The following is a 49,830-nucleotide window of genomic DNA, read 5'->3' as shown; positions in this document are numbered from 1 at the left end:
TGGGCCCACCCGAACCGGACACCTCTCCCAAAACCACGAAACCCGAGAGCGCCGATTTCGCTTCTGGTAGCAAGATCACGCCTGGGAGCCCTCAGAAAACAAGAACGGACCGCCGCACAGGGGACTTCGTCCCCCGCACAGCGGTCCGTTACTCGTGGAGGTGGCGGGAATCGAACCCGCGTCCTTCAGCACCGAGCCAGGGCTTCTCCGGGTGCAGTCTGTAGTGTCGTTCTACTCGGCCCCAGCGCTTGTACAGACACATCGCTGACGGGCCCAGCCACGAAAATTTCCCACTCAGGCCCCGTGGCCTGATCTGAGCGGTGAGTCATCTAAATGGTGCCGGGTCCCGAGCCGATGACGAGCCCGGACCGACAGAGTCACAATCGCTTAGGCAGCGAGAGCGAACTCAGTGCGCTTGGAATTGGCACTTGAATTTACGCGAATGCAGGATTAACGAGGTCACAAACGCAACCCTCGACCCGCTTCCCCTGGAACGACTACCGAAGTCGAAACCGATCACCCCCTGTGAAATTGTCAAGACCACCTGTCACCCGAGGGTGATCCAACAGCTCTTGGTGGCCGACATGCGAGTGAGCGAACACTCGCGTGTTTGTCACTCTACCTGTTGAACAGTGTGGGCACCAAGCTCATTCCCAGCGCAGGCAAAAAACCTGGCGGTCAGGCCCCGGACAGGGAGAAACCCCCGTGAGGCGGACGCAAGAGAGGTCTACGCAACTCACGGGGGCGGTCGGCCAGGGTCGGGGCCGACCTTGGGAACCGACAGGGCCTCCCCCGAGATGAGGTCCTGTCTCAGTACTGGTCCGCTACCCCCTGTGGCGGCCCCAGTTATTGAAGAAGACGCCGCCGGGGCACCCGTAGGTTGCTCCGGCGGCGTCTTTTTCAGCAGTGCCTTCTCGGCTGTTCGGGTCAGTTCCCCGTCAGGTCCGCTTCAGGGTTCATCTCACCCGCGGCACCCTCGACCGGAGCGTTCAGCTCACCCTCGACCGGAGCGTCCATCGGCAGCTCCGGGACCTCCTCACCCAGGAGGCCCTCGCCCTCAGCGCCCCCATGAGCCAGACCGTTGAGGAAACTGGTCGCCGCGGTGACGGCGTACTGATCCAACAGGGTCGTCGCGGGATCGACCTCGGCGAGCACCGCGAAGGCGACGTCGCCTCGGTAACCCACGAACCAGTGCAGGTCGGTGTCGCCCTGCTCGGCACGGGCGGCCTGGCCGAACACCTGCTCCTCACCGGTGTTCATCTGGGGGGTGCGGAGGTTGACCGCCTCCTGCAGGCCCTCGCGGACCACCTCCAGGTGGGCCTCGTCGAGCTCGGTGGCACTGGCTTGGGCGGGGCCCTCCTCACGGACGAGGGTGGGGCCGTACCAGGAACCGTCGGCAACGGCTCCGGCGGCCAGCGCCATGGCCAGCGGACTCGTCCGCACACCGTGCTCCCCGACCATGGCGGAGGCGAGTTCGACGTCACCGTCCTCGATGTCCACCGACCCCGCGGACACCGGAAGCGGGAGCTGCCAGTCCGAGCCCAGCCCCAGCTGGGTGGCGGCCCTGGTGATCGCTTCGGGACCGACCTCGGACGCGATGTCAACGAAAGCGACCGTGCACAGGGAGGCCAGGTTGCGGTCCAGCGTGGGGTTCAGCCCCACATCGTTCGCCCTGGGATTGGTGAAGACCTGGTCACCGACCTCGGACTGCCAGCCGCAGAGCATCTCGCTGTCCGCGGTGACCGCGCCGCTGTCCAGAGCCGCCAGGGCCGACACCATGGTGAACGTGCCGCCCGGGGCGTAGGAACCGGTGAAGGCCCCATCGTCGGTCACGCTGCCAGAAGCGTTGGCCGCGGCCAGGACCTCCCCGCTCGCGGTGTCCACCGCGACGATGTACCCATCACCGGGAACCGTCTCCAGGGCGTTCTCGGCCGCGCTCTGAACAGCCAGGTCCAGGGTGGTCTCGATGCCGCCGCTGCGCACACCCTCCCAGGACTCCAGGACGTCGGTCTGCTCGCCGTCCTCACCCAGGCTCACCACCTGTGTGGTGGCCGTACCGGCGAGCTCCTGCTGGAAGATGTTCTGCAGACCGCTCAGACCCACCGTGTCACCGGCCTGGTAGGGGCCGGCCACCCGCGACGAGACCCGGTGCTCCGCGGTGCCCGCGACCTCGCCGAGCAAGAAGGGGGCGACCCGCGGCGAGAGGTTGACCTCGATCTCCTGCGTGTCGACGCCGGCGATGTTCCCGGCCTCACGCAGGAGGGAGTTGTCGGCGTCGCGTATAAGCACGAGCGGCTGGAACTGCTCGGGCGGGGCGGAGCGCACCCGGTTGAGCAGCGGGTCGGGGTCCTCGTCGAGGAGCTCGGCGAGCTCGGTGACGCCCCCTTCCTTGTCCTCCATGTCGGCGGGCAGTACCCCGAAGGCGGTGACGCTGTCCGCGGCGACCAGGGGCTCACCCGACCGGTCGAGGATCTGGCCGCGTTCCTCGATCTCGTAGCTGACAGCGAGGCGCTCGCCCTCGCCCAGCTCAGGGTGGATGACGCTCGGCGACCAGTCGATCTGCCAGCCCGCGGCACCATTGGTCAGGGACATCTGGCCGGTGTAGTTCCACATCGGGTCGCCGATGCCCAGGTCCGCGTTGACGCCGAACTCGGCGTTTGCGGTACCGCTCTCCGTGGCGATCTGCCCGAGATCGAACCGGATGGAGGCGAGGTCGAGCTGATCGTGTACGTCGGCCAGCGCCTGCTCCACTTCCGCCGGGTCACCGGTGGTGTGGCGGGCGGCCTCGGCGTAGTTCCCGTCCTGCCAGGCGAGCAGGAAGGACCTGACAGCCACCTCCGGGCTGGGGTGGGTCGTACACGCCGCGAGACTCAGGGCGACGATCAGGCCACTGCTGACGGCCGCGATCCTGCGGCCGAGGGGACGGGGGGACACCTTATGTGTTCCTTTCAGGCGCCCCGGCCGTGTCACCCGGTGGGGACGACGACCGAGGAGTGCTCAACGACGGCGGCGAAGCGCGCGTTCCATGTCACGCTTGGCCTCACGTTCGGCGATGGCATGGCGCTTGTCGTACTCACGCTTACCGCGAGCCAGAGCGATCTCGACCTTGGCCCGGCCGTCACTGAAGTACAGGGACAGCGGAACCAGCGTGCGGCCGGGCTCTCGGGTCTTACCGATCAGCCGGGAGATCTGCTCGCGGTGCAGGAGTAGCTTACGTGATCTGCGGGCCGAGTGGTTGGTCCAGGTGCCCTGTGAGTACTCCGGGATGTGCACACCCTCGAGCCACACCTCACCGTCGTGGATGTGCGCGAAGCCGTCCACGAGCGAGGCGCGCCCCTCTCTGAGGGACTTCACCTCGGTACCGGTCAGGACCATCCCGGCCTCGTAGGTTTCGTCGATGTGGTATTCGTGCCGGGCCCGGCGGTTCTGGGCGATCAGCTTCCGCCCGGTTTCCTTGGCCACGGTTGTATCCCTTCATACGTCCGGGGGGCCACGCGTGTGGCCCCCCGGTACCCGGCGCCCGCCCATGTCCGGCGGTGACCCGTCAGACCTTCAGGTAGCGGCGCAGAGTGAGGAACGAGGTCACGGTGCACAGGAGCACACCGAGGATCATCGACACACCGATGACGTACAGCAGTGAGCCCGTGCCCAGTGCCACGTCGAACTGGAACCACTCCTCGATCTGGGTGAGCAGCGTGAACCTGGTAGCCACGATGAACCCGGACGCGATCACACCACCGATCAGACCGGCGATGGCACCCTCCAGGAGGAAGGGCAGCTGGATGTAGAAGTTCGACGCGCCGACCAGGCGCATAATGCCGGTCTCCCGGCGGCGGCTGTAGGCCGACAGCCGGATGGTGTTGCCGATCAGCAACGCCGCGGCGGCCAACTGAACACCGGCAACCACCAGGGCTGCCCACTTGAGTCCGTCGAGCAGCCCGAAGAACTGTTCGAGGACGCGCTGGTCGTTGGAGACCGAGTCGACACCGTCCGCACCGTCGACAGCGTCGCGCACGGTGTCGTAGTGGTCGGGGTTGGTGAGCTGCACCCGGTAGTTCTCCGGGATGTCACCTTCCTGGGCAGCCTCGGCGAGCGCCTCGTTCGAGGAGCCGATGCGCTCCTGGAAGTCGGCCCAGGCCTCGGCGGCGGTCAGGTAGCGGTACTCCTCGACCTCGGCCAGCGAGTCCAACTGCGCTTCGAGGGCTTCGCGGTCAGCGGCTTCCGCGGCGCCGTTCTCCTGGCAGGCCGCGGTCGGCGAGATCTCGTTGCACATGTAGATGGTCAGCGTGATCCGCTGGTCCCAGTAGTTGCGCATCTCGGAGACCTGCTGGTTGACCAGCAGACCGGCACCGAACAAGGCGAGGGAGATAGCCACCGTCGTGATGACGGCGATGGTCATCGTCAGGTTGCGACGTAGGCCGATCCACGTCTCGGAGAGAACGAATTGTGCTCGCATGATCTGTTAAAGGTCCATCCTTCGGGGCTTCGCCGTGCCGGTGGTCTCGCGATCGCCCGTTGTCTCGCGGCCGTCCGATTGTCTCGCGGTCGCCGACCGACCGCCCGGCGACGACGTGCCAGAGGTCAGTACGCCTGGCCGTAGACGCCGCGCGTCTGGTCGCGCACTACCAAGCCCTCTTCAAGCTCGATCACGCGCTTGCGCATGGAGTCGACGATGGCGGCGTCGTGGGTCGCCATGACGACGGTGGTGCCCGTGCGGTTGATTCGATCCAGCACCTTCATGATGCCGATGGAGGTAGCCGGGTCGATGTTTCCGGTGGGCTCGTCGGCCAGCAGGATCTGCGGGCGGTTGACGAAGGCGCGGGCGATGGCCACGCGCTGCTGCTCACCACCGGAGAGCTCTCCGGGCATACGACCGGCCTTGCCTTCGAGGCCGACGAGCTCGACGACCTCGGGCACGACCTTCCGGATGAACCGTCGGGGCTTGCCGATGACCTCCAGCGCGAAGGCGACGTTCTCGAAGACGTTCTTGTTCGGCAGCAGACGGAAGTCCTGGAAGACGCATCCGATGCGGCGGCGCAGGTGCGGAACCTTCCAGTTCGAGAGCTTGGCGAGGTCCTTGCCCGCGACGTGCACGTGCCCGGAGTTGGGCTTCTCCTCCTTCAGCACCAGCCGGAGGAAGGTCGACTTGCCCGAGCCGGACGGGCCGACCAGGAAGACGAACTCGCCCTTGTCCACGTCGATGGAAACACCGTCGAGCGCGGGGCGCTTCTGAGTCGGGTACAGCTTGGTGACGTTATCGAAGTGGATCACAGGCGCATCACAAGGCTCTCGAAGGTATGGGCACCCGGCGGATTGAGCTCCGCACGGGATCGTACCGGCCGCATGGCCACCGACAGTTTAGAGGGGACAGGAGCCCGGATTGTCCAGGTCCCGTCGCACCCGCGAGATCTGTGGAGATCAGAGCACTATCGGACAACAGCCACGAGCATATCGGAGGTGTCAACCGATGATAACGTTCACATATAGCAGTTTCGGTAAAACTGCGGAGACGTGGGCGTCACCATTGGGATACGAGGGCGCCTCAGCGCGAGTTCACTCACCCTGGGTCCCCCACCCGCGACCGGGCGTGTCCCCGCCCGCACGGGCGGGGACAGCACGCGACGGCGACGGGGACACAAGCGCAGGGAGAACTCCGCAGGTCAGCTCTGCTCGTTCTTCTCCCGGCTGCGCATCCATCGGATCTCGGCGTCGATGAAGGCGTCGATCTCGCCGTCCAGGACACCCGAGGTGTTGCCGGTCTCGGCGCCGGTCCGCACGTCCTTGACGCTCTGATACGGGTGCAGCACGTAGTTGCGCATCTGGGTGCCCCAGCTGCTCACCGCGTCGCCGCGGATCTCGTCCAGGGCGGCCTGCTCCTCCAGCCGTTTGCGGGCCAGGAGCTTGGCCTGGAGCATCGTCATCGCGGTCGCCTTGTTCTGCAGCTGCGAACGCTCGTTCTGGCAAGAGACCACGATGCCGGTGGGCAGGTGAGTGATGCGCACCGCGGAGTCCGTGGTGTTCACGCCCTGGCCGCCGGGGCCGCTGGAGCGGTACACGTCCACCCTCAGCTCGGTCTCGTCGATGTCGACGTGGTCGCTCTGCTCCACCATCGGGACGACGTCCACGCCCGCGAACGAGGTCTGGCGCCGGTTCTGGTTGTCGAAGGGCGAGATGCGCACCAGCCGGTGGGTGCCGTGCTCGCCCCTCAGGGTGCCGTAGGCGAAGGGTGACTTGACGGCGAACGAGGTGGACTTGATGCCCGCCTCCTCCGCGTAGGAGGTCTCGTAGACCTCCGTGGGATATCCATGCCGTTCCGCCCAGCGCAGGTACATGCGCTGGAGCATCTGCGCCCAGTCGGCGGCGTCGACGCCGCCCGCCTGGGAGTTGATGGTGACGATGGCTTCGCTCTCGTCGTGCGGCCCGTTGAGGAGCGTGCGCACCTCCAGCTCACCGATCTCCTTGCGGAGCTGCTCGAGCTCACGGTCGGCCTCGGTCTTGGTGTCGGCGTCGTCCTCGGCCTCGGCGAGCTCGAAGAGCACCCCGAGGTCGTCGAGGCGCTGCTCGATGCCGTTGACCTTGTTGACCATGGACTCCAGGCTGGAGAGCTTGCGTGTCACCTTCTGCGCGTTGCCCTGGTCGGCCCACAGCTCGGGGTCCGCGGACTGCTCACGCAGTTCGGCGATCTGGGTCTGCATCGCCTCCAGGTCCAACACGGCGGTCACACTCGCCAGGGTCGCCGCGAGTTCCTTGATCTTCTCTGCTGGGTCCAGTTCTGCCACGGAACCCAGTGTAGGACCCAGTGAAAGGGCAAACCCCACCCGCGGCCTTCCGCGGCGCCGCCGAACCGGCACCCGGCCACTCCCTGAACGCTCCCCGGCTGCCCCGAGCACGCCCGGAGGGGCGCACGGTCCCCCGTACGCCCCTCCGGCTCGTCCTGCGTGTCCCGGGCCCAGAGCCCGGCACCCCTAGTCGACCAGGGAGCGGATCGACCGCAGCGCCACCGACAGGGTGGCCAGGTCGAAGCGCTCGTTCTCCTGGATCTCCGAGAGCGTGATTCCGGCTCGCTGCACCGCGGCCTCGTTCTGCTCGGCCCACTCGGCGATCAGCTCGGTGTTGGACTCGGCCGAACCCGACTCCAGGACTCGGCTGGTCAGGTCCGCGTGCGCCGTGTACAGGTCGTCGCGCAGCGCCGAACGAGCCATCGTGCCCCAGCGGTCGTCCCGCGGCAGGTCGATGATCCGCTCACGCCACCAGCTGATGTTGAACCGGTCAGCCAGCTCGAAGTACAGGCTGGCGACCCGGCCCACCGGCTGGCCGGTGCGGTGCGCGATCTCCACCAGGTCCAGCGTGGAGTAGGCGGGCACCATGACCGCGATCCGCTCGGCCAGCCCGGCGGGCACGCCCAGTGAGGTGTAGCGGTCGCGGCGCTCCTCGAAGGCTTCCCGGTCCCGGCCGCGCAGCAGCTCGTGGAGCTGGGGCAGTACCTCGCCCACACCCTCGGCGAAGAAGCCGATCTCACTGCTGAGGTCGAACGGGAAGGTGCGGTTGCGCAGCAGCCACCGGGCGGAGCGCTCGGCGAGCTTGCGGATCTCCAGCAACAGCAGCAGCTGGCTGTCCACGGAGATCTCGTGGTCCAGCTCCTCGATCTCGCCCCAGAACTTGGGCAGGCCGAGGACCTCCTGGGTCACCAGGTAGGCGCGGGCGATGTCCGCGGCGCTGGAGCCCAGCTCCTCGTTGAGGCGGAACGCGTAGGTGATCCCGGACCGGTTGACCATCTGGTTGGTCACCTGGTTGACGATGATCTCCCGGCGCAGCGGGTGCGAGGCCACCTCGTCGGCGAAGCGGTCCGAGCGCAGCGGCGTCGGGAAGTAGTCCGTCAGGGTCGACGCCAGGTAGGGGTCGTCGGCCAGGTCGGACAGGCCGATCTGCTCCTTGAGGCTGATCTTGGTGTAGGAGAGCAGCGTCGCGAACTCGGGGCCGGTCAGCCCCTTGCCCTGGGAGCGCCGCTCGGCGATCGCCTTGTCGGAGGGTAGGTCCTCCTGCTTACGCTTGAGGACCTTGGTGCGCTCCAGGTGGCGCATGTAGCGGCCGTGGACGTGCAGCATCTCGTGGGTCTGCATGCGCGCGGCGGCCAGCACGGTGTTCTGGGCGTAATTGTTGTCCAGGACCAGCGAGGCGACCTCGTCGGTCATGTCGATGAACAGCTGGTCGCGGTCGGCCTGGGCCAGCTCGCCGGCCCGCACCTCGCGATCCAGCATGATCTTGATGTTGACCTCGTGGTCGGAGGTGTCCACACCGGCGGAGTTGTCGATGAAGTCACTGTTGACCCGGCCGCCCTCGCGGGCGAACTCGATCCGGGCGGGCTGGGTCAGGCCCAGGTTTCCGCCTTCGCCGACCACCTTCACCCGCAACTGGGTGGCGTCCACGCGGACCTGGTCGTTGGCCTTGTCGCCCACCTCGGCGTGGGTCTGGCCGCTGGCCTTGACGTAGGTGCCGATGCCGCCGTTCCAGAGCAGGTCCACCGGCGCGGTGAGCACGTGCTGGATGAGCTCGTTCGGGGTGAGCGCGGTAATGCCCTCCTCGATGCCCAGGGCCTCGCGGACCTGCGGGGTGATCGGGATGGACTTGGCCGTGCGCGGGTGCACGCCGCCGCCCTCGGAGATGAGGTCGGCGGAGTAGTCCTCCCAGGTGCTGCGCGGGAGGCGGAACACGCGCTCGCGCTCGGTCCAGGAGACGGCGGGGTCCGGGTTCGGGTCGAGGAAGACGTGCCGGTGGTCGAAGGCGGCGACCAGCTTGATCTGCTTGGACAGCAGCATGCCGTTGCCGAACACGTCACCGGACATGTCGCCGATGCCGACGACGGTGAAGGGCTCTTCCTGGACGTTGACGCCCATTTCGCGGAAGTTGTACTTGACCGACTCCCAGGCGCCGCGGGCGGTGATGCCCATCGCCTTGTGGTCGTAGCCGACCGAGCCGCCGCTGGCGAAGGCGTCGCCCAGCCAGAAGCCGCGCTCCTTGGAGATGCCGTTGGCGATGTCGGAGAAGGTCGCGGTGCCCTTGTCGGCGGCGACCACCAGGTAGGAGTCATCGCTGTCGTGCAGGACGGTGCGCTCGGGGTGCACGATCTGGCCGTCGACGAGGTTGTCGGTGACGTCCAGCAGGGCGCTGATGAACTGCTTGTAGCAGGAGACGACCTCGGCCATCACCTCCTCGCGGCCGCCGCCCGAGGGCAGGCGCTTGCAGACGAACCCGCCCTTGGCGCCGCTGGGCACGATCACGGAGTTCTTGACCATCTGCGCCTTGACCAGGCCGAGGATCTCGGTTCGGAAGTCCTCGAACCGGTCCGACCAGCGCAAGCCGCCGCGGGCCACGGAGCCGAAGCGCAGGTGGACGCCCTCCACGCGCGGCGAGTAGACGTACATCTCGAACCGGGGCCGCGGGTGAGGCAGGTCCGGGATCTCCTGCGGGTTGAGCTTGAACACCAGGCGGCTCTGGGAGCCGTGCTGGTAGTGGTTGGTGCGCAGGGTGGCCCGGATGACCGCCAGGAACGAACGCAGGATGCGGTCGTGGTCCAGGCTGGCCACGGCCTCCAGCTCGCTCTCGATCTTGGCCACGAGGGTGCCGGCGCGCTCGTCGCGGCCCTCGTCGGGCTGGTCCGGGTCGAAGCGGGCCTCGAAGAGCTCCACGAGCAGGTTGGCGATCCCGACGTTGGCGACCAGGACGTCGGCCAGGAAGTCGGGGGTGAAGGTGGAGCCGGTCTGCCGCAGGTACTTGGCGTAGGCGCGCAGGACGGTGAGCTGGCGCCAGTCCAGTCCGGCGCGCACCACCAGGGCGTTGAACCGGTCGGACTCGCCCAGGTCGCGCCAGGAGGCGTCGAAAGCGTCCTCGAAGAGCGACTTCATGCGGGCCGGGGACAGGTCGGAGGCTTCCAGCGGGCCGAGGCCGAAGTCGTAGATCCAGACGCGGCCGACGCCGTCGACGGTGATGTCGTAGGGCAGTTCGTCGATGACCTCGATGCCCAGGTGTTCCAGGACGGGCAGCACGCGGGACAGCGAGATGGGGTCGCCGATCCGGGCGAGGCGGAACCGCCAGGTCGTGGCGTCCGCGCCCTCGGGCTGGTAGAGGCTGGCCGAGAACTCGCCCTGGCGGGCGTCCGGCGCGGCGCGCTGGAGCAGCCCCTCGATCCGGGCGATGTCCTGGGCGGCCACCACGGGGCCGTTGTCGACCTTGTAGGCCTCGGTGAGCCCAGGGCCGTAGCGTTCCTTGAGCGTGGTGGCGCGAGTGGGGCCGAACGCGTCGACGAGGGCGTCGTCGAAGTCCGCGTCCCAGGAGCGGGCGGCCTGGCGGACCTTCTCCTCCAGGGCCACCTGGTCGATGTCGGCGAGGGTCCGGCCGGGCTGGGCGCGGGCCACCAGGTACAGCCGCGCGAGCGGGGCGGCGCCGATCATCACGTTGTGGTCCATGGTGGCGCCCTGGAAGGCCTCCGCCAGGACCTTCTGGATGTCGAGGCGCACCTGGGTGCTGTACTCGTCGCGCGGCATGTACACGAAGCAGGACATGTACCGGCCGCCGTAGGGGTCGCGGCGCATGAACAGCTTGGTGCCACGGCGGTCGCGCAGACGCATGACACCGCGCACGATGCTGTAGAGCTCGCCCACGGGGATCTGGAGGAGTTCCTCGCGCGGGAAGGTCTCCAGGAGCTCGATGAGGTCCTTGCCGTCGTAGCTGTCGGCCTCGAACCCGGCCAGGGCCAGGACCTCGGCCTGCTTGCGGCGCAGGATGGGGATCTGGGCGATGCTGCTGGTGTTGGCCTGGGAGGTGAAAAGCCCGAGGAAGCGGCGCTCGCCGACGATGTTGCCCTGGGCGTCGAACTTCTTGGCGCTGATGTAGTCCAGGTACTTGGGCCGGTAGACGGTGGCGCGGGAGTTGGCCTTGGTGAGCACCAGGACGTAGGGCTCGCGGGCCTTGGCACGGATCTCCGGGGGCAGAGCCGCGAAGCTGGTGGAGGCGGGCGAGTCCATCCGCAGGATGCCCAAGCCCGTGCCGGGCTCGGGGCGCAGCGAGTCGTCGCCGTTCTCGTCGGTGACCAGGGCGTACTCGCGGTAGCCCATGAAGGTGAAGTGGCGTCCGGCGATCCAGCGCAGGAAGTCGACGCTCTCGCCGATCTCGCGGGGGTCGACACCGCCCGCGACCAGGCGGTCGGGGTAGGCGGAGAGCTCGTCGGCGATCCGGATGACCCGGTCGCTCATCTTCGCGGAGTCCTCGTCCACGTAGCGGACATCGTTGAGGACGCGCTCCAGCTTGGTGGTGATCTCCTTGACCCGCTCGGGGTCGCTCTGCCGGTCGATCTCGATGTGCATCCACGACTCGTCGGTGGGCATCAGGCCGTCACCGCCGATCTCCGGGTCGACCTCGACGAGGTGCCCGGACAGGTCACGGCCGACGGTCATCTGGGGGTGGATGATCAGCCGCACACCAGCGCCCAGCTCACTGAGGGCCATGGTCACGGAGGAGACGAGGAAGGGCGCGTTGTCGGTGACGATCTCGACGATGCTGGTCTGCTGTTCCCAGCCGTCGCGTTCGAGAGTGGGGGTGTAGACCCTGACCTTGGCCCGCCCCGGAGCGCGTTCGGCACCGAAGGAGCGGTGTGCCTCGGCGGTCCCGCATACCTGTTCGGGGCTGCGCCCGCTGATCTCATCGGGGTCCGTGTGCCGGTAGTAGAGGGGGAGAAAACGGCGGACCGCATCGGCGGCCTCGGGGCTCAGTCGGTCCCCGGGGGTCCACCGGGAGGCCGCGTCATTGAGCAGCTTCTGGAGGATGACGTCGGATTGCCCGGACATAGGGATCTCTCACTCCTTTGTGAGCAACGTCGCACGCGAGCTTGGAGAACACCCGGTCATGTGACGTGTGTGGCTCGTCAGTCGACCTGTGAACTTCTGTGCTGTGTTGTGACTTCTCGTGAGGCTCTTGGGCCGCAAGGGACCCACGAGGTTGGTGGTTGGGTTGGTACCTGTGCGCACAGGTGGCGTCAATCGAGGCGCTGGAACGTCGTTGTCCCTGCCTCTGCACTGCCCCCACTCCGTGGGGACCGTGACCAGGCTACTGCTTTTCGTGCCCGAGAACAGGACCAACACCGTTACACGGTGGTTACGTACTGTTAGAAACGGATTGCGGCAGACCTTGCGGTGGACGCTGGAACGCACGGCGGCCCCAGTGTAGCTGGCGGTCGTTATCGAGCTGTTGCCTGGTGCACGACGGTCATCACGGCCCTGGGGTCACTGAGATCCGGAAGCACGATCTGTGCCCCGGCCTCCCGGAGCTGGCCCTCAGTGGTCGAACCGTTGAGCACCGCAATCGGGATAGCCCCACCGATCATCGCCGCGCGCACGTCCGGAGCGGAACCGGTGATGAACACCGTCTCCTCCTCGGCGTAAGCACGACCACCCTCACCGGTGGCGTGAAGGCGGATGGACTGGATCAGGCTGGACTTGGGGTAGTTCACCGAACCGAACCCGCCCACGGCCAGGTTCAGGTGGGTGTCCAGGCCGAAGGCGACCAGCTTGGCGGTGGCGTTGGCCCGGGTACTCCCGCTGACCACGGTCTGCACGGTGTCCGGGAACGAGGCCACGGCTGCGAGGGACGCGGCCGCGCCGGGCATGACCCGGCCCTTGGACAGGAGCTGGTCGTGCCTGGCGGCGAAAGCCGTCTCCAGAGCGGCCAGGAAGTCACCCAGGACCTCGTTGTCGGGTTCCAGGTCGACGTAGTTGCGGGCGCAGAACTCGAAGAACATCTCCGAGTCGGTGCGCCCCGCGGCCGAGGTCAGGTAGACCAGCGGCTCGCCCGTGACCTTCTCGAAGGCCTCGGCGTAAGCGGCCCTCATCACCTGCCCCACGTCGAGGAGGGTGAGGTCGATGTTCCATAGCACCAGGCGGCTGATGGCTGACTCCTCGGCGGTCGGTTTGCGGGGGTTGGGGACCCCACCATTGTGCCGGATAGGAGATTCAGGGAGGAAACGGAGTCCGCACCCGGCCACCAGCCGTCTAAGAAGGCGGTGGAGTCAGCCGTGGGAAGGGTGAGGGGCGCGGGTGGTGGGGAAGGTGGGTCGGTCACCACCGGACCCGGACCGTCGACCCAAGCGACACTCCCTCGAGTGAGGCGCGCCGCGCCCGAAAGCCTTCGCCATCGACCGGTGAGACCACACCTCACGACCCCCTGATCATCGGAAAGGCCCTTCCATGAACATCTCCTGGCGGTTACCCCTGCTCGCGGCGGTTTCGGCGGCCCTGGTCGCCTGTTCCCCCGACGGCCCGGCCTCCGACGGGACCGCGGTCGTCGGCGACGACCCGCGGATCGTCGTGCACGACTTCTCCAGCGAACTGGACATGCTCGTCTACCTGCGCCTGGAGTACCTGCCCGAGCACGGCTGTCTCGTGGCGCACTCGATCGACTTCGAGACCCATGAGTCGGTGGGGGTCTCCGCACCGATCTGGCCGAAGGACGTCGAACCCCTCAACAAGGACGGGCGTATCGGCGTCATCCACCCTGAGGCGGGCGAGCTCGTGGACGGGGACGACTTCACATCCGGAGGCTCCTACCTGAGCACCTCCGACCTGGACGAGGCGCCCGGCCTGCCCGAGGAGTGCGTCCCGGGTGGCGAGTTCGTCACGATCAACACGGGCCCGTTGGAGAAGGGACCGTACGAGGAGAATTCCCCTTGAGCCCGATCACGGGTGGACTGGTGAGGTGAGGAAGCAGCGGCCCGGCCGGGTTGGACACCGGCCGGGCTGAGTGGTCAGTTCCGCTCAGACATGCGAGGGGCGGGTGGCGATCAGCTGCGCGAAGGCTGTCCACTCGGAAGCCCCAACCGGCAGGAAGCCGTGGTCGGGGTTCTTCGAGTCACGGATGGCTGCACCGGTGGGCAGGTCGGCGACCTCGACGCAGTTCTCCCCGTGCCCGGAGTAGGAGGACTTGCGGAAGGCAGGAGCCACCTGAGCAACCTCTACGCAGTTGTCATGAGAGGTGGAGTAAGAGGACTTGCGGAACTCCAGCAGCATGGTCAAGCTCGCTTGTCATGATCGGCGGCGGTGGACTCGATGAGATCGAGGGACTTCTTCGGGTCCAAGGCCAGGTTGTGGACGCCTTCAAAGATCACCCTATGCCGGTTGATATAAGCCTCGTCCTCCACATACAAAGGTTCCACCCCGGTGGAGAGGCTAACGATCCCTGGTTCTGGACTGGGGAACTCCAGCAGGGAAAAGGCACCATCAAGCGCCGTGTGCGCACCAGCGTCGAACGGCACCACCAACAGGGTGACCTTGTAGTGAGCAGCCATCCCCTTGAGAAAGCGAAGCTGCTCGGCCATCACCTTGGGCGAGCCCACCACCCGACGAAGGGCCGCCTCGTCGATCACACTGATCAGCTGCGGACCGTTGGGAACATCAAGCACGCTCCTGCGGGCCATCCGAGACTCCACCTTGCGCTGGGTGTCTTCAGGCGGAACGATCCCCCCAGACTCAAAGATGGCTGAGGCGTAATCCGGGGTCTGGAGCAGACCAGGAACCACAGCTGCTTCGTAAGAGTGGATTCGGACCGCTTCAGCCTCCAGGTCAGGCAGTGGCCCGGTGAAAAGGTCAGCGTATTTGTGCCAATCACTGCGCCCCCGGGCCTCCTCGGTCAGGCTGAGAAGGTGCGCCCGCTCCTCCCCCTCCACGCCGTAGAGCGTGAGGATCGCTTCCACGTCCTTCACCGCAGGACGTCGCCACTCATTGCGCTCTGCACGGGTGACCTTGGTTGGGGACCACCCGAGTCGCTTGGCGACCTCAGGCGACGAGAGCCCGGCCTCTGCTCTCAATCTCCGCAGCGCAGCGGACAGCCTGCGTCGTCGCACGCCCGGAGCATGGCCTGTTCCCGTCACGAGTCCTCCTCCTACTTCGGGGGCGCCTCGATCGTAGTGCTCGCCCCACACCTGAGATTAATTTGAACAAAAACAAGCGGATCACTTGAACTTGACTTTGAACAAGTTCATGCTGGAGCCAGAAGCACACCCATACCGGGTGTCGCCTCCTCTACGTAAGGAGATGGCTCCGTGGCGTCAACTTTCGTGCCTGATGTCGAGCTGTACACCGAGGTCGTCCAGATCATCCGGGGCGGTGAGCCCGACTCGGACGGGATCTCGCTCGCCGGCCGCACCTCTCCCCTGCGTCCCAGCTACAACGCGAGCGCCTGCGCCTGTACCTGCATGCCGATCGCGAACAGCCTTTGGGAGGCCCTGGAGCGCCTCTCCCCCTACGCGAACAACAGCGAGATCTGGATCCGCACCCTCCCCGAAGGCGAAAAGGGCGACGCCCTGCCCGAGGGCGCCGAAGTCATCGAGACGAGGCGGGTGAGCTACCGCGTCCGCTAGATCCGTTCCGTGCCGTTGGGCGGCGCCGTCACCGCATGCGCGGCGCCGCCCATCCGCACGGCCGGACACCCCTCGATTGGAGACCCCCTGTGACGACGAAGTGCCCCGCCCCCAGCGTGATTCTGCCCCCACTGAGCGCACCCCGAGCCGCCGACTGCTCGAACTGCGGCGGTTCCGGAAAGGTCTGGCTGGAAAGTGACGGAAGCGGCCCTTGGAAGGGTAAGCAGTTGGTCGACTGTCCGACGTGCAACGGAAGTGGTCAAGCGTGAACCTGGACGATCTACACTCCCGCCTTGTCGAGCGGCTGAACACCACAGACTCGATTCGTGCTGCTTTCGCCGACCATCCACGGCACCGGTTCATCCCCGACCTGGTATGGCCCGACGTGCAGGGACTGCCGCTCATCCGGTCCGCCGACCCCAGCCGTTGGATCTCCTACGTCTACGACGATGACGCGGTGGTCACCCAGGCCAACGACGGGGGCAGCGGGGCGATCAACACCCCTTCGTCCTCCTCGTCGGCTCCCCAGGTGATGGCGGACATGATCGAGGCGGCCCGGGTCGAGCCGGGGATGCGTGTGCTGGAAATCGGCACCGGGACCGGGTGGAACGCCGCGATCCTCTCCTCCCTGGTCGGCCCCACCGGCTCGGTGACCTCGATCGAGATCGACTCCGAGGTGGCCCGCCAAGCACGTGATCACCTGACCGATTCTCCAGTGCGAGTCACCAACAGCGCGAAACCACCGGAAGGCGTCTATGACGCGGTCATCGCCACGTGTTCGGCCCATCGGATTCCCGAGGAGTGGACGCGCCACCTCACCCCCGAAGGTCTGCTCGTCTTTCCCTGGGCTCCGTACGAGACCGGCGGACCGACCCCCGTCGCCGCTCTGATCCACGGGCGGGAGGGAAATTTCGTCAGGGACGGTTCCTTCATGCGTGACCGTGGCCAGCGTGTTCCCCCGCAGCGTTTCCCCGGTATGGGAAGGGATGTCGAACGCAAAGGAAACCTTTCCTTCGGCTCCCGGGACCTGCTCGATCAGGACCTGCTGACCCGATTGGTGCTGTCCGCGCCCGACATCCTGATCAGCGTGGGCGTACGCCCCTGGACAGAAGGAACCGCCCCCATCGTGGCGCTGGGCACCGCAGACTCCTGGGCCTACATCTGGCCGGACGGCTCCACCACGAGCGGCGGTCCGCGTGACCTCCCGAAAGAGCTGGACAAGGTCTACACCGAACTCGACGCGGCGAGCTGGCCCGAGCTGCCCGAGTTCACCCTGAGGGTCTCCCCGGACCACCGCTCCCACACGATCCGCACCGACAACCTCGGCCCCTGGGAGCACAAGGTCTGATGAGTGCTTCTTCGAGGAGCTGGAGTGGGGGGCGGCCGGGCCCCTGAGCCCGGCCCGTGGGTTCCAGGGCAGGGGCCGGGAGCATGGTTTCGCGCTCCCGGCCCCAGTGGATCGGTGTTCCGGGCTACTCCCGGTCACCACCGCTCTGGGCCCGGCTCAGGACGTCGGCGACCGACTCGACGTCGGGATCGGGCACCGCCTCCAGCAGCGGCAGGGGCTCCTCGAAGTCGACCGGAGCCGCCTCGCAACGGGTGCCGACGTCCGGCAGCTTCTGGTGGATCAGGTAGTCGTCCACGATCTCGGTGGTGCAGTCGGTGCGGCCGTAGACACCGTGTCCGGCGCCCTCGTAGGTGACGAGCACACCGTCGTCGCCGAGCTGGTCCGCCAGGTTGACCGCCCAGTTGTACCCGGTGGCCGGGTCGTGGAGCGAGTTGATGACCATCAGCGGCTCGCTACCGCTCACGTCGGTCGGGGCCTGGGGGTTGCGCACATCCGTCTGCCCGAGGCAGTTGGCGAGGTCGTCGACCGCGAGCATGCCGTAGCGCACGTCGGGGGCGACGAGCCGCTCGCCGCTGCGCATGAGCGCGTTCCAGTCGCCGTAGCCGCGCACCGGAAGGCTGTAGTCGTTGCACAGCACCGCCGGGTAGGGGTAGGGCACCAACCCGTCGGGGATCTCGTCGGCGGCCTCCGCGGCCCCCGCCGGGCCGTCAGCGGACTCCGCCGGACCGTCGTCCACCACCGGAAGCTCGATGCTCTCCGGATCGTCCAACCACGCCAGCGTCGAGGCGAAGTCATGCCAGCCCGGCCCGTAACCGGAGGAGAACGCCATACCGATGAGGTCCTGCGCGGTGACCTCCCAGGAACCGTCGGGGTCCTCGATGACGAGCTCGCCCGCGTCAGCGCGCTTCAGCAGATCCGTCCACAGCGCCCGCGGGTCCTGCCCGTTCAGTTCGCACTGGGTGCTGTCCTCGCACCAGGCGACGAAGGCGTCGAAGGAGTCCTGTGCCGCCTCCGCCTGGGTCGACAGGTACTGGCGGGTGTCGAGGTCGTGGTCCATCACGCTGTCGAGCACGACGGCGCGGACCCGCTCCGGGTAGGTCGCGGCGTACTGCTGGCCCATGAGGGTTCCGTAGGAGACGCCGAAGAACGACAGTTGTTCGTCGCCCACGGCGGCCCGGATCGCCTCGATGTCGTGCACGACGCTGAGGGAATCAACGTGATCGTACAGCGGCCCGGTGTGCTCCCGGCAGTCCTCACGCAGGTCCTCGTTGAAGGCGGCACGGGCGTCGAGTTCGGTCCGGTTGTCGAACAGGGCGCCGGGATCGTCCTCCATGGTCTCGAGCGAGCACAGGACCGGGTGGCTGCCGCCGACCCCGCGGGGGTCGAAACCGACGATGTCGAACCTGTCGAGGACATCGGGGCTGAAGATCCTGGGCGCGGCGAGCGCGAAGCCCACCCCGGAGCCTCCGGGGCCGCCGGGGTTGATCACCAGGGATCCGATGCGCGCGTCGGAATCGCTCGCGGGGATACGGGCCAGGGCGAGGTCGATCGTCTCGCCGTCGGGGTCGTCCCAGTCGATCGGGACGGTCAGGGTGCCGCATTCGGCGTCGGGGCTTTCCTCCTCCCCGCAGGTCTCCCAGTCGATGTTCTGGACCGGGGTCTCGGGGAGGGGGTCGGCCAGGGCGGGCGGCGCCATGAGGGGGATGGCCAGCCCTGGCACGAGGATGAGGGGGAGCAGCGCTCCACGCTTCATTCACTTCTCCTTCGGGGGGGTCGACGCTCTTCTGCGGAGAATCGCAGACAACGGGGGTATCGCCATTCGGTCCGTGGACGGTTCTGTGGATACCCAGGCGTTGCCGAGGAAACCGGCCTCCGCCCCGGGATTCCGTCTCTTTCGTGTTCGCGCTGCCTTCCGGGACAGGAACTTCTGACTGCTGGGGCACGGATTCCCGGGACGCGAAAAGGCGCCGAAGGCCTTCACGGCCCTCGGCGCCCGATGCGGCTTTATCCCACAGCCCTCAAGGCTGTTTTCTCAGCCCCCAGGACTGTTTTCCCAGTTCCTAGGACTGGACGTCGATCACGCCGGTTCCGGCGCCGGCTTCGACAGTGGCCTTGGCGTCCTCGGGACTCTGCGCCTCGTACTCGTAGGGCACCGTGAAGTCGGTGGTCGACTCCAGGTGCTCGTGCGGGGTGTCCACGAACGCGTTGTCGACCAGGTTCCAGTAACCGGTCTCGGAACTGCCGTACCACCAGCCCACCGGACCCTGAATCTGACCGGCGTGCGAATCCGTGCTACCCGACCCCACGTTGTCGAAGTGGTTGCCCTCGACCAGGATGCGAGCACCCATCCGGGCGTTGATCGCCGAACCGTCGATGTCCTGGAAGACGTTGTTGAGCATGTGCACATCCGCGTGGCGCACCAGCGGCACCCGGGTGTTCAGGTTGCTGAACAAGTTGTGGTGGTAGGTGATCCGGTCCGGACCGGAGCTGGGATTGTCGTTGTGACCCACCAGAGCGGTCTTCCAGTGGTCCTCGAACTTGTTCCAGGAGACGGTGACGTACTCCGAACCGTGCTTGATGTCGACAAGACCGTCGTAGAAGTCCTTGTCGACACCCTCCTTCTCACTGCTGAACTCGTTGTGGTCGATCCACACGTTCGAGCTGTTCTCCGTCACCTCCAGGGCATCACCCTCGCCCTGGGAGACGTTACGGATCGCCAGGTTGCGGAAGACGACGTTCTCCGAACGGGTGACCTTGAAGCCGATCCCGTCGAACCGACCGTCCTCGCCCACACCCAGGACGGAGACGTTGGAGACGTCCTTGACGTCGATCTTGTCCTGGCTGACCTGGTCCGGGGTGACGGTGACGTCGACGTAGACCACCAGACCCTCGTCGGAGTCGGCCCGGATGTGCTCCTTGAGCACCTCGTAGAGCGCCTCACCCGGGGTGCCCTCCTCACTCCAGGAGGAGTACTCACTCAGCAGGTACTCGTTGACGCTGTCAGCGCCGAAACCACCGGTGGTCCCACCGTTCATCGACGCGTAACCGACCGGGACGTCACTGAGCGGGTCAGCTGCGGCCGCGGCGTCGAGCGCGTCGGTGTTCCCGCTGAGCTCATCGCTTCCGGTGCTGCCGGGGACGAGGAACCAGGCTCCCGCGAACAGGCCGAGGCCGGCGGTGGCGGCGAGCCCCAGGAGCGCGGGCCTCTTTTTCGTCGTTGTCATGGCTTTCCTTTCGACCGGCGGCAGCGGGGACATGGGGGTCATGAGAAAACGCCGCCGGCAAGCGCACACAGACCGATACTGGCCGGAATGGCGCGCTGGTGGAGCATCCTGTACCACCCGCGAAAAGAATGTCAAACGCTGCTGCTCAAGGGCTTGTGGAAAGTGATTTCCCGCTGGACCAGCCATTCTGGAAATTTTCCAGAACGACGTTCTAGTGAGACTTTCATCATAAAAACGACCGAGGTCGCGGCGGGAAAGCCGAGGAAATCCACAACTCGTCGAGCACGGGGCGCCGCCTACGACTTCTGGTGTAGGCGGGCGCCTCGGGTCACGACTTCGGGCGTATGGGTCCGGAGCGTCGCGCTCCGTAGCTTCGGTGGTGCCGGAGGAGAGCCCCCGGCCAGTCGGAGGCGAGACCCCCGACACCACGACGAAGGAGACCGTATGACCCTCCGCCGCATCACGGTGGTCGCCGCGGCGGCCGCACTCCTGGCCGTCACCGCCGCCTGTTCGTCCGACGACACCGAGGGCATCCCCTCCGCCGGTTTCGCACACTCAGAGACGTCTTCGCCTACGCGCGAACCGAAGGCCTCGAAGCTACGACTGGACAGCACCGAGGTCCAGTCCCCTCGCCCCGGGCGAACAAGCCCAGCCGCCGCGCGTTCGTCTCGGGCAAGAAAAAGATGAACACCAAGAGGGGCGCCTCACCTGAGGAAGTGGCGGCCTGGGAAGCCGAGCGTCACGGGCAACCCTCCGAGAGGATCTGCGTGGAGCACGCCAACGCCGAACACAAGGTGTGGCGGCCCCAGCGATACCTCGGACGGCGCGACGATTTCAACGAGACCTACCCCGCCATCCCCGACCGGGTCTCCGACCGCGCCGCCCCGCGGTGATCACCCACGAGCCGATCCGCCGGGCCGGCGCACCCCGAGCTCAATCGCACACCACGCCGTTACAGATCCCCGCCGACGAATGTCAAATGCGACCACAACAGACCAGGTCAAAAAGCCTTTAGGGCACCAAGCTGGACGCAAATGACATAACGATGTTAGGGTCGCCGCGACCCCACAAAAGCCTTACTGATGGAGATCAATGTCCCCCTCCGCAGTACCACGCTTGTCATTGTCTCAGCGCTAATGGTCCTCCTGTGGCAGCCTGCGACATCCCTGGCAGAAACACGGGAAACCGCACCCGACCAGGAGATCATCTCCGACGGCAACGGAGAAATCGAACCGCTCGCCAACGACAGCAAAGCGGTCAACTTCAGCAACGGCGCCAGAATCGTAGCGAACGTCTACATCGCAAGCTATGGGGCTAAGAGCCGCTCTTACCGAACCTCGGCCATCATCGAGAACGGCCCAGCCCCGCGCTCCGGAACCGACTGGGTCCGAAACACGACCAGCTTCTCCTCCTGGGGGATTTCCTCCAGCTTGGACGCTTTCGGGCAAAGCGGAAGCGAGGTAAGCACCAGCTGGACGAACAACAACGGGGCCCGCGGATCGTACCTGTCCGGCAACGTCGTCGCGAACACGTTCACCTTTCGAGTGACCGGGACCACAACAGGTTTCGGCTACTACTACGGCATGACTCGCAGCGTGACCGCGACCACTTCGACGCTGACCTGATCCCGTGTCAAGCAAAACCACGACGCCGGAGCGCCCCGCACAGGGGGGCTCCGGCCCGTCGTTCGCAAGCGTTCCCCTCCGTTCCCTGACCATAGCCGTTTCATGCTGCTTCCTGATCACCTCGTGTCAGCTTTTCTCCGGGAAATCCGGACAACCGGAACACCGTGACGACCTATTGTCTGATTTGGCGTCGCTGCGCACAGAAGAGGGCCTCTACGCGCATCCCGTACCAGACCAGGGTGCTGAGAGCTGGAACTCAACCTTTCACGGCAGCAGGGTCGTGGAAATCGCGGGCGGCTCATCAATCGACTTTCAGATTGACACCGAAAGCGAGCTGCTCTCCGACGCCGTCGCCGAGCATGGAATCCATGGATACTGGTGGTACTCTCAAACCCCCGGGATCCCACTCCCAGACCAGGATTACATCGATGATTTCAAATCAATTTTCCCACCCGAAACCACCGGCGCCAATGAAGTAGATATTGCCAATCTAACCGTAGCACTGGAAACCGCTGACGCCTGGGGTGTCGAACTTTCGGATCAACAGAACGAGGAGCTCATCCAATTCGTGAATCGGGCGGCAGGAACTACTGACAAACCCTTCCTGCTGTGTCGATCCGCACGGTCGCTGGAGCTCCTCGGAGAAGAGGCAAATCCGATCGCGAAAACCTGGGAAACAAACTTCGAGCCGACTGATGTGACCAGCCCGCATGAGTTGATGGACGTCTATGGTTCACTCTGCCTCTACGAATACCAGGGGAATCTGAACCCAGGCGCACAGAGTGACGCGCGTGAGGCCCTGGAGCCGTTGTTGGAAAACCCAGATCAGTTTCAGGACTTCGACGCCTACTATCTGGCTTCTTCCTGGGAACTCGCCGACGGCGACACATCACTGCTAGCCCCGCTCTCAGAGGCCGTGGAGGAACGGATCTCTCCGGAGACCGGCATGGTGAGAGAAGCGACCACCGTCCTGGGAACGCTTCAGGCAACGTACATGGTGGGATGGCTGGCTTATTCCGTCAACGCAGAGGACGAGGTCTACGATTCGGATACGGTCTCGGCGACTCGGCGACTCGTCATCGAGGCACGTCAGCGCGGAGAGAATTTCGAGGAGCTGTACGGCGGCCTGATTCTTCGACAGGCCGGTGAACCCGACCCAGACCTTGAGGCGTCCGCCGTCGACTGGGCGCTCGGCCACCTGGATTCACTCACGCTGGGGAAGGACAATATTCGCGCGGTACACGAACTCATATTCCTCGTGGAGCAGTTGGATTCCTCAGCGCGGATACCGGACCTGCCGGTCTCCCTATTCGAGGTGGGTGACCGCGAGGACCGCCTGCACGCCTGGCAGCTGTTGTCGTTGCGCCACCACGTCGAGGCCGAAGACGAGCTGTTGGAGCACTTCGCAGACCTGATCGAGTCCACTCCGGCGATTCTCGAAGAGGAACAGGACAGCCTGAGCATGGTCGAGGTCGATGCGGCCGTACCCGTCGCGAGCATGGAGGCGGGGATCAATGACATCCTGTCACTTCTTTCGCCGTGGGGGGGAGCAACAGCGCGGTTGCGAGGAGTTCGACGAGCTCTACCGGCCTTGGGACAGCGCTTCCGAGTGCGACCTCGGATCCACTGTGCGCGCCACCAGGACGGGGCTCCGATGACCTCGGACCATCTCTACGGCACGCCGACCTCCCACGGAAACGCTCCACCTGTCCTGGACCTGGTCCGTGTACGCAAGGGCTATTCCGGGACCCCGGTCATCCAGGAGGCCACCATTCACTCACCCGGTTCGGAGACGGTCACCTTCCAAGGCCCCTCAGGTTCCGGTAAAAGCACCCTCCTCAACGTTGTCGGCCTCCTGACGAGTCCCGATGCCGGAACCGTGGCCATCAAAGGAACCTCCACTCGAGAGCTGGGTGAGGAGGGCCGCGCCCGCATCCGTCAGCGGGAGATCGGATTCGTCTTTCAGGACAGCCATCTTCTGCCAGCGTTGACGACCCTGGAGAACGTCATGCTTCCCTCGACAGCTCCACCGTCTGACACCGTGCGGAGGGCGCGAGGGCTGCTCAATGATGTCGGACTCTCGCATCGCACGGACTCCTCCGTACGGTACCTGTCGGGCGGTGAGGCCAAACGTGCCGCTATCGCGCGCGCCCTGATCAACGCACCGAGCTTGATCCTGGCGGATGAGCCCACGGCAGGGCTCGACTTGGAGTCGTCCCTGGCTGTTCTTGACCTACTCGACTCCCAGCGATCCAGCGGAGCCGCGGTTCTCATCGCCTCCCATGACCCCGTCGTATCCACAAGATCCACACGGGTGGTCAAGCTGGTCGGCGGGTGCCTGGCCTCCGAGCCGGTTGATCGGGGAGAGCGGGATGACTGACTGGCACATCATTCGGCGCAATCTTTCCGCCCGGGTGCGTGTCAGCCGGGCCCCACTGGTATTCACTGCCCTCGGAGTAGCCTTCGCCCTGGTGTGCTTGACGGCAACGTTGACTCTGTTGTCCTACACCCAGGACAACATCAGCGGAGCCGCGGCCAACCGGAGCGTGGAAATCGACTCGGTACAGTCAGGAGAAGACGTCACACTGGATGATCGGGCTCTGGACGAAATCGCCGCCCTACCCAAGGTCGACGCGGTCCACCCCTGGTTCCAAGAAGGCTTCCTCCTTGTCGACCAGGATTACCCTGCCGGAGTCCTATGGGCGACCCCCCGCATGGAGTACGGTCAGCCGCCCCTCATCGACCACGTCGGGGAGGAGCCAGCGGCACCGGGCGACCTGAGCGACAACGAGGTTGTCCTGCCCGACCAGGCCTCGGGAGTGGATCTCTCCGTTCTTCTCGGCAAGACAGTCGAGGTGGAGTACACCGTTGCCACCGGGCCGGACACCGGCGAGCCGGGATACACGGAGTTCAAGGTCGTGGGACTGTACGACTCGGGTTACGGTGCGCCAGACGGCCCTGGAGCGGCCTACCTCTCCCCATCGACCGTGCGTGAACTGGTCGCGGCAAGGGAGATGGTCGCTCCCGAGGAGGTCGGAGCCCGCGTCGCCTACCCCAAGGCCGTGGTCGAGGTTTCCGAGGAGGGGTTCGTCCTCGAAGTACAGCGGTCCCTGGCCGAGCAGGGATTCGCGGTGAGCAGCGTGCAATCCCTGACGAGCGAGGTTCCCAGCAGCACCAGACTTCTGCAGGTGTTGACCTGGGCCCTGATCGCGGTCGTCACTGTTTACTGCGCGGGCACCGGCGTGTCCTTCGGCTCTGACGTGGTTCGTAACAGACGTAAGGAGATCGGCCTCCTGAAGGCCGTGGGGTTCTCCCGGCGCAGGGTTACCCGGCTCCTCCGCGCTGAACTGGTCTCCTTCGGGTTGCTCACCGGGGTCACGGGCACTGTTCTCGGAGCGTTGCTGGCCGGAGCGGTTCTCGCTGTGGCCAGGCTCGCTGTCCTCCCTGAACTCGCTTTGCCGCCCGCGGCACCGTTGTTGGCCGCCGTGGCCGCGCTGATGGCTCTGCCCGCGGTATCCCTGTGCGCGGGAAGCCTCCGACAGATACGCGCAGCGACCTCAATCCCCGCAGATGACGCCCTCCGCGATCTTCGTACGGCATGAGCGAACAGCGTTGGGAAGATGGTGCTGCCCGCGGCCGTCCGGTGTGGGAGAGCCACGGCGAACTGGACGACCGCTTCCATCACGAGGCGGTGCCGAGCACCAGCGGGGCCACCCACCACGTGTTCTGGAGGCGCTGACCCTCGCGCCCTCGGCGGGGCGGCTCAGCCTCCGATGTGCTTCTTCCAGGGGCCGTCAGCGACGAGCCAGTGCGGAACGATCCGGATCGGGAAGGGCAGCTCGGTTTCGAAGACATCCTCTCCATAGACCTGGGTGATGTCCCGATACTGGCCGTTCTCCAGGCGCATCTCGCTGATGCCGACCTTGTCCGGGTGCGGATTGACGATCCAGTAGGACTCGATCCCGAAGTCGGCGTACTCGGCGCGCTTGGTGTTGCTGTCGCGGAGCACGCTCTCGGGGGAAAGGATCTCCACGGCCAGCAGCGGCGGCTTGGTGAGGTAGGGGCGTTCAGCGGCGTCGGCGCGGATGACCGCCAGGTCGGGGATCCGGTGGTGGGTCCGGTCCGCGTTGAAGTTGACGCCGGGGCCGGTGAGGACGGTGAACTCGTCGGGGGCTCCCGCGGTGAGATGGTAGGTCAGGCGGGAGTCCACACACGTGTGGTCGAAGACAGGGGCCGGAGACACGTCAAGCTTCCCCTCGACCAACTCGTAGCGCCGCCCGTCGTCCGGCATACGTGCCAGGTCGTCGACATTCAGGGGCTGGTCGGATGCTTCCGTGTCCCGGATGCTCATGACAGACATACTGCCTCCTCCGCTGCATGAGGGCCAGTATCCAGCGCGGTTCCCCGGTTACCGGCGGGTTTGCCGAAGAACCCGGGACGGCGAGCCGGTGCGGTCGATGACCGATGCCAGATCCACGCTCAGCCTTCCCCGGGACCTCGAAGGTGTGGGGCAGGGCCCTCAGGCACCCTCCACGAGGTAGCGGAGCTCCTGGACGGCGAACCACATGAGTTCGTGGTCTTCGGCGGCTTCGGAGGCCGGGTCCGCGGCGGCCTCGGCGATGTCGGGGGCCGCGTCGGCGTCGTCCACATGGGCGGACTTGAGCTTCTTGTAGGGCACGCCCCCCAGAACTTTGACCCGGGCGACGCCGTCAGCGTGGCTGGCCTCGTGTTCCACGATGTGGTCGGGCATCTCGGCGGCCAGCACCACGCGTCGGCGGGGCGCTTCGGGGTCCTCGGTGAGAAGTCTGAGCGAGGCCTCGGCGGCCGCGTACATGGCGTCGTACTCGGCCTCCTCGGCGTCGCCGTCGGGTCCCTGGTCAGCGGTGAAGGCGGTGAGGGCCTCGCCTTCCAGGCGGCCCGCGTCGAGCAGGGCGGCCAGGGCGGGGACGGTACTGGGCAGGAAGACGTACATGGGCACTCCAGGGCGCGGTCGGGTCCCTACGAGTTTCCCAAAGAACCCGAGGTGACCGGACCGGCGCCCCACCGACCGGGTCGGGGTCAGGCCGAGATCAGGCCCGGATCAGGCCGGCTGGCGTTCGCGTTCTCCTTCGGAGGCCAGGAAACGGGACAGCTCCCGGCGGGTGCTCTCCACGTCGGTGTGCAGGATGCCGGTCATACCCAGGGACTCCGCGGTCTCGATGTTGTGTGCCAGGTCGTCGATGAAGACGCACTCCTCGGGCTCCAGGCCGAGGCTCCGGCAGGTGTGCAGGTAGATGCGTTCTTCGGGCTTGCGCATACCCACCTCGCCGGAGATGACCACCGTGTCGAAGGTGACGGCGAAGTGCTCGCGGGGGTAGCCGTTGCCCCAGGAGTTGGACAGCAGCGCGGTGCCGTGCCCGCTCCCCCTCGCGTGGCGCAGGGTTTCGTACATGTCGTGGACCGGGTCGAAGTTCGAGAACATGCGCTCGATGAGACCCTCGGCCCGCACCGGACCGCCGTGGGTGGAGCGCAACAGGGCGGCGAGGTCGCGCTCGAACTCCCGGGTGTCGATCTCGCCCCGCTCCAGCGCGTGCACGGGGTTGTCCGGCACGCTGCCGTCGAAGTAGGGGCGCATGACCTCGTAGTAGTGGTCGATGTCGATGCGGTCGGCCCTGAGCCAGGCCTGGATTCCGTCGGGCAGGGGTGGGGTGAGCACACCGCCCCAGTCGGAGATGACCCCTCGTCGGGTGCCGGTCATCCGATCGCCTCCTTCGGTGATCGCCGTAGGGACCACCCGCCCGGCTCTTCGGGCTTGCGAAGGACCGGGCGGGGAACGGTTCTTCCCGTTCCCCGCCCGGTTCAATCTTCGTGGAACTCGCGAAGCACGCGAAGCACCGGAAACCGAACTCTCAGCAGCCCGGCACTCAGTAGCCCAGCCCGGTTCCGGAACTCACGTCGGCGCCGGGGATGTCCACCGGCAGCTTCCCGGAGGGGTTGATCTCACCCGCGATCGCCTTGGCTGCGGCCACCCGGGAGACCTCCACCGCCGAGTACAGGGCGATGTAACCCGCCACCTCGGGGAACGCCTCCAGGTCGTAGGGGCCGCCCTGGGCGACCACGACGACCGGTGTGCCCGCCGCCTCGCCCGCCGAGACCATACCCTGCTGCTCCTGCGAACCGCGGGCGCCGTTGGTGCCCACCACGAGCACCTCCTCGCCACTGTCCACGACGTCCAGCCCGGCGTCGGCCAGGGCCGGGGAGATCCGGTCCGCGCCCACGCCCTGCACTCGCACGCGTGTGCCCTCGGCGAGCGGCAGGAGGTCCCCCGCGTTCTGTACGAGGGTCACGGAGGCGTCGGCCACCCGCTGGGCGGCTTCGGCGTGCTCGGGGTCCTCCAGGGCCTTAGTGGCCTCGGCCGGGTCGGCGGACTCGCCCTCGAGGACCCCGCGCTTCTCCTTGAGCGTGAGGATGCGCAGCACCGACTGGTCGATGCGTTCCTCGGTGAGGCGGCCGCTCTCGACCGCCTCGCGGATCGCGGAGACCGCGGCGCCCGGGTCCGGCGGCATGAGCAGCTGGTCCACCCCGGCTTCCAGCACGCGTACGGCGATCTCGCCGTCGGCGTGGCGCTGGCGCACGCCCTCCATGTTGAGGGCGTCGGTGGTGACCACACCGTCGTAGCCGAGCTCCTCGCGCAGGATGCCGTCGATGATCGCCGGGGACAGCGTGGCCGGGTCCGGGTCCTCGTCGGTGTCCAGCTGCGGCATGAGCACGTGGGCGGTCATGATGGCATCCACGTCGGCGTCCACGGCCGCCTGGAACGGCGGCAGGTGCTCGGCCTCCCAGGTCTCGCGCGGCAGGTCAATGACGGGCAGCCCGGTATGGCTGTCGACGTCGGTGTCCCCGTGGCCCGGGAAGTGCTTGACCACCGGGGCCACGCCGTGTTCGGCGTAGGCGGCGGCCTCGGCGAGCACCATCTCCGAGACCAGCTCCGGGTCGGAACCGAAGGAGCGGATCCCGATGACCGGGTTGTTGGGGTCGGTGTTGACGTCGGCGTCGGGCGCGTAGTTCATGTTGATGCCGACGGCGGCGAGCTCGTCGGCGGTGGTGGCGGCGCGCAGGGCGGCGAGCTCGGTGTCACCGGTGGCGCCGACCGCCATGGCGTCCGGGAACAGGGTGCCCACGGGCATCCGGACCACCAGGCCCTGTTCCTGGTCGATGCTGAGGAACAGCGGGACGCCCTGCCCCTGTTCGGCGGCCAGGTCCTGGACGCCCGAGGACATCTCGGCGATCTGCTCGGCGTCGTTGAGGTTGGCGTCGAAGTAGATGATGCCGCCGGGACGGTGCGCCTCGATCATCGCGGCGTTGTCTGCGGCAGTGGTTCCCTGCGCGGTGAGGACCAGGAGCTGGCCGATCTTGTCGTCCAGGTCCATGTCCGCGAGCAGCTGGGGCGCCAGGACCGGTTCGAAGGGCTCGGCTGTGGCGCCGGTGCTCGTCTCGTCGTTCTCAGGCGAGGGGTCCACCTCCTCGGGTGTGGAACAGGCAGTGGTGATCAGGGTGAGGGCCACGCAGGCCGGGGCCAGGGCACGTGGAACGGACCGTCGCATATGGGACTTCATCTCCGCCGAATCGCTGGTTGCGGGCGGAGACTACCCGGTCATGGGACCAGGCGGGACGCACCCCGCCGTGGCAATGACCATGGTGGGGTCCGGGATCGGGCCCCGGGATCAGGCCGGGCCCGCGCGAACGCGGTGAGGAGCGGGCGAAGCCGCCTCGGTGAGACCGGAAAGATCGCTCCGGTCGGGGAAGGTCACTCCCAGACGAACAGCACCTCCCCCGGCTCGACTGCGCCACAGGCGAGTTCGGAGAGGGCGCCGGGTTCGGCGTCCAGGGCCACCACGGGCACGACCGAGGGTTTGCCCAGGGAGGCCACCATGCCGGGTGACCAGCGCACCACCGGGGTGCCCTCCGCCACCTGCGATCCCTCCTCGGCGAGGAGGGTGAACCCCTCGCCCGCGAGCTGCACGGTGTCGATGCCCAGGTGGACGAGGACACCGCGCCGGTTGTCGGCGGCCATGACCACATAGGCGTGCGGGTGGAGTTTGACCAGGGTCCCGGCGATGGGGGAGACCGCCTCGTGCCAGGACTCCTGACCGCCTTCCTGGCCCGGTTCGGGATGGACCGCCACACCGGGGCCGACCATGCTCTGGGAGAACACGGGGTCCGGCACCGTCTCCAGGGACATGGCTGTTCCGGGGACGGGGGAGAGTACGCGCAGCGCACGGTTCACGTCTGACATGACGGAGGTCTTCCCTTGGGGCGGGACTTAACCCGGAAAAGGGCCGGCCAGAAGAGCACAAAGGCCTGACTTTCTCCGGCCCGCCCGTCCGGGACGGTCCGACGGGCTATTCCAACAGGTCCCGGATGTCGTCGGTGAGGGAATCCGCCTCCGGGCCGACCACGACCTGGACGACCCTGCCCGAGACGAGGACACCGTGCGCGCCCGCCGCCTTGAGATCAGCCTCCCGTACGAGTGCCGGGTCGCTGACCTCGGTGCGCAGCCGGGTGATGCAGGCCTCGATGTCCTCGATGTTGGCCGCGCCGCCCAGCCCGGCGACGATCGCCGTTGCCTTGTCCGCCATGTGCCCTCCGTGCTCTACCCGGGTCACGTGACCCGGGGGTCTCAGCCGAGCTTAGAGGTGGCGTGACTCACACGCCAGAGTCGGCGCGGTAGCCAGTTCGGCGGTGCGGTCGATCGTCGCCGGGAACCGGATGTCAGTCGGTGCGGCCGGTGTCTCCGTCGGGCTTGCCTCCGGAGTCCTTGCCGGGCGGGGCGTCGGGGCCGGGTTCCGTCGTACCGTCGGCGGTGGCCGGGGTGGTGTGCGGGGCGGCCGTGGCGAGCTCTTCCTCGTCGCGTTCACGTCCTGGGGTGGGGAAGTTGAGCTTCGTGATCAGCAGGTAGAAGACCCCGAAGTAGACCAGGAAGTAGAACACCCCGAACAACAACAGGATCCCCAGCCCTTGGGTGTTGTCCTTCGTGGCGTTCAGCAACAGGTCGATCAGGCCCGCTGAGAAGCCGAAGCCCAGTTGGACGTCGAGGGCGTTCATCAGTGCCATGGAGATACCGGTGAGCACGATGTGCACCGCGAACAGCACCGGGGCCACGAAGATGAACGCGAACTCCACCGGCTCGGTGATGCCCGTGACGAACGCGGTCAGCGCCGCCGGGATCATGAGCGAGCCCACCTGCGCCCGCCTGGCCTTGGACGCGGTCAGCCAGATGGCCAGCGCGGCGCCCGGCAGGCCGAACATCAGCACCGGGAAGAAGCCGGACAGCATGCCGCCCGCGGTCGGATCCCCGGCGAAGTAGCGGGGGATCTCTCCGTGGATGACCGTGCCGTCGTCGGCGGTGTAGGTGCCGGAGACGAACCAGATAAACGAGTTCACCACGTGGTGCAGGCCCATCGGCAGCAGGATGCGGTTGATGACCCCGTAGATACCTGCGCCGAGCGCGCCCGCGCCGATGATGCTCTCACCCAAGTTCTGGATCCACATGCCGACGATCGGCCAGAGCAGGCCCAGCACCACGCCCATGCCCAGACCGGCCAGGGCCGTGACGATGGGAACGAAGCGGCGGCCGCCGAAGAAGCCCAGCCAGGTGGGAAGTTTGATGCGGTGGTAGCGCTGCCACAGCACGGCGGCGATCAGACCGATCGCGATCCCGCCGAGCACATCGGTGGGGTTCTTGATCGCGTGGTTGATCACCGGTGCGACGGCGTTGACCGACTCGGGGTCGGTGAGCGGTTCCCTGGTCACCGGATCGGTGGCCAGGGGGTAGCTGGTCAGCCGGGAGCCGATGTCGCCGGTGGCGCCGTCGAAGGTCACCATCGTCCAGGTGGAGACCCGGTCGAAGACCAGGTAGCCGACCACGGCGGCCAGGGCCGTGGAGCCGTCGGCGCGTTTGGCGAAGCCGATGGCCACACCGATGGCGAACAGCAGCGGCAGAGCTTCGAAAATGGCTTCACCGGCGGTGCCGACCGCGCCGGAGACCGGCTGCATCCAGCCCATCCCGTTGAGCCCGGCCAGGCCGTCGGCGCCGAGGAGGTCGTCCTGGCCGAGGCGGAGCAGGATCGCGGCGGCGGGCAGGACCGCGATCGGCATCATCAGGCTGCGGCCGAGCCGTTGGAGCAGGGCCAGGGCCGTGGAGCCGCGCTTGGCCGCGCCTGAGGGCTCGGCAGAGGAGGCCGCAGAGGCCTCGGCGGGTGTGGGGTCCGACATGGTGGGGGGTCCTCCCTCTCGGACGCGCGCCCCCGGGGGCGCTCGGCGTCAGTCGCCGTGCTGCCGCGGATCGAGGCGGGAGTGCAGCTGATAGCGGTCAGCACGGTAGGTGGACAGCGCGAGTTCCACACACTGTCCCTTGGCGAAGCTTCGGCGCTGCATGACCAGCACCGGGCTTCCAGCGGGTAGGCCAAGGAGACGGGAGTCGGCCGAGTCGCAGATCCCGGCCTCGATGGTCTGTTCTCCGGAATCCAACAGGATGTCGAACTCGTTTTCCAGGACCTCGTAGAGGGATCGTTCGGCGAGGTCGTGATCCTCCAGGCCCGGAACCATGGCCGCGGGGATGTTGGAGCGCTCGACCGCCATGGGTTCGTCGTCGGCAGTACGCATGCGTTCGATGTGGTGGACGAGGGTGCCGGGGGCGATGTCGAGCATGCGCGCGGTGTGCCCGCTGGCCGGGATGACCTGTCGGATCAGCTCACGGGCGCCCGGTTCGAAGCCGCGGGCCCGCATGTCCTCGCTGAAGGAGGCCAGCACCAGGGACATCTCGATCTTGGGCCGGGCCACGAAGGTGCCCTTGCCCGGGACCCGGTACAGGCGGCCCTCGGCGACCAGGAGGTCGATGGTCTGGCGCACGGTCATGCGGGAGAGGCCGTAGGTGGTGCTGAGCTCGCGCTCGGAGGGGACCATGTCGTCCACGCCCAGCCCGGCCGAGGTGATCCAGTCCAGCAGCAGGTCGCGGAGTTGGACGTACTTGGGCAGTGGGTTGCTGGCGTCGATCGACATGGTGCGGGCGGCCTTCTCGGTCGGCGATTCGGGCTGGCGTTAGACCTTAGCGCGGCATCTGCCCCGACATCTGACGCTTGCCGGGTCGTGCCGGATTCTGACTGGTATAGTCCGGACTAGACCATAGCTCGACCCGCGTGTCAATCCTCCTTGTGCCACGCGGCGCGAACCAGCATCGTGGCTGGCCAAAGGGATAGTTCCGGGCCGCCAACGAACGATCGACGCGGCCCCCGGCGCATGTCCAGGACCGCCCGCCCACACCGGAAGGCTCCGCATGACCACCACGACCAGCGTGATGCGCTCCGAGATCGCCGAACAGCCCGAGGCCCTGCGACGCACGTTCGCCGAGCTGCTGCCGCTGCGCGGCGAGATCGAGGCGCTCGGCCGCACCACCAAGCACGTCCTGTTCATCGCCCGCGGCTCCTCGGACAACGCGGCCGTCTACGGCAGTTACCTCCTCCAGGCGCACACCGGCCGCCTGGCCACGCTGGGCTCCCCGTCCATCGCGACCGCCTACGGCGCCAAGATCGACCTCTCGGACGTTCTCGCCGTGGCCATCTCCCAGTCCGGCAAGACCGAGGAGATCGTCGAGACCATGCGCTGGGCCGCCGACTGCGGCGCCCGGACCGTGGGCGTCACCAACGGCGCGGACTCCCCGCTGGCCGCCGAGGCCGACGTCGCCCTGGTCACCCGGGCCGGGAACGAGCTGGCCGTGCCCGCCACCAAGACCTACAACACACAGCTGGCCGCGCTGGCGGTCCTCGCCCTGGGACTGGGCGCCGACCTGGACGCCGGGGAGCTGGAGCTGGTGCCCGAGGGCATCGAGCAGACCCTCGCCGCGCCCACGGACGCCCTGGAGGAGATCGTGGAGCGGATGGTCGCCGTGCAGGGCGCGGTGATCTCCGGGCGCGGCATGGCCTTCTCCACGGCGCTGGAGGCGGCGCTCAAGCTCAAGGAGGCCTGCTACCTGCACGCCATGGGGCTGTCCTACGCCGACCTGCTGCACGGCCCGATCGCCGTGGTGGACCCGCGCACCCCGGCACTGCTGGTCGCCGCGCCCAGCGGCCCCACCTTGGAGGGCACGGTCGCCCTCGCCGAGCGGGCCCGCTCCGCGGGCGCCCCGGTGTTCGGCTTCGGCGGCGGTTCGACCCTGGCCGCCGCGAGCGACCTGTCCGTGCCGATCCCGGACGTGCCCGAGTGGGTGTCGCCGATGAACCTCATCGTGCCCGCCCAGCTGCTCACCGAACGCCTCGCCCGCCGCCTGGGCTACAACCCCGACGTCCCCCGGGGCCTCAACAAGGTCACGCAGACCTCCTGACCCCGGACTCCGGGTTCCCGACGGCCCGGCACCGCCCCCACGCGGTGCCGGGCCGTCGGTGTGGAAGGACCCGAACAGGGAAGTACCGAAAGAAATTCAGCGGATGATGTCGAGAACCCGTGGCCGGCTCCGTCCCCGGAGTGAACGCGACCACCATGGTTCGCACGAGCCACCGAGGAGAGACATCATGGCCAAGTACCTGCTGCTCAAGCACTACCGAGGTGCCCCGGCCGCGGTCAACGACGTGCCCATGGACCGGTGGACGCACGAGGAGATCTCGGCCCACGTGAAGTACATGAACGACTTCGCCGACCGGTTGAAGGAGACCGGCGAGTTCGTGGACGCCCAGGCGCTCGCCCCCGAGGGGACGTTCGTCCGCTACGACGGCGAGGGCCGCCCCCCGGTCACCGACGGCCCGTTCGCCGAGACCAAGGACCTGATCGCGGGCTGGATGCTGATCGACGTCGACAGCTACGAGCGCGCCGTTGATCTGGCCGGTGAGCTCTCGGCCGCCCCCGGGGCGAAAGGGGAGCCGATCCACGAGTGGCTCGAACTGCGACCGTTCCTGACCGAGCCGTCCACCGTCACGGAGTAGTGCCGGTGAACGATGCCATGCTGCGGGCTCTGGTCCCCGCGGTGATCGGGGTCCTCGTCCGTCGCGGAGCGGACTTCGCGACGGCCGAGGACGCCGTCCAGGACGCCCTGGTCGAGGCGGTTCGCGTCTGGCCGGACGACCCTCCCCGGGATCCGAAGGGCTGGCTGGTCACCGTGGCCTGGCACCGGTTCCTGGACTCGGCCCGGGCCGAGAGCGCCCGCCGCAGACGTGAGGAGCTCGTCGACGAGGAACCCAAACCCGGGCCGGTGTCCTCGGTGGACGACACACTCCGGCTCTACTTCCTGTGCGCCCACCCGTCGCTGACGCCCTCGTCCGCGGTCGCGCTCACCCTGCGCGCCGTGGGCGGGCTGACCACCCGGCAGATCGCCCAGGCCTACCTGGTACCCGAGGCGACCATGGCGCAGCGGGTCAGCCGGGCCAAGCGCACTGTCGCTGAGGAGCGTCTGGTCCGGCCCGGGGACGTGGCCACCGTGCTGCGTGTGCTCTACCTGGTCTTCAACGAGGGCTATTCGGGCGAGGTGGACCTGGCTGCGGAGGCCATCCGGCTGACCCGGCAGCTCGCCACCGGGATCGACCACCCCGAGGTGGCAGGGCTGCTCGCCCTCATGCTGCTGCACCAGGCCCGCCGGGCCGCCCGGACCACGCCCGACGGCGCCCTGGTACCGCTGGCCGAACAGGACCGCGGGCTGTGGGACACCCACCTGATCGCCGAGGGGGTCGGGATCCTCCAGGCCGCCCTGGCCCGCGACCGGCTGGGCGAGTACCAGGCCCAGGCCGCCGTCGCCGCGCTGCACGCCGACGCGCCCACCGCCGAGGAGACGGACTGGCCGCAGATCGTCGAGTGGTACGACGAGCTCGCGTTGCTGACCGAAAGCCCGGTGGTCCGGCTCAACCGGGCGGTGGCCGTCGGCGAGGCCGACGGGCCGCGCGTCGGGCTGGCCGCCCTGGCGGAGCTGGACGAGACACTCCCCCGCTACACGGCGGTCGCCGCCCACCTACACGAGCGCGACGGAGACCCGGCTCTGGCCGCCCGGTTGTACGCCGAGGCGGCGCACAAGGCCAGCAGCCTCGCCGAACGCGACCACCTCACCCGCCAGGCGGCCCGGCTCAACCAGCGCTGACACGCGTGTGGGCGCGGCCCCTCAGGGACCGCGCCCACACGCGTGTTCTCGGTACTCCTCAGCCGCTACCTGGCGGTGGGGTCACCGTGGCACTTCTTGTACTTCTTGCCCGAGCCGCAGGGGCAGGGAGCGTTGCGGGCGGTACCCGCGTACTCGTTGTCCACGGCCTCGCTGTGCTTCTCGACGGAGCCGTCCTCGCTCGGCGCGGAGTACTGGAGCCGGCTCGGCTGGTCCTCGCCGAAGCCGGGGACCACCACGTCCTCGGCGCTCTCCGCCTCCTCGCTGGGCGCGTCGGCCTTGGCGGCCTCGGCGTCCTCCTCCACGGCTGTGGCGACAGCGGTCGCACCGGTGGAGCCGCCGCCGACTGCGGCGGCGGTCTGCGCGGCGGCAGAGGCCGTGAGCGTGGGCTCCTCCTTCTTGCGGACCTGGACCTCGACGTTGAAGAGGAAGCCGACCGACTCCTCCTTGATGGCCTCCAGCATCTGCTGGAACATGTCGAAGCCCTCGCGCTGGAACTCGATCAGCGGGTTGCGCTGAGCCATCGCGCGCAGGCCGATGCCCTCCTGGAGATAGTCCATCTCGTAGAGGTGCTCACGCCACTTGCGGTCCATCACCTGAAGGATGACGCGACGCTCGACCTCGCGCATCGCCTCCTCGCCCAGCTCGGACTCGCGGGTGTCGTAGGCGGCCTTGGCGTCCTCGATCACCTGGGTGGCGATGAGGTCGCCGGTCAGGGTGTGCAGTTCGCCGTTCTGCTCGATGAACTCGTCGACGGTGAAGCTGATCGGGTAGACCTGCTTGAACGCCCGCCAGAGCTTGTCGAGGTCCCACTCGTCCGGGTCGCCCTGGGCGGTCTCCTCCACGACGTAGCCGCGGAGCACCTCCTCGAGCATTTCCACGACCTGGTCGCGCAGGTCCTGACCCTCCAGGACCTTGCGGCGCTCGGCGTAAATGACCTTGCGCTGGCGGTTGAGGACCTCGTCGTACTTGAGGACGTTCTTGCGGATCTCGAAGTTCTGCGTCTCGACCTGGCCCTGGGCGGAGGCGATCGCCTTGCTCACCATGCCGGACTCGATCGGCTGGTCGTCCGGGATGTTCAGCTGGTTCATGAACACCTCCAGACGGCTGGAGTTGAACAGGCGCAGCAGGTCGTCCTGGAGCGACAGGTAGAAGCGGGACAGGCCCGGGTCACCCTGACGGCCGGAACGGCCGCGGAGCTGGTTGTCGATGCGGCGCGACTCGTGGCGCTCGGTACCGAGCACGTACAGACCGCCCGCCTCGACGACCTTCTCGTGCTCGGCCTCGTACTCCGCGGTGGCCTTCTCCAGCGCCTCGGGCCAGGCGGCCTCGTACTCCTCCGGGGTCTCCAGCGGAGTCAGGCCCCGGTTCTGGAGCTCCTCGTTGGCGTTGAAGTCCGGGTTGCCGCCGAGCATGATGTCAGTACCGCGACCGGCCATGTTGGTGGCCACGGTGACGGCGCCGAGCTTGCCCGCGCGGGCGATGATCGAGGCCTCACGCGCGTGGTTCTTCGCGTTGAGGACCTCGTGCGGGACGCCCTCGCGCTTGAGCATCCGGGAGAGGAGTTCGGACTTCTCGACGCTGGTCGTACCGACCAGGACGGGCTGTCCCTCCTCATGGCGCTCGGCGATGTCCTCGGCCAGGGCCTGGAACTTGGCGTCCTCGTGCTTGTAGACGACGTCCTTGAGGTCCTCTCGGACCATAGGCCGGTTGGTGGGGATGGGGACCACACCGACGCCGTAGGTCTGGGTGAACTCCGCCGCCTCGGTCTGGGCGGTACCGGTCATGCCGGCGAGCTTCTCGTAGAGGCGGAAGTAGTTCTGGAGCGTGACCTTGGCGAGAGTCTGGTTCTCGTCCTTGATCTTGACGCGCTCCTTGGCCTCGATGGCCTGGTGCATGCCCTCGTTGTAGCGGCGACCGGCAAGGACGCGTCCGGTGAACTCGTCGACGATGAGGACCTCACCGTCCTTGACGATGTACTCCTTGTCCTTGCGGTACAGCTCCTTGGCCTTGAGGGAGTTGTTGAGGAAGCTGATCAGCGGGGTGTTGACGGCCTCGTAGAGGTTGTCGATACCCAGCCAGTCCTCCACCTTGGCCACACCGGACTCGGTGATGCCGACAGTGCGCTTCTTCTCGTCGACCTCGTAGTCAGTTTCCTTCTTCAGGCGGGGCGCGATCTTCGCGAACTCGGCGTACCAGCGCGAGTTCTGCTCGGAGGGTCCGCTGATGATCAGCGGGGTGCGCGCCTCGTCGATGAGGATGGAGTCGACCTCGTCGACCAGGGCGAAGAAGTGCTCGCGCTGGACCGTGTCCTTGAGCGAGAGCGCCATGTTGTCGCGCAGGTAGTCGAAACCGAACTCGTTGTTCGTTCCGTAGGTGATATCGGCCTTGTAGGCGTTGCGGCGGGCCTCAGCGGTCATCTGGGGGCCGACCACGCCGACCTCGAGCCCGAGGAAGTGGAAGATGCGGCCCAGGTTCTGGGCGTCGCGTCGGGCGAGGTAGTCGTTGGTCGTGATGACGTGGGCGCCCTTGCCCGCCAGGGCGTTGAGGTACACCGCGAGGCTTCCGGTCAGGGTCTTGCCCTCACCGGTCTTCATCTCGGCGATGTTGCCCAGGTGCAGGGCGGCCGCGCCCATGATCTGGACGTCGAAGGGACGCTGACCCAGGGTGCGCTTGGCCGCCTCACGGACGGTCGCGAAGGCCTCGGGGAGCAGGTCGTCCAGGGACTCCCCGTCCTCGTAGCGCTCCTTGTACTCCTGGGTCAGGTCGCGCAGCTCTTCGTCGGTGAGGTCGACGTAGTCGTCCTCGAGCGCGTTGACCTGGTCCTTCAACTTCTTGAGCCGGCGCAGGATCTTTCCTTCACCCGCGCGCAGGAGCTTGTCGAGTATGCCTGGCACTTCCTATGCGCTCCTCGCAGATCGCGGTTGGCTCCGCCTGGGGGCGGAGAGTCAGATCTAGGCCCGCTGACCGCTTCCCGTGGCAACGGAGGTCAGGGGGAGAATCCTGGGTCCTCGGGCCTACATCCTAGAGGACCCGGAACCGCTTCCCGTCCTCCCGACAAACGAGTGGGATGGGTATAGATGTTCCCGCCCTTTTCATGATGTTTGTGCAGACTCGCGCATTTCTCCGGGTAGAGCAATAGGAAGTGGTGGACAGGAGGGCGACCCGTCCGCCTGGCACACCGTGAGTACGCCGACTTTCGATCGTGTTCCCGGGAGGGATCACCATGCGAGCGAACCGGAACGACCGTTCGGCGGGGACCCCGCGGTGGGGACCGGTGCCACCGCCCACACCGGCCGATGCGGTGGAGGAGGCCCTCGAAGGGAAGGATTCGCGACGCAGGCGTGGGGAGGACGATGATCCCGGTCTGGACTGGGAGCTCCACCGCCCCACCGACGAGGAGCAGGACCGGCACGGGCGCATCCGGGGTTTCCAGCGCCAAGGCGGCAGCCTCGCGCCGACCAATGGCCACCGGGGCAGCGCGGCCTCGTGGGTCTGCGTCGCCCTCGGAACGGTGGGCTTCGGCCTCGGCGGCCTGGCGATCGTGCTCGACTGGTCGGTGCCGCTGCTGGTGACCGGAGCCGTCCTGATGACTGCGGCGCTGGTGGTGGCGGTGGTCTGGGACATCCTCAGCGACGTGGTGCTGGACCCGCCGCGCTACGAGCCGGAGGAGCCGCACCAGACCCCGCTGCACCGAATCAAGCAAGCCGAACAGTCCCAGAGTTACTGATCGGCAGCCGTCTGGCCCCTGACTGGCCGCCCCTTGAACGGCTGGCGCTTCGCCCTGTGGTGCACCGGGCGAAGCCGCCGTGCGCCACGACCGGAGCGTCATCGAACGCACGACCGCGGCGGGCCGCCGTGGCCCGCCGCGGTGCGTGTGCCGGCTCTTCCACCTCCCGTGCGGGGGAGTTCTTCGAAGGACGGGGACGAGGTCCTAGTCCACGAGCCTCAGAACGCCGTAGTTGAAGCCCTTCCGGCGGTAGACGACGCTCGGGGTGTCCTTGACCTCGTCATGGAAGAGGTAGAAGTCGTGTCCGACGAGTTCCATCTCCATCAACGCCTGGTCGATGCTCATCGGCTTGGCCCGGTGGAACTTCTCCCGCACGATCACGGGAGCTTCCCCCTGGGTGTCGAGTTCCACGAACTCATCGGAGAAACGGCCGTCGACCTCGACGCCGTCGATCTCCTCGTCCCCGCCGCGCTGAGCGGGGGTCGCCTTGGCTGGTGTCGGGGTGAGTGAGGGCAGGTCTCCGGGGAGGTGGGCGGTCGCTGCCGCCACGGAGACCGGAGTGTGGTTTCCGCGGTGCACCTTGCGGCGGTCCGCGGACTTACGGAGTCGGGCCTCGATCTTGTCGATCGCGAGGTCGAGAGCGCCGTGACGGTCCACTGACGCGGCTTCGCTCCGGATGACCGGGCCGTCGGAGTGGATGGTCAGTTCAACCCGCTCGCGGACGTCGGCGAGCTTGGGGTTGCGCTCCTGGGACACCTCCACATCGACGCTCATGCCCTTGCGCTCCCACTTGGAGAGCCTGTCGAGCTTGTTCTCGACGTGCTGTCGGAACTTCTCACTCACACCGGTGCGTCGACCTTTGACGATGATGTCCATAGGACCCCCTTCATCGCGTGGCCGCCGTGAAGGCGACGGCCAGGCTGGCTCTGCTCCCCTCCCGTGTTGGGGAGGGTGTGACGCGCTAGCCCCTTTCCGTCTGTGCCCCGTTCTTCTCAGGGTCACGACTCGGTTGGAAGTGCGTATACCCATCAGAGGCAGGGTCATCACGTGCCCCAAGGACACGATTACCTGAGACCCCTGAACTGGGAAAAAGAACTTTTGACCTATGTGGGGTGAGTCGCCCACCGGGCAGGGAGACAGGGGTGGGCGGAACATGGTCGGAGAGGGCGGCCCGGAACGAGAGTTCGGAGAAGTCACCCCGGAAGGAGGGGCTGACCTGGGCTGAGAGGAACTCGGGCACAAACACCCGGGTGGACGTGGCGCGGCGGAGACGGGTGGGGGTCCACACCCCCGGAGCGTTCGCTCCGGGTGTCACGGACCCCCGCACGTCGGCATGCCACCCGTCCGGCCGACCTGGTCTTCGTCCCCACATCCGCCTGCTGAGAGTGTCGCCGCTCTTATCCGCGACTACTGCTCTTCTCCCTGTCATGAGGGACATCGGGACCCTCCGCGGGGCAGGACTTACCTCTAAGGCGCACCGTGATCGGTCGACGAAAAGTCGCCTTACGTGGGCCGTTTCGCCTGCGCCTGGCATCGGCTTGCCGGAGTAGCTCCCCGGTGTTCCCAGGGGCTCTGAAAATCCGACGCAACCACGGACCCGGACGGGTGCCATACCTGGACCGTAACCTGTCCTAGCGCGGATGTCAGGTAGCGAACGGGGGCCCAACCGGCCGACAAGCGCCGCAAACCCTTGCTAACAGGCACCTTTCGCCTGTTCACGAGGGTTTGTAAAACCTTCTTTCCGACCCCTCCCATCGGCCGAAGTTCGCACACCCCGAAGAGCGGAGACTCTCGGCCAGCACCAGGGCTCCCACCACCGTGGCCCCCTCCTCGCGCAGCGCGCGGGCCGCCTCCGCGACCGTGGCGCCGGTGGTGAGCACGTCGTCCACCACGACCACCCGCCGCCCGCGCAGCTCCCACCGGTTCCGCTCGCCCCGGCCCCTACCTCTCCGGCCCGGTGTCCCCCGCACCGGTACCGCTCGTTCCACGCCTTCTCGAACAGATCCGGCTACTTCCGGCCCCGCTCCGCCCAGAAGCCGAGCGCCTCGCTCCCCAAGGCCCCGCCGCGCCCCTAGCGGCCCCGGTGCGGCGGTGAAGGCCCCCACCCGGTTGGCCAGGCGCTGCGCACGCCCCAGGCCGACCTGGCGGCGGGCTCTGCGGCGGTAGCGCAGCACCGGCGCGACCCCGCCCGTGACCGACTCACCGGCCAGGTGCGCGCAGGCCCGCGCCAGCCGCAGGACCGGCCCGTGGCGGGCCGAGGGACCGCGTCCGGGGACCGGCACCAGCAGTGTGTCCGGCGCGGCCCAGCCCGAGGCACGGTAGGCGGAGGCCAGTCTCTCCCCCAGGGGTGCCGTCAGCTGTTCGTCCCCGTGTTCCTTGTAGGCGAGCAGGACCCGGCGGTGGTACCCGGAGTAGGGACCCGCCGCCCAGACCGGAGGGCAGCGCTCACGAGGCCATGCACGGTGCGGTCGGCGTTCCAGCACGGCGTGGCAGCCCGTGCACAGAGGGCCGCCGGGACCGGCGCACCCCGCGCAGGGGCGCGGCAGCAGGAGTTCGAGCAGGGGGTCGAGGAGGACGGAGAGCAGACGGCGCACCAGGGCGGACATCCAGTGCGCCCACCACCCGCGAGGGGTGTCCGGGGCCCGGGTGCCAGAGGGTTCAGCCATGGTTCCAGCTTCGGCCACCTCGGTCAGCGACACCAGCCCCGATGATCGGCCTGTGGACAACCCACCCCGGTTTCTTCCGTGATCTTGCTACCAGAAGCGAAATCGGCGCCGAACTTGCTACTGGTAGCAAGATCACGGGCGAAGGGGCGGCCTCAGCCCGGGAAGGTCGGGGAGCTGCCCTCCACCACGTTCTTCCAGTTCAGGGGGTCGGTGGACACCCAGATGTTGCCGTCATCCGAACCCGCGAGCAGGGGCTGGCCGGGTGCGCCGGAGATGGTGACCATCCCGGCGACCGGAGTGCCCGCGCTGGCGGCGGGCGTGCCGCCGTCCAGGGCGACGAACAGAGCCTGGGTGGTGCCGCCGTCGCGGCTGCCCAGGACGACCAGCTGGTCGCTGGAGCGCCAGGCCACTCCGGTGACGTCCTCCAGTTCCTGGTCCGCGAGGCTGATGAAGGCGCCGACCGAGACCTGGCCGTCCTCGCCCTCCACCACACGTCCGACCTGGAGCGATCGCTGACCGTCCTGCTCGGTGACCACGGCGGCGCGGGTGCCGTCCCGGGAGATCTTGAAGTGCACCAGGGAGTGGTCCCGAAGTCCCCGAACCTCGGCCTGGACCACCTCGTCGCCGTCGCGGAGCAGCCACAGCGCGGTGTCCCCAGGGGCGGGCGGGTCCTGGCCACCCGTGCCGGTGGATACGGGTTCGTCCCCCGCCGGGGCGTCCTCGTCGTCCTCGTCGTCGTCCTCGGAACGGCCGTTGTCCCTGGTCTCCTCGACCACCCAGAGGTTGCCGTTCACGTCCCACGACAGCTCGGTGAACATGCCGTCGCTGAGGACTTCCCGGGGCTCGGCCCCCGCGCTGGCGAAGCTGGTGACGACCTCGCTGCCGCCCAGGGTGATCCCGGCGACGGTGCTCTCGTCGAGCGAGACCGCGAACCGCTCCAGCGGGACGTCCCCGGTGCCCAGGGGACCGGCTACCCGCTCGGCGTCGTCGAAGGTGTCGGCCTCCCAGTCGGCCGCTGACCACAGCTGGCCGTCGTGCGTGAAGTACGCGCGGATGCCCGAGGCGGTGGCTCCGGGGCTCACCCGGGCCCAGTAGTCGCTGCCCGGGCGCGGCCGGTCGGAGCTGTCCCCGTCCGACTGCGGGAAGCTGACCTCCTCGCCGTTGATCTTGAGCGTGAACTCCTGGATCTCGGGCAGCTGGCGCAGGGTCCAGGCGATCTGGGCGCCCATGCTGTACTCGTCCGCGTCCGGCACCCCGGCGATGTTGATGACGGCGCGTTCGGCGTCGATCTCGGTGCGCGGGACCATGCCTTCGGGGAAGGCGGAGATCACGGCCGGGGCCAGCCAGTCGGTGGGGCCGCCGATGAGCTTGCGCAGCAGGCGTTCGGCCAGCTGGTCGGTGCTGACCGGCAGGTAGACCGGGTCCGGCACCAGGGCGGAGCCCGTCGGGTTGAAGTAATAGAGGTTGAACGGGCGGTAGGTGCGCTCGACGTCCAGCTGGCTGAGGATGATCTCGTCGGGCAGGTCCCGGATCCGCCACTCGCCCTCGGGGTCGCCGTCCTCACGGGCGAGGGTGAAGGTCTCCTCCAGCATGGTGCCGGTTTCGGCCGGAACGTACTTGCCGCTCTCGTCGATGCTGGCCATCTCGTTGCTGCGGATGCGCACGGTGGCGCTGAGGCCGTCGGTGGAGATCTCCGAGTCCAGGTCCACCGCGTCCTGGTCGGAGAAGACCCGTACCGCGCCGTCCGGGGACCAGTCCTCGCTCATCTCGGGAAGCATGTAGCTGCGGGCGGCCTTGTGGTCCTCCTCGAAACTGCCGAGGTCCTTGAGGAAGCCGTCGATCAGGCCTTCGGGCTCGACGCCGGGCTGCGGCCCGGCGGGCAGGAGGCGCACGTAGCCGCCGTAGGGATCGCCGGTGCTGTCTCCACCCTCGCCGGGGACGACGGGGCCGGTCATGGGTACGCTCGCGCAGGCCGCCAGAGACACGCAGGCGAGCGCTCCGGCGGCCGCGGTACGCGCGGCCCGGGCCAGGCGTCCGGGGCTTGCCACGTCGCTCACAGCGCCTCCTCCTCGTCGGCTCCGGGCCGTCCCCGGTCAGGGCTCCCGGGTTTGTCCGCGGCGGGTCCGGACCCGCTTCCGGTGTCCTTGGCACCGCCGCCCTTGGCCCCGGCCGTAGCGGCGGCAGCGGCGGCTCCGGGGGTTCCGCTGTCCTTGTCGCCGAAGGCCGTGAAATTGCGGCCCAGGGCGATCTCCGGCGGGACCAGAGGCAGCGGGGACCCGCGCAGCTCGGCCCCGGAGCGGCGGGGCAGGGACAGCCGGAACTGCGAGCCCTGGCCCGGCAGGCCCCACGCCTGGAGCCAGCCGCCGTGCAGGGTGGCGTCCTCCTTGGCGATGGACAGGCCCAGGCCAGTACCGCCGGTGGTACGAACCCGGGAGTAGTCGGCGCGCCAGAAGCGGTCGAAGCACAGGTGCTCCTCCCCCTCCTTGAGCCCCACCCCATAGTCGCGCACGGCCACGGCGATAGCGTCGCGGTCACCAGCGGCGGCAACCACCACGTCGCGCCCTTCACTGTGCTCGATGGCGTTGACCACGAGGTTGCGCAGGATGCGGTTGATCCGACGGGTGTCGAACTCGGCCACACAGGGTTCGGCGGGCAGGCGCAGGACCACCTTGATGCCGCGGCGCTCAGCGATCTGCTCGGCGTCGCCCACAGCCTTCATCACCGAGTCGCGGATGTCCGCCGACTCGATGCCCAGGGTGGCGGCCCCGGCGTCGTGGCGGCTGATCTCCAGCAGGTCCGCGAGGAGCTCCTCGAACCGCTCCACCTGGCTCTGCAGAAGCTCCACGGAGCGCCGCTGGGAGGGGTCGAGCTCCTCCCGGTCGTCGAAGAGCAGGTCGCCGGCCATCCGGATGGTGGTGAGCGGGGTGCGCAGCTCGTGCGAGACGTCGGAGACGAACTGGCGTTGGAGCTTGGACAGCTCCTCCAGCTCCTGGATCTTCTCCTGCAGGTTGCCCGCCATGTCGTTGAAGGACATCGCGAGCCGGGCGAGGTCGTCCTCGCCCTGCACCGTCATGCGTTCGGTGAGGTCGCCCGCGGCCAGGCGCTCGGCCGACTGCGCGGCGGAGCGCACCGGGGTGACCACCAGGCGGGTGATCATGAACGCGATCAGCCCGAGGAGGATCACCAGCAGTACCGCGACCAGCGCGACCGTGCCCTGGACCAGATCCAGGATCTCCTGCTCGTGCTGGAGCGGGAAGATGTAGTACAGCTCGTAGGCGTGGGTGAGCTGGGCGCCCACGACCAGGGCCGGTTCGGTCGAACCGTCCTCCATGTCGATGCGCGTGTACGTGTGGTATTGCTGGTCGAACACCTCGGACTGGCGGACCTGTTCGATCAGGCGCGGCGGGACGCTGCCCTCGCCGGTGGCCCAGCCGAGCTCGTCGCTCACCGAGGGCAGGATGAACACGCTGTAGAGCCCGGTGTCACCGCTGCGGCTGGTCAGCTCGCTGGCGATGTTGTTCAGGAGCCGGTTGCGGTCGCCGATCTCGTTTTCCTGGAGCTCGACGAGCGCGTAGTTGAGCCCCGCACGGTGGTCGTTGACCGCCGCGTTGATCTTGGCGTCCAGCAGACCGCCGCGCACCTCGGAGATCAGCACGTATCCCAGCCCCGCCATGACCAGCAGGGACAGGACCAGGGTCGTGCTGATGACCCGCAGGTGCAGCGAACGGCGCCAGTTGGTGTGCACCCCCCGCACCAGCGCGCGGGCGGCGCGCTGGGCGAGGAGGTAAGCCCTGGTCAGGCCGGTGTTGTTGTCACGCCAGCTGCCGCCGGAGCCGTCTCCGGTCGCGGGCAGCCCGGAGGCGGGGACGGAGCGATCCCCTGCGGAATCATTGCCCCGCCCCTCCTCGGGTTCGGACGCGGTCATGTGGGTCCCGGAGGGATCAGGCGGTTCCGGCCTTGTAGCCGACGCCGCGAACGGTCACGACGACCTCGGGGTGCTCCGGGTCCTTCTCGATCTTGGCGCGCAGGCGTTGCACGTGCACGTTGACCAGGCGCGTGTCAGCGGCGTGGCGGTAGCCCCAGACCTGCTCCAGCAGGACCTCGCGGGTGAAGACCTGGCGCGGCTTGCGGGCCAGGGCGACCAGGAGGTCGAACTCCAGCGGGGTGAGGCTGATCTGCTCGCCGTCGCGGCGCACGGCGTGCCCGGCGACGTCGATGGTGATGTCACCGATCTGGAGGACCTCGGGCGCGGGCTCCTCGGTGCGGCGCAGCCGCACGCGCACGCGGGCCACGAGCTCCTTGGGCTTGAAGGGCTTGACGATGTAGTCGTCGGCGCCCGACTCCAGACCGAGGACGACGTCGACGGTGTCGCTCTTGGCGGTGAGCATGACGATGGGAACCCCGGACTCGGCGCGGATCTGACGGCATACGTCGATCCCGTCGGCCCCGGGCAGCATCAGGTCGAGGAGGACCAGGTCGGGTTTGGTCTCGCGGAAGGCCTCCAGAGCCTTGTCCCCGTCGTGAACGAACGAGGGCTCGAACCCTTCACCCCGCAACACGATGCCCAGCATCTCGGCGAGGGCGAGGTCATCGTCGACAACCAGTACACGTCCCTTCATCGGCGTATCCGGCGCCAGGTGTCCGCCACCGCCTTGTGGGCGGGGGGAGTTCCGGCGCCTACTCCTCTCTCCTGGAACACTCAAGCGGCGTCAGTGGTCGGTGCCCGTGTTCCCCGACTCCCGGGGAACGCTCCCCTACCGCGGGGAACTGCGTTTCGTCTCCCCCAACCTTGCCAGCTTCGGACAGTGTTGGAAGAGCGGTCAGCGGTGTTGGGCCCTTATGGACCGATTTCGGTCACCGGCGGCGTCGTCCCTGGCTAAGAAGGCCCGGAAAGCTTCGTGACTTGGCCGGTTGGTAACAGAAAGCATACAAAAGGAATGAAGTGCGTCGGTTGTCCTGGGACACACTCGAACACCACTGAGAAGCGGTGGAACCGGCCGGTAGGTTGGTTTCCGACAGGTCAGAATTGGCGCGAAAACGCTTGCGCACAGTAACCGAACCTCATGGAGGGCGGGGCAGATGAGCCAGGAGGACGGCCACCGGGATGGGTCGGGAGACGACCCCGAGGGTCAGGGGCCACCCGAGTCCGCGGACCCCGCCGGGTCGAGCGGATGGGCCGCCCCCGGTCAGGGCTCCGCCCCTTCCTCTCCCGAGGGGAGCCGGAGCACTCCCCCGAGCTCCGGCCAACCCGGCTACGGACCGCCCGAACCCCCGCCGGGGTACGCACCGCCCCAGGGTTACGGCGGGCAGGGGTATGGCGGGCAGGCCTACGGATCCCAGGGCCAGGGCACTCCCCCGGGCTATGGCGCTCCCGGCTACGGACCCCATGAGCAGGTCAGCGCCCCCGGCTACGGCGCCCCCGGTTACGGCGCCCCCGGTTACGGGCCGCCTCCCGGTCAGGGCGTTCCCTCCGGCTACGGCGAGCAGGGATACGGCGCTCCCGGTTACAGCGCACCGGGCTATGGCGCCCCCGGTTACGGCACTCCCGGCTACGGACCTCCCGCTCAGGGCGGACCGCCCCCGGGTTACGGTCCCCCAGGCCAGGGCGGCCCCTCCGGCTACGGCCCCCAGTGGCAGGTCGCTCAGGGGCCGAGTCCGCAGCCCATCAAGACCGGAGTGGTCGCGCTCCGGCCGATGACGCTCGGCGACATCTTCAACGGCGCGTTCAGCTACATCCGCGACAACCCGCGGACCACTTTCGTGCTGGCCCTGGTGGTCATGGCGATCGCGAGCAGTGTCAGCGCGATCGCCTCGGCCCTCCTCCCCGCGGACATCCTCACCTCGTTCGACGAGATCATGGCGGACCCCGCCGCCTTCGACCCCGAAGACCCGATGTTCCAGACCTCTCCGTTGGTCAGTCTGCTGAGCCTGATCGGCAGCCTGATCACCCTGGTCGGCGGGGCCGTCCTGCTCGGCCTGCTCGCCGCGGTCGTGGGCATGGCGGTACTCGGCCGACGGCTCACCGTGGCCGAGGCGTGGGAGGCCGTGCGCGGCCAGGTCGGCTCGATCATCGGCCTGGCCTTCATCAAGCTCGGCATGCAGGTCATCATGGCCATCGTCTTCTTCATCGCCATGATGATCGTGGTCTTCGTCGCCGTGCTGCTCAGCCTCGCGTTCCAGAGCTTCGGGGCGGCCGTCGCCATGGGCCTGCTGGTCGTCCTTCTGGGCATCGCCGCCGTCGCCGCCCCTGCCCTGTGGATCTGGGTCAGGCTCTACTACGCCATGCCACTGGTCGTGCTGGAGCGGCTCGGCCCCTTCCAGGCCATCGCCCGTTCCTGGCGCCTGTCCCAGGGCGCCTGGTGGCGCACGTTCGGCTACTGGCTGCTGGCCCTGGTCATCGTGTTCGTGGTGAACCTGATCCTGGGTCTGCCGTTCGGGGTCGTCCTCGGCTTCGACATCCTCCCGTACGGGAACTACGGGGTGGTTGTCACCGCGGCGATCTCCTACGTGGTCACCGTGCTGGTCTACGCCCTCACCCAGCCCTTCCTGGCCGGGGTGAACACCCTGCTCTACCTGGACCTGCGAATGCGCCGTGAGGGCCTGGACCTGCACCTGCAGCAGGCCGCGCAGCAGGGTCAGGCTGTCGGCTCGGAGATCTTCCTGCCGAGGTACCGCACGTGAGGCCCCTCCAGGCCGCTCCCCTGGAGGTAACCCGGGAGGAGGGCCGCCGCCGTGCGATCGAGGAGCTGTCCGACCCGGTCTACGGGCAGAACGAGCCCTCTCTGCTGGACCGCCTCCTCATGTGGCTCGGCGAGTTCCTGGACTGGCTGAGCCGGGCGGGCGAGGGGGTCGTCCCCGGCGGCTGGCTCCTGGCCGGCGTGCTTCTGGTGGTCCTGGTGCTGGTCGTCGCCATGATCTTCTACCTGCGCCCCTCCCGGAACCGCCGAGTCGAAGCACCGCTGCACGAGGGCGAGGTCCGCACCGCCGCCGACCATCGCGCACTCTCCGAACGCGCCGAGGCCGCCGGTGACTTCGCCTCGGCGGTGACCGAGCGGCTGCGCGCGATCAGCGTGGACCTGGAGGACCGGGTGATCATCTCCCCCAAGGCCGGGCGGACCGCCACCGAGCTCGCGGCCGAGGCCGCCCGGACACTGCCCGGCGAGGCCGAGGGCCTGCACGAGGGCGCCCGGATCTTCAACGACGTGGCCTACGGCGACCGCGCCGCGACCGCCGACACCGCCCGGTTCATGCGTGAGCTGGACGGACGGCTGAGCACGGCCCGCCCGGTCCTCAGCGAACCGGTGCTCGCCGGGGGCGCTCCGACCGGCTCCGCCGAACCGCCGAGCCATCACAGCGGCCCGGCCCCCACCAACAACCAGCCGTACGACGAAGGGCGACGATGACGACCACCGCGCCGCCCGAGCCGCGGTCCCAGGCGCCGACCGGCCCTGCCCGGAGAACCGGCCCCGGTGGCTCCGCCGCCGGACGCCTGTGGCGGGCCGGTCGGCTGCCGCTGGCCGCGTTCACCCTGCTGGTCGTTGTGGCGGTCCTGGTCTCGCTGGGCCGGGAGCCGTTCCCCTCCGGCTACCTGGAGCCCGGAAACCCCGACCCCAACGGTTCGCGCGCGCTGGTGCGGCTGCTCGAGGAGGACGCGAACGTCACCGTCACCCGCAGCTCCGAGGCGGCGGCACGGGCCGTGGAGCGGGCGGGGGACGACACCG

The 49,830-nt window shown here is 67.9% G+C and carries 40 protein-coding genes and 1 other RNA gene (1 of these 41 cut by a window edge); 15 read left to right on the top strand and 26 right to left on the bottom strand.

Translation table 11 applies throughout. The features are described 5' to 3' along the window. Positions 1-152: 152 nt before the first annotated feature. The 8 genes from ssrA to D457_RS0124290 all read right to left on the bottom strand — a co-directional run bounded on the left by ssrA (position 153) and on the right by D457_RS0124290 (position 12,925). Positions 153-524, bottom strand: a transfer-messenger RNA (tmRNA) gene (gene ssrA, locus D457_RS35065). Positions 525-927: 403 nt separating this feature from the next. Next, complete coding sequence (locus tag D457_RS0124320; protein WP_017583286.1) at positions 928-2,934, bottom strand: penicillin-binding transpeptidase domain-containing protein; 2,007 nt, start codon at positions 2,932-2,934, stop codon at positions 928-930. A 63-nt stretch (positions 2,935-2,997) separates the two neighbouring features. Then, positions 2,998-3,462, bottom strand: coding sequence for an SsrA-binding protein SmpB (gene smpB, locus D457_RS0124315; protein WP_017583285.1), 465 nt, complete (start codon positions 3,460-3,462; stop codon positions 2,998-3,000). Between the two features lie 82 nt (positions 3,463-3,544). Further along, positions 3,545-4,456: a permease-like cell division protein FtsX gene (gene ftsX, locus D457_RS0124310; RefSeq protein ID WP_239646204.1), complete on the bottom strand. Its 912-nt coding sequence runs from the start codon at positions 4,454-4,456 to the stop codon at positions 3,545-3,547. Between the two features lie 125 nt (positions 4,457-4,581). Beyond that, complete coding sequence (ftsE, locus tag D457_RS0124305) at positions 4,582-5,271, bottom strand: cell division ATP-binding protein FtsE (RefSeq protein ID WP_017583283.1); 690 nt, start codon at positions 5,269-5,271, stop codon at positions 4,582-4,584. 389 nt (positions 5,272-5,660) lie between these two features. Beyond that, a complete protein-coding gene (gene prfB / locus D457_RS0124300) occupies positions 5,661-6,779 on the bottom strand; it encodes a peptide chain release factor 2 (protein ID WP_026116977.1) in 1,119 nt (372 codons plus the stop codon). Between the two features lie 186 nt (positions 6,780-6,965). After that, positions 6,966-11,840: an NAD-glutamate dehydrogenase gene (locus tag D457_RS0124295; RefSeq protein ID WP_017583281.1), complete on the bottom strand. Its 4,875-nt coding sequence runs from the start codon at positions 11,838-11,840 to the stop codon at positions 6,966-6,968. Positions 11,841-12,229: 389 nt separating this feature from the next. After that, positions 12,230-12,925, bottom strand: coding sequence for an HAD family hydrolase (locus D457_RS0124290; RefSeq protein ID WP_017583280.1), 696 nt, complete (start codon positions 12,923-12,925; stop codon positions 12,230-12,232). Between the two features lie 310 nt (positions 12,926-13,235). Between D457_RS0124290 and D457_RS0124285 the strand changes: the two genes are divergently transcribed. Then, complete coding sequence (locus D457_RS0124285; RefSeq protein WP_017583279.1) at positions 13,236-13,718, top strand: hypothetical protein; 483 nt, start codon at positions 13,236-13,238, stop codon at positions 13,716-13,718. Positions 13,719-13,802: 84 nt separating this feature from the next. On the opposite strand, the gene D457_RS0124280 is transcribed toward D457_RS0124285, so the two are convergent. Both D457_RS0124280 and D457_RS0124275 read right to left on the bottom strand, forming a co-directional pair. After that, positions 13,803-14,054 (bottom strand): DUF397 domain-containing protein, encoded by a 252-nt coding sequence (locus D457_RS0124280; RefSeq protein ID WP_026116976.1) that lies wholly within the window; start codon positions 14,052-14,054, stop codon positions 13,803-13,805. A 2-nt stretch (positions 14,055-14,056) separates the two neighbouring features. Then, complete coding sequence (locus D457_RS0124275; protein ID WP_239646203.1) at positions 14,057-14,887, bottom strand: helix-turn-helix domain-containing protein; 831 nt, start codon at positions 14,885-14,887, stop codon at positions 14,057-14,059. A 198-nt stretch (positions 14,888-15,085) separates the two neighbouring features. Between D457_RS0124275 and D457_RS0124270 the strand changes: the two genes are divergently transcribed. Both D457_RS0124270 and D457_RS0124265 read left to right on the top strand, forming a co-directional pair. Further along, positions 15,086-15,403 (top strand): hypothetical protein, encoded by a 318-nt coding sequence (locus tag D457_RS0124270; RefSeq protein ID WP_026116974.1) that lies wholly within the window; start codon positions 15,086-15,088, stop codon positions 15,401-15,403. Positions 15,404-15,668: 265 nt separating this feature from the next. Further along, positions 15,669-16,751, top strand: coding sequence for an rRNA adenine N-6-methyltransferase family protein (locus tag D457_RS0124265; RefSeq protein ID WP_017583275.1), 1,083 nt, complete (start codon positions 15,669-15,671; stop codon positions 16,749-16,751). A gap of 124 nt (positions 16,752-16,875) precedes the next feature. Here the strand turns inward: D457_RS0124265 and D457_RS0124260 are convergent, their stop codons facing one another. Beyond that, positions 16,876-18,504 carry an alpha/beta fold hydrolase gene (locus tag D457_RS0124260; RefSeq protein ID WP_017583274.1) on the bottom strand — a complete coding sequence of 543 codons (1,629 nt, stop codon included), beginning with the start codon at positions 18,502-18,504 and terminating at the stop codon, positions 16,876-16,878. 307 nt (positions 18,505-18,811) lie between these two features. Next, on the bottom strand, positions 18,812-19,975 hold the full coding sequence (locus D457_RS0124255) for a pectate lyase family protein (RefSeq protein ID WP_017583273.1): 1,164 nt from the start codon (positions 19,973-19,975) through the stop codon (positions 18,812-18,814). 683 nt (positions 19,976-20,658) lie between these two features. Here D457_RS0124255 and D457_RS0124250 point away from each other — a divergent pair. The 5 genes from D457_RS0124250 (at position 20,659) to D457_RS35920 (ending at position 25,339) form a co-directional block, all read left to right on the top strand. After that, positions 20,659-20,868, top strand: coding sequence for a hypothetical protein (locus D457_RS0124250; protein ID WP_017583272.1), 210 nt, complete (start codon positions 20,659-20,661; stop codon positions 20,866-20,868). Between the two features lie 189 nt (positions 20,869-21,057). After that, positions 21,058-21,600 (top strand): hypothetical protein, encoded by a 543-nt coding sequence (locus D457_RS35925; protein ID WP_152514350.1) that lies wholly within the window; start codon positions 21,058-21,060, stop codon positions 21,598-21,600. A gap of 4 nt (positions 21,601-21,604) precedes the next feature. Beyond that, positions 21,605-23,980 carry an ABC transporter ATP-binding protein gene (locus D457_RS34245; RefSeq protein ID WP_152514349.1) on the top strand — a complete coding sequence of 792 codons (2,376 nt, stop codon included), beginning with the start codon at positions 21,605-21,607 and terminating at the stop codon, positions 23,978-23,980. Then, a complete protein-coding gene (locus tag D457_RS0124235; RefSeq protein WP_017583269.1) occupies positions 23,973-25,202 on the top strand; it encodes an ABC transporter permease in 1,230 nt (409 codons plus the stop codon). The genes D457_RS34245 and D457_RS0124235 overlap by 8 nt, the downstream gene beginning before the upstream one ends. Then, positions 25,199-25,339, top strand: a complete 141-nt coding sequence (locus D457_RS35920) for a hypothetical protein (RefSeq protein WP_204367471.1) — start codon at positions 25,199-25,201, stop codon at positions 25,337-25,339. The genes D457_RS0124235 and D457_RS35920 overlap by 4 nt, the downstream gene beginning before the upstream one ends. A 24-nt stretch (positions 25,340-25,363) precedes the next feature. On the opposite strand, the gene D457_RS0124225 is transcribed toward D457_RS35920, so the two are convergent. From D457_RS0124225 to D457_RS0124190, 8 genes are all read right to left on the bottom strand, one after another. Then, a complete protein-coding gene (locus D457_RS0124225) occupies positions 25,364-25,951 on the bottom strand; it encodes a Uma2 family endonuclease (protein ID WP_017583267.1) in 588 nt (195 codons plus the stop codon). A gap of 168 nt (positions 25,952-26,119) precedes the next feature. Continuing rightward, a complete protein-coding gene (locus tag D457_RS0124220) occupies positions 26,120-26,572 on the bottom strand; it encodes a DUF6912 family protein (RefSeq protein WP_017583266.1) in 453 nt (150 codons plus the stop codon). A 108-nt stretch (positions 26,573-26,680) separates the two neighbouring features. Further along, positions 26,681-27,337: an HAD family hydrolase gene (locus tag D457_RS0124215; protein WP_017583265.1), complete on the bottom strand. Its 657-nt coding sequence runs from the start codon at positions 27,335-27,337 to the stop codon at positions 26,681-26,683. A gap of 166 nt (positions 27,338-27,503) precedes the next feature. Continuing rightward, a complete protein-coding gene (locus tag D457_RS0124210) occupies positions 27,504-29,183 on the bottom strand; it encodes a glycoside hydrolase family 3 protein (protein ID WP_017583264.1) in 1,680 nt (559 codons plus the stop codon). A gap of 203 nt (positions 29,184-29,386) precedes the next feature. Continuing rightward, on the bottom strand, positions 29,387-29,875 hold the full coding sequence (locus D457_RS0124205; protein ID WP_017583263.1) for a PTS sugar transporter subunit IIA: 489 nt from the start codon (positions 29,873-29,875) through the stop codon (positions 29,387-29,389). A gap of 106 nt (positions 29,876-29,981) precedes the next feature. Beyond that, a complete protein-coding gene (locus tag D457_RS0124200; RefSeq protein ID WP_017583262.1) occupies positions 29,982-30,218 on the bottom strand; it encodes a glucose PTS transporter subunit EIIB in 237 nt (78 codons plus the stop codon). Between the two features lie 133 nt (positions 30,219-30,351). Continuing rightward, positions 30,352-31,854: a PTS transporter subunit EIIC gene (locus tag D457_RS0124195; protein WP_017583261.1), complete on the bottom strand. Its 1,503-nt coding sequence runs from the start codon at positions 31,852-31,854 to the stop codon at positions 30,352-30,354. Positions 31,855-31,902: 48 nt separating this feature from the next. Beyond that, a complete protein-coding gene (locus tag D457_RS0124190) occupies positions 31,903-32,640 on the bottom strand; it encodes a GntR family transcriptional regulator (RefSeq protein ID WP_017583260.1) in 738 nt (245 codons plus the stop codon). A gap of 274 nt (positions 32,641-32,914) precedes the next feature. On the opposite strand from D457_RS0124190, the gene D457_RS0124185 reads away from it, so the two are divergent. The 3 genes from D457_RS0124185 to D457_RS0124175 all read left to right on the top strand — a co-directional run bounded on the left by D457_RS0124185 (position 32,915) and on the right by D457_RS0124175 (position 35,695). Continuing rightward, positions 32,915-33,958 (top strand): SIS domain-containing protein, encoded by a 1,044-nt coding sequence (locus D457_RS0124185; protein ID WP_017583259.1) that lies wholly within the window; start codon positions 32,915-32,917, stop codon positions 33,956-33,958. 187 nt (positions 33,959-34,145) lie between these two features. Continuing rightward, a complete protein-coding gene (locus tag D457_RS0124180) occupies positions 34,146-34,553 on the top strand; it encodes a YciI family protein (protein WP_017583258.1) in 408 nt (135 codons plus the stop codon). 5 nt (positions 34,554-34,558) lie between these two features. Then, positions 34,559-35,695: an RNA polymerase sigma factor gene (locus tag D457_RS0124175; protein ID WP_026116972.1), complete on the top strand. Its 1,137-nt coding sequence runs from the start codon at positions 34,559-34,561 to the stop codon at positions 35,693-35,695. A gap of 65 nt (positions 35,696-35,760) precedes the next feature. Here D457_RS0124175 and secA read toward each other — a convergent pair whose 3' ends face one another. Then, entirely contained in the window at positions 35,761-38,610 is a 2,850-nt protein-coding gene (gene secA / locus D457_RS0124170) for a preprotein translocase subunit SecA (protein WP_017583256.1), read from the bottom strand. Between the two features lie 329 nt (positions 38,611-38,939). Here secA and D457_RS0124165 point away from each other — a divergent pair, with 329 nt between their 5' ends. After that, positions 38,940-39,443, top strand: coding sequence for a hypothetical protein (locus D457_RS0124165; protein ID WP_017583255.1), 504 nt, complete (start codon positions 38,940-38,942; stop codon positions 39,441-39,443). Positions 39,444-39,647: 204 nt separating this feature from the next. Here D457_RS0124165 and hpf read toward each other — a convergent pair whose 3' ends face one another. The 5 genes from hpf to mtrA form a co-directional block, all read right to left on the bottom strand. After that, the gene (gene hpf / locus D457_RS0124160) at positions 39,648-40,319 is read right to left on the bottom strand and encodes a ribosome hibernation-promoting factor, HPF/YfiA family (RefSeq protein WP_017583254.1); all 672 of its coding nucleotides are present in this window, start codon (positions 40,317-40,319) and stop codon (positions 39,648-39,650) included. Between the two features lie 839 nt (positions 40,320-41,158). Beyond that, positions 41,159-42,109, bottom strand: a complete 951-nt coding sequence (locus tag D457_RS0124155; protein WP_051073025.1) for a phosphoribosyltransferase family protein — start codon at positions 42,107-42,109, stop codon at positions 41,159-41,161. Between the two features lie 152 nt (positions 42,110-42,261). After that, positions 42,262-44,166, bottom strand: coding sequence for an LpqB family beta-propeller domain-containing protein (locus D457_RS0124150; protein ID WP_017583252.1), 1,905 nt, complete (start codon positions 44,164-44,166; stop codon positions 42,262-42,264). Then, complete coding sequence (mtrB, locus tag D457_RS0124145) at positions 44,163-46,034, bottom strand: MtrAB system histidine kinase MtrB (protein ID WP_017583251.1); 1,872 nt, start codon at positions 46,032-46,034, stop codon at positions 44,163-44,165. Before mtrB ends, D457_RS0124150 begins: the two co-directional genes overlap by 4 nt. Before the next feature lie 16 nt (positions 46,035-46,050). Continuing rightward, entirely contained in the window at positions 46,051-46,728 is a 678-nt protein-coding gene (gene mtrA / locus D457_RS0124140) for an MtrAB system response regulator MtrA (protein ID WP_014908694.1), read from the bottom strand. 460 nt (positions 46,729-47,188) lie between these two features. Here mtrA and D457_RS37590 point away from each other — a divergent pair, with 460 nt between their 5' ends. The 3 genes in view from D457_RS37590 to D457_RS0124125 are tightly spaced (each overlapping or abutting the next) and all read left to right on the top strand, a layout consistent with a single transcriptional unit that may run on beyond the window. Next, positions 47,189-48,790, top strand: coding sequence for a glycerophosphoryl diester phosphodiesterase membrane domain-containing protein (locus tag D457_RS37590; protein WP_026116970.1), 1,602 nt, complete (start codon positions 47,189-47,191; stop codon positions 48,788-48,790). Then, positions 48,787-49,512, top strand: a complete 726-nt coding sequence (locus D457_RS0124130) for a DUF4129 domain-containing protein (RefSeq protein ID WP_017583249.1) — start codon at positions 48,787-48,789, stop codon at positions 49,510-49,512. The genes D457_RS37590 and D457_RS0124130 overlap by 4 nt, the downstream gene beginning before the upstream one ends. Next, a protein-coding gene (locus D457_RS0124125) for a DUF4350 domain-containing protein (RefSeq protein ID WP_017583248.1) crosses the window boundary here: on the top strand, positions 49,509-49,830 show its 5' end (the start). Its footprint extends 893 nt past the window's final position; only the first 322 of its 1,215 coding nucleotides appear in the window; its start codon is at positions 49,509-49,511; its stop codon lies beyond the right edge, outside the window. Before D457_RS0124130 ends, D457_RS0124125 begins: the two co-directional genes overlap by 4 nt.

It is taken from the genome of Nocardiopsis valliformis DSM 45023, assembly GCF_000340985.1.
GTDB lineage: Bacteria > Actinomycetota > Actinomycetes > Streptosporangiales > Streptosporangiaceae > Nocardiopsis > Nocardiopsis exhalans.
This window is presented reverse-complemented; position numbering and strand designations above follow the sequence as displayed.

Bases quoted from the DNA above. Each gene is read 5' to 3' on its own strand.
- ftsX (WP_239646204.1), bottom strand. From the start codon at position 4,456: ATGCGAGCACAATTCGTTCTCTCCGAGACGTGGATCGGCCTACGTCGC.
- D457_RS0124295 (WP_017583281.1), bottom strand. From the start codon at position 11,840: ATGTCCGGGCAATCCGACGTCATCCTCCAGAAGCTGCTCAATGACGCG.
- D457_RS0124285 (WP_017583279.1), top strand. From the start codon at position 13,236: ATGAACATCTCCTGGCGGTTACCCCTGCTCGCGGCGGTTTCGGCGGCC.
- D457_RS0124280 (WP_026116976.1), bottom strand. From the start codon at position 14,054: ATGCTGCTGGAGTTCCGCAAGTCCTCTTACTCCACCTCTCATGACAAC.
- D457_RS0124260 (WP_017583274.1), bottom strand. From the start codon at position 18,504: ATGAAGCGTGGAGCGCTGCTCCCCCTCATCCTCGTGCCAGGGCTGGCC.
- D457_RS0124255 (WP_017583273.1), bottom strand. From the start codon at position 19,975: ATGACAACGACGAAAAAGAGGCCCGCGCTCCTGGGGCTCGCCGCCACC.
- D457_RS0124250 (WP_017583272.1), top strand. From the start codon at position 20,659: ATGAACACCAAGAGGGGCGCCTCACCTGAGGAAGTGGCGGCCTGGGAA.
- D457_RS35925 (WP_152514350.1), top strand. From the start codon at position 21,058: ATGGAGATCAATGTCCCCCTCCGCAGTACCACGCTTGTCATTGTCTCA.
- D457_RS0124235 (WP_017583269.1), top strand. From the start codon at position 23,973: ATGACTGACTGGCACATCATTCGGCGCAATCTTTCCGCCCGGGTGCGT.
- D457_RS35920 (WP_204367471.1), top strand. From the start codon at position 25,199: ATGAGCGAACAGCGTTGGGAAGATGGTGCTGCCCGCGGCCGTCCGGTG.
- D457_RS0124225 (WP_017583267.1), bottom strand. From the start codon at position 25,951: ATGAGCATCCGGGACACGGAAGCATCCGACCAGCCCCTGAATGTCGAC.
- D457_RS0124220 (WP_017583266.1), bottom strand. From the start codon at position 26,572: ATGTACGTCTTCCTGCCCAGTACCGTCCCCGCCCTGGCCGCCCTGCTC.
- D457_RS0124215 (WP_017583265.1), bottom strand. From the start codon at position 27,337: ATGACCGGCACCCGACGAGGGGTCATCTCCGACTGGGGCGGTGTGCTC.
- D457_RS0124210 (WP_017583264.1), bottom strand. From the start codon at position 29,183: ATGCGACGGTCCGTTCCACGTGCCCTGGCCCCGGCCTGCGTGGCCCTC.
- D457_RS0124205 (WP_017583263.1), bottom strand. From the start codon at position 29,875: ATGTCAGACGTGAACCGTGCGCTGCGCGTACTCTCCCCCGTCCCCGGA.
- D457_RS0124200 (WP_017583262.1), bottom strand. From the start codon at position 30,218: ATGGCGGACAAGGCAACGGCGATCGTCGCCGGGCTGGGCGGCGCGGCC.
- D457_RS0124195 (WP_017583261.1), bottom strand. From the start codon at position 31,854: ATGTCGGACCCCACACCCGCCGAGGCCTCTGCGGCCTCCTCTGCCGAG.
- D457_RS0124190 (WP_017583260.1), bottom strand. From the start codon at position 32,640: ATGTCGATCGACGCCAGCAACCCACTGCCCAAGTACGTCCAACTCCGC.
- D457_RS0124185 (WP_017583259.1), top strand. From the start codon at position 32,915: ATGACCACCACGACCAGCGTGATGCGCTCCGAGATCGCCGAACAGCCC.
- D457_RS0124180 (WP_017583258.1), top strand. From the start codon at position 34,146: ATGGCCAAGTACCTGCTGCTCAAGCACTACCGAGGTGCCCCGGCCGCG.
- D457_RS0124165 (WP_017583255.1), top strand. From the start codon at position 38,940: ATGCGAGCGAACCGGAACGACCGTTCGGCGGGGACCCCGCGGTGGGGA.
- hpf (WP_017583254.1), bottom strand. From the start codon at position 40,319: ATGGACATCATCGTCAAAGGTCGACGCACCGGTGTGAGTGAGAAGTTC.
- D457_RS0124155 (WP_051073025.1), bottom strand. From the start codon at position 42,109: ATGGCTGAACCCTCTGGCACCCGGGCCCCGGACACCCCTCGCGGGTGG.
- mtrB (WP_017583251.1), bottom strand. From the start codon at position 46,034: ATGACCGCGTCCGAACCCGAGGAGGGGCGGGGCAATGATTCCGCAGGG.
- mtrA (WP_014908694.1), bottom strand. From the start codon at position 46,728: ATGAAGGGACGTGTACTGGTTGTCGACGATGACCTCGCCCTCGCCGAG.
- D457_RS37590 (WP_026116970.1), top strand. From the start codon at position 47,189: ATGAGCCAGGAGGACGGCCACCGGGATGGGTCGGGAGACGACCCCGAG.